The organism is Aeromicrobium sp. MLTX1, assembly GCF_046452335.1.
Lineage (GTDB): Bacteria > Actinomycetota > Actinomycetes > Propionibacteriales > Nocardioidaceae > Aeromicrobium.
In genome coordinates, this window is the sequence record NZ_JBKFDN010000003.1 from 55,616 (window position 1) to 110,932 (window position 55,317).

Annotated in this window: 53 protein-coding genes (2 of these 53 only partly in view); 15 read left to right on the forward strand and 38 right to left on the reverse strand. The window is 72.6% G+C overall.

Going from position 1 to position 55,317, the window contains the following annotated elements:
- Positions 1–1,317: the 3' portion of an ATP-dependent helicase HrpB gene (hrpB, locus tag ACK99Q_RS15700; RefSeq protein ID WP_410187060.1), read on the forward strand. The gene continues 1,203 nt to the left of window position 1, outside the view; only the last 1,317 of its 2,520 coding nucleotides appear in the window; the start codon falls outside the window, past its left edge; its stop codon occupies positions 1,315–1,317.
- Between the two features lie 25 nt (positions 1,318–1,342).
- On the opposite strand, the gene ACK99Q_RS15705 is transcribed toward hrpB, so the two are convergent.
- Positions 1,343–2,281, reverse strand: a complete 939-nt coding sequence (locus ACK99Q_RS15705) for a thermonuclease family protein (protein WP_410187061.1) — start codon at positions 2,279–2,281, stop codon at positions 1,343–1,345.
- 107 nt (positions 2,282–2,388) lie between these two features.
- On the opposite strand from ACK99Q_RS15705, the gene ACK99Q_RS15710 reads away from it, so the two are divergent.
- Positions 2,389–2,763 (forward strand): hypothetical protein, encoded by a 375-nt coding sequence (locus ACK99Q_RS15710; RefSeq protein ID WP_410187062.1) that lies wholly within the window; start codon positions 2,389–2,391, stop codon positions 2,761–2,763.
- 30 nt (positions 2,764–2,793) lie between these two features.
- Here the strand turns inward: ACK99Q_RS15710 and ACK99Q_RS15715 are convergent, their stop codons facing one another.
- Positions 2,794–3,174 (reverse strand): hypothetical protein, encoded by a 381-nt coding sequence (locus ACK99Q_RS15715; protein WP_410187063.1) that lies wholly within the window; start codon positions 3,172–3,174, stop codon positions 2,794–2,796.
- A gap of 11 nt (positions 3,175–3,185) precedes the next feature.
- Positions 3,186–3,368, reverse strand: a complete 183-nt coding sequence (locus tag ACK99Q_RS15720) for a hypothetical protein (protein WP_410187064.1) — start codon at positions 3,366–3,368, stop codon at positions 3,186–3,188.
- Between the two features lie 105 nt (positions 3,369–3,473).
- On the opposite strand from ACK99Q_RS15720, the gene ACK99Q_RS15725 reads away from it, so the two are divergent.
- Positions 3,474–3,869, forward strand: a complete 396-nt coding sequence (locus ACK99Q_RS15725; RefSeq protein WP_410187065.1) for a hypothetical protein — start codon at positions 3,474–3,476, stop codon at positions 3,867–3,869.
- The gene (locus ACK99Q_RS15730) at positions 3,866–4,114 is read left to right on the forward strand and encodes a hypothetical protein (protein ID WP_410187066.1); all 249 of its coding nucleotides are present in this window, start codon (positions 3,866–3,868) and stop codon (positions 4,112–4,114) included. Before ACK99Q_RS15725 ends, ACK99Q_RS15730 begins: the two co-directional genes overlap by 4 nt.
- Positions 4,115–4,123: 9 nt before the next feature.
- Here the strand turns inward: ACK99Q_RS15730 and ACK99Q_RS15735 are convergent, their stop codons facing one another.
- From ACK99Q_RS15735 to ACK99Q_RS15760, 6 genes are all read right to left on the reverse strand, one after another.
- Complete coding sequence (locus tag ACK99Q_RS15735; RefSeq protein WP_410187067.1) at positions 4,124–4,603, reverse strand: pyridoxamine 5'-phosphate oxidase family protein; 480 nt, start codon at positions 4,601–4,603, stop codon at positions 4,124–4,126.
- Between the two features lie 47 nt (positions 4,604–4,650).
- Positions 4,651–4,941, reverse strand: coding sequence for a DUF1540 domain-containing protein (locus ACK99Q_RS15740; RefSeq protein WP_410187068.1), 291 nt, complete (start codon positions 4,939–4,941; stop codon positions 4,651–4,653).
- 92 nt (positions 4,942–5,033) lie between these two features.
- The gene (gene gatB, locus ACK99Q_RS15745; RefSeq protein WP_410187069.1) at positions 5,034–6,536 is read right to left on the reverse strand and encodes an Asp-tRNA(Asn)/Glu-tRNA(Gln) amidotransferase subunit GatB; all 1,503 of its coding nucleotides are present in this window, start codon (positions 6,534–6,536) and stop codon (positions 5,034–5,036) included.
- Positions 6,533–8,035 carry an Asp-tRNA(Asn)/Glu-tRNA(Gln) amidotransferase subunit GatA gene (gatA, locus tag ACK99Q_RS15750; protein ID WP_410187070.1) on the reverse strand — a complete coding sequence of 501 codons (1,503 nt, stop codon included), beginning with the start codon at positions 8,033–8,035 and terminating at the stop codon, positions 6,533–6,535. Before gatA ends, gatB begins: the two co-directional genes overlap by 4 nt.
- Positions 8,032–8,334 (reverse strand): Asp-tRNA(Asn)/Glu-tRNA(Gln) amidotransferase subunit GatC, encoded by a 303-nt coding sequence (gene gatC, locus ACK99Q_RS15755; RefSeq protein ID WP_179425378.1) that lies wholly within the window; start codon positions 8,332–8,334, stop codon positions 8,032–8,034. The genes gatA and gatC overlap by 4 nt, the downstream gene beginning before the upstream one ends.
- A 38-nt stretch (positions 8,335–8,372) precedes the next feature.
- Positions 8,373–8,933, reverse strand: a complete 561-nt coding sequence (locus tag ACK99Q_RS15760; RefSeq protein WP_269306267.1) for a hypothetical protein — start codon at positions 8,931–8,933, stop codon at positions 8,373–8,375.
- Between the two features lie 82 nt (positions 8,934–9,015).
- Here ACK99Q_RS15760 and ACK99Q_RS15765 point away from each other — a divergent pair, with 82 nt between their 5' ends.
- Positions 9,016–9,720, forward strand: a complete 705-nt coding sequence (locus ACK99Q_RS15765; RefSeq protein WP_410187071.1) for a cutinase family protein — start codon at positions 9,016–9,018, stop codon at positions 9,718–9,720.
- Position 9,721: 1 nt separating this feature from the next.
- On the opposite strand, the gene ligA is transcribed toward ACK99Q_RS15765, so the two are convergent.
- Positions 9,722–12,001, reverse strand: a complete 2,280-nt coding sequence (ligA, locus tag ACK99Q_RS15770; protein WP_410187072.1) for an NAD-dependent DNA ligase LigA — start codon at positions 11,999–12,001, stop codon at positions 9,722–9,724.
- Positions 12,002–12,110: 109 nt separating this feature from the next.
- Between ligA and ACK99Q_RS15775 the strand changes: the two genes are divergently transcribed.
- Positions 12,111–13,097: a DNA topoisomerase IB gene (locus ACK99Q_RS15775; protein ID WP_410187073.1), complete on the forward strand. Its 987-nt coding sequence runs from the start codon at positions 12,111–12,113 to the stop codon at positions 13,095–13,097.
- 89 nt (positions 13,098–13,186) lie between these two features.
- Here the strand turns inward: ACK99Q_RS15775 and ACK99Q_RS15780 are convergent, their stop codons facing one another.
- Entirely contained in the window at positions 13,187–14,119 is a 933-nt protein-coding gene (locus tag ACK99Q_RS15780) for a methionine synthase (protein ID WP_410187074.1), read from the reverse strand.
- A 41-nt stretch (positions 14,120–14,160) separates the two neighbouring features.
- On the opposite strand from ACK99Q_RS15780, the gene ACK99Q_RS15785 reads away from it, so the two are divergent.
- Positions 14,161–14,688, forward strand: a complete 528-nt coding sequence (locus ACK99Q_RS15785; protein WP_410187075.1) for an N-acetyltransferase family protein — start codon at positions 14,161–14,163, stop codon at positions 14,686–14,688.
- Here the strand turns inward: ACK99Q_RS15785 and ACK99Q_RS15790 are convergent.
- The 3 genes from ACK99Q_RS15790 to ACK99Q_RS15800 form a co-directional block, all read right to left on the reverse strand.
- The gene (locus ACK99Q_RS15790; RefSeq protein WP_410187076.1) at positions 14,676–15,740 is read right to left on the reverse strand and encodes an NAD(P)-binding domain-containing protein; all 1,065 of its coding nucleotides are present in this window, start codon (positions 15,738–15,740) and stop codon (positions 14,676–14,678) included. The two genes, ACK99Q_RS15785 and ACK99Q_RS15790, sit on opposite strands and share 13 nt — an antisense overlap.
- A 194-nt stretch (positions 15,741–15,934) precedes the next feature.
- Positions 15,935–17,032 carry a tRNA 2-thiouridine(34) synthase MnmA gene (gene mnmA, locus ACK99Q_RS15795; protein ID WP_410187077.1) on the reverse strand — a complete coding sequence of 366 codons (1,098 nt, stop codon included), beginning with the start codon at positions 17,030–17,032 and terminating at the stop codon, positions 15,935–15,937.
- Entirely contained in the window at positions 17,029–18,237 is a 1,209-nt protein-coding gene (locus tag ACK99Q_RS15800) for a cysteine desulfurase family protein (RefSeq protein ID WP_410187078.1), read from the reverse strand. The genes mnmA and ACK99Q_RS15800 overlap by 4 nt, the downstream gene beginning before the upstream one ends.
- 110 nt (positions 18,238–18,347) lie before the next feature.
- On the opposite strand from ACK99Q_RS15800, the gene ACK99Q_RS15805 reads away from it, so the two are divergent.
- Together ACK99Q_RS15805 and ACK99Q_RS15810 are read left to right on the forward strand one after the other, a co-directional pair.
- Positions 18,348–20,054: an alpha/beta hydrolase gene (locus ACK99Q_RS15805; protein WP_410187079.1), complete on the forward strand. Its 1,707-nt coding sequence runs from the start codon at positions 18,348–18,350 to the stop codon at positions 20,052–20,054.
- Positions 20,051–20,497: a hypothetical protein gene (locus tag ACK99Q_RS15810; RefSeq protein ID WP_410187080.1), complete on the forward strand. Its 447-nt coding sequence runs from the start codon at positions 20,051–20,053 to the stop codon at positions 20,495–20,497. Before ACK99Q_RS15805 ends, ACK99Q_RS15810 begins: the two co-directional genes overlap by 4 nt.
- A gap of 1 nt (position 20,498) precedes the next feature.
- On the opposite strand, the gene ACK99Q_RS15815 is transcribed toward ACK99Q_RS15810, so the two are convergent.
- From ACK99Q_RS15815 to ACK99Q_RS15860, 10 genes are read right to left on the reverse strand one after another with little or no spacing between them, the layout of a single operon-like run.
- Positions 20,499–23,144 (reverse strand): BTAD domain-containing putative transcriptional regulator, encoded by a 2,646-nt coding sequence (locus ACK99Q_RS15815; protein ID WP_410187081.1) that lies wholly within the window; start codon positions 23,142–23,144, stop codon positions 20,499–20,501.
- 13 nt (positions 23,145–23,157) lie between these two features.
- On the reverse strand, positions 23,158–23,562 hold the full coding sequence (locus ACK99Q_RS15820) for a TadE/TadG family type IV pilus assembly protein (protein ID WP_179425404.1): 405 nt from the start codon (positions 23,560–23,562) through the stop codon (positions 23,158–23,160).
- Complete coding sequence (locus ACK99Q_RS15825; protein ID WP_410187082.1) at positions 23,559–23,975, reverse strand: TadE/TadG family type IV pilus assembly protein; 417 nt, start codon at positions 23,973–23,975, stop codon at positions 23,559–23,561. The genes ACK99Q_RS15820 and ACK99Q_RS15825 overlap by 4 nt, the downstream gene beginning before the upstream one ends.
- On the reverse strand, positions 23,972–24,361 hold the full coding sequence (locus tag ACK99Q_RS15830) for a TadE/TadG family type IV pilus assembly protein (protein WP_410187083.1): 390 nt from the start codon (positions 24,359–24,361) through the stop codon (positions 23,972–23,974). The genes ACK99Q_RS15825 and ACK99Q_RS15830 overlap by 4 nt, the downstream gene beginning before the upstream one ends.
- Positions 24,362–24,365: 4 nt before the next feature.
- Positions 24,366–24,569: a Flp family type IVb pilin gene (locus ACK99Q_RS15835; RefSeq protein WP_179425408.1), complete on the reverse strand. Its 204-nt coding sequence runs from the start codon at positions 24,567–24,569 to the stop codon at positions 24,366–24,368.
- Between the two features lie 26 nt (positions 24,570–24,595).
- The gene (locus ACK99Q_RS15840; protein ID WP_410187084.1) at positions 24,596–25,501 is read right to left on the reverse strand and encodes a type II secretion system F family protein; all 906 of its coding nucleotides are present in this window, start codon (positions 25,499–25,501) and stop codon (positions 24,596–24,598) included.
- On the reverse strand, positions 25,498–26,352 hold the full coding sequence (locus ACK99Q_RS15845; protein WP_410187085.1) for a type II secretion system F family protein: 855 nt from the start codon (positions 26,350–26,352) through the stop codon (positions 25,498–25,500). The genes ACK99Q_RS15840 and ACK99Q_RS15845 overlap by 4 nt, the downstream gene beginning before the upstream one ends.
- Positions 26,352–27,659 carry a CpaF family protein gene (locus ACK99Q_RS15850; RefSeq protein ID WP_410187086.1) on the reverse strand — a complete coding sequence of 436 codons (1,308 nt, stop codon included), beginning with the start codon at positions 27,657–27,659 and terminating at the stop codon, positions 26,352–26,354. The genes ACK99Q_RS15845 and ACK99Q_RS15850 overlap by 1 nt, the downstream gene beginning before the upstream one ends.
- Positions 27,659–28,435: a hypothetical protein gene (locus tag ACK99Q_RS15855; protein WP_410187087.1), complete on the reverse strand. Its 777-nt coding sequence runs from the start codon at positions 28,433–28,435 to the stop codon at positions 27,659–27,661. The genes ACK99Q_RS15850 and ACK99Q_RS15855 overlap by 1 nt, the downstream gene beginning before the upstream one ends.
- On the reverse strand, positions 28,432–29,202 hold the full coding sequence (locus ACK99Q_RS15860) for an SAF domain-containing protein (protein ID WP_410187088.1): 771 nt from the start codon (positions 29,200–29,202) through the stop codon (positions 28,432–28,434). Before ACK99Q_RS15860 ends, ACK99Q_RS15855 begins: the two co-directional genes overlap by 4 nt.
- A 201-nt stretch (positions 29,203–29,403) precedes the next feature.
- On the opposite strand from ACK99Q_RS15860, the gene ACK99Q_RS15865 reads away from it, so the two are divergent.
- Together ACK99Q_RS15865 and ACK99Q_RS15870 are read left to right on the forward strand one after the other, a co-directional pair.
- Complete coding sequence (locus ACK99Q_RS15865; protein ID WP_410187089.1) at positions 29,404–33,960, forward strand: FtsK/SpoIIIE domain-containing protein; 4,557 nt, start codon at positions 29,404–29,406, stop codon at positions 33,958–33,960.
- Between the two features lie 179 nt (positions 33,961–34,139).
- Positions 34,140–35,069, forward strand: a complete 930-nt coding sequence (locus ACK99Q_RS15870; protein ID WP_410187090.1) for a hypothetical protein — start codon at positions 34,140–34,142, stop codon at positions 35,067–35,069.
- 104 nt (positions 35,070–35,173) lie between these two features.
- On the opposite strand, the gene ACK99Q_RS15875 is transcribed toward ACK99Q_RS15870, so the two are convergent.
- From ACK99Q_RS15875 to ACK99Q_RS15885, 3 genes are all read right to left on the reverse strand, one after another.
- Positions 35,174–36,136, reverse strand: a complete 963-nt coding sequence (locus ACK99Q_RS15875) for a hypothetical protein (protein WP_410187091.1) — start codon at positions 36,134–36,136, stop codon at positions 35,174–35,176.
- Positions 36,106–36,678 carry a DUF6318 family protein gene (locus ACK99Q_RS15880; protein WP_410187092.1) on the reverse strand — a complete coding sequence of 191 codons (573 nt, stop codon included), beginning with the start codon at positions 36,676–36,678 and terminating at the stop codon, positions 36,106–36,108. The genes ACK99Q_RS15875 and ACK99Q_RS15880 overlap by 31 nt, the downstream gene beginning before the upstream one ends.
- 64 nt (positions 36,679–36,742) lie before the next feature.
- Positions 36,743–37,048 carry a WXG100 family type VII secretion target gene (locus ACK99Q_RS15885; protein ID WP_410187093.1) on the reverse strand — a complete coding sequence of 102 codons (306 nt, stop codon included), beginning with the start codon at positions 37,046–37,048 and terminating at the stop codon, positions 36,743–36,745.
- Between the two features lie 203 nt (positions 37,049–37,251).
- Between ACK99Q_RS15885 and ACK99Q_RS15890 the strand changes: the two genes are divergently transcribed.
- From ACK99Q_RS15890 to ACK99Q_RS15900, 3 genes are read left to right on the forward strand one after another with little or no spacing between them, the layout of a single operon-like run.
- Positions 37,252–37,596 carry a hypothetical protein gene (locus tag ACK99Q_RS15890; protein WP_410187094.1) on the forward strand — a complete coding sequence of 115 codons (345 nt, stop codon included), beginning with the start codon at positions 37,252–37,254 and terminating at the stop codon, positions 37,594–37,596.
- A 9-nt stretch (positions 37,597–37,605) separates the two neighbouring features.
- Positions 37,606–39,591, forward strand: a complete 1,986-nt coding sequence (locus ACK99Q_RS15895; RefSeq protein ID WP_410187095.1) for a DUF6571 family protein — start codon at positions 37,606–37,608, stop codon at positions 39,589–39,591.
- Between the two features lie 2 nt (positions 39,592–39,593).
- The gene (locus tag ACK99Q_RS15900) at positions 39,594–40,190 is read left to right on the forward strand and encodes a hypothetical protein (RefSeq protein ID WP_410187096.1); all 597 of its coding nucleotides are present in this window, start codon (positions 39,594–39,596) and stop codon (positions 40,188–40,190) included.
- 1 nt (position 40,191) lies between these two features.
- On the opposite strand, the gene ACK99Q_RS15905 is transcribed toward ACK99Q_RS15900, so the two are convergent.
- The 10 genes from ACK99Q_RS15905 to ACK99Q_RS15950 form a co-directional block, all read right to left on the reverse strand.
- The gene (locus ACK99Q_RS15905; RefSeq protein ID WP_410187097.1) at positions 40,192–41,307 is read right to left on the reverse strand and encodes a cysteine desulfurase family protein; all 1,116 of its coding nucleotides are present in this window, start codon (positions 41,305–41,307) and stop codon (positions 40,192–40,194) included.
- Positions 41,304–42,140: a carboxylating nicotinate-nucleotide diphosphorylase gene (gene nadC, locus ACK99Q_RS15910; protein ID WP_410187098.1), complete on the reverse strand. Its 837-nt coding sequence runs from the start codon at positions 42,138–42,140 to the stop codon at positions 41,304–41,306. The genes ACK99Q_RS15905 and nadC overlap by 4 nt, the downstream gene beginning before the upstream one ends.
- Positions 42,133–43,650 (reverse strand): L-aspartate oxidase, encoded by a 1,518-nt coding sequence (nadB, locus tag ACK99Q_RS15915; RefSeq protein ID WP_410187099.1) that lies wholly within the window; start codon positions 43,648–43,650, stop codon positions 42,133–42,135. The genes nadC and nadB overlap by 8 nt, the downstream gene beginning before the upstream one ends.
- Positions 43,650–44,894, reverse strand: coding sequence for a quinolinate synthase NadA (gene nadA / locus ACK99Q_RS15920; RefSeq protein ID WP_410187100.1), 1,245 nt, complete (start codon positions 44,892–44,894; stop codon positions 43,650–43,652). Before nadA ends, nadB begins: the two co-directional genes overlap by 1 nt.
- Entirely contained in the window at positions 44,891–45,532 is a 642-nt protein-coding gene (locus tag ACK99Q_RS15925; RefSeq protein ID WP_410187101.1) for an NUDIX hydrolase, read from the reverse strand. The genes nadA and ACK99Q_RS15925 overlap by 4 nt, the downstream gene beginning before the upstream one ends.
- Positions 45,533–45,604: 72 nt before the next feature.
- The gene (locus ACK99Q_RS15930) at positions 45,605–46,489 is read right to left on the reverse strand and encodes an enhanced intracellular survival protein Eis (protein ID WP_410187102.1); all 885 of its coding nucleotides are present in this window, start codon (positions 46,487–46,489) and stop codon (positions 45,605–45,607) included.
- Between the two features lie 59 nt (positions 46,490–46,548).
- Positions 46,549–49,914 carry an error-prone DNA polymerase gene (locus ACK99Q_RS15935; protein ID WP_410187103.1) on the reverse strand — a complete coding sequence of 1,122 codons (3,366 nt, stop codon included), beginning with the start codon at positions 49,912–49,914 and terminating at the stop codon, positions 46,549–46,551.
- Positions 49,915–50,088: 174 nt separating this feature from the next.
- Positions 50,089–51,663 carry a DNA polymerase Y family protein gene (locus ACK99Q_RS15940; protein WP_410187104.1) on the reverse strand — a complete coding sequence of 525 codons (1,575 nt, stop codon included), beginning with the start codon at positions 51,661–51,663 and terminating at the stop codon, positions 50,089–50,091.
- Complete coding sequence (locus ACK99Q_RS15945; RefSeq protein WP_410187105.1) at positions 51,663–52,331, reverse strand: hypothetical protein; 669 nt, start codon at positions 52,329–52,331, stop codon at positions 51,663–51,665. Before ACK99Q_RS15945 ends, ACK99Q_RS15940 begins: the two co-directional genes overlap by 1 nt.
- Before the next feature lie 31 nt (positions 52,332–52,362).
- Positions 52,363–52,965 carry a TetR/AcrR family transcriptional regulator gene (locus ACK99Q_RS15950; RefSeq protein ID WP_410187106.1) on the reverse strand — a complete coding sequence of 201 codons (603 nt, stop codon included), beginning with the start codon at positions 52,963–52,965 and terminating at the stop codon, positions 52,363–52,365.
- 62 nt (positions 52,966–53,027) lie between these two features.
- Here ACK99Q_RS15950 and ACK99Q_RS15955 point away from each other — a divergent pair, with 62 nt between their 5' ends.
- Positions 53,028–53,702, forward strand: a complete 675-nt coding sequence (locus tag ACK99Q_RS15955) for a CPBP family intramembrane glutamic endopeptidase (RefSeq protein WP_410187107.1) — start codon at positions 53,028–53,030, stop codon at positions 53,700–53,702.
- 62 nt (positions 53,703–53,764) lie between these two features.
- Here ACK99Q_RS15955 and ACK99Q_RS15960 read toward each other — a convergent pair whose 3' ends face one another.
- Positions 53,765–55,317 carry the 3' portion of a dipeptide ABC transporter ATP-binding protein gene (locus ACK99Q_RS15960; protein WP_410187108.1) on the reverse strand. The gene runs 151 nt beyond the window's last position, so 1,553 of the gene's 1,704 nt are visible here — the last part of the coding sequence; the start codon falls outside the window, past its right edge; the stop codon is at positions 53,765–53,767.

Sequence of the window (55,317 nt, forward strand, 5' to 3'; positions counted from 1 at the left end):
GCGCTCGAGGCGGCGCAACGGGTGCTCGTGGAGCTCGGTGCCATCACGGAGGAAGGCCGGGCGACCTCGCGAGGCCGGGCCATGGCCGACGTTCCCACCGACCCCAGACTGGCGCGAGCCCTCATCGACGGCGCTCCGCTGGTGGGTGCGAGGCGCGCGGCCGAGGTGGTCGCGATGCTCAGCGAGGACGTCCGTGCTCCCGGTGGCGACCTCGTCGCGGCACTGCGGTCCCTGCGCTCCGGGCATCGGTCCGGTTCGTGGCGCAGCCAGGTCACCCGGCTCGAGGCCGTCGCGAGGGAGCAGGGTGGCCAGAGTGCTGCCCCGACGCTGACCGACGACGTCGCGGTCGGGCTCGTCGTCGCCCTCGCGCACCCGGACCGCATCGCGCGGAAGCGGTCCGGCGGCTCGAGCTACCTGATGACGTCCGGGACCGGCGCGGCCCTCGATCCGCGCGACCCCGGGCCGCTCGCCGGCCTCGAGTGGCTCGCCGTCGGCGACGCGGAGCGACGGTCCGGGCAGCGTGAGGCGCGCATCCGGTCGGCGGCTCCGCTCACCGAGGATCTGGCGCTGGAGGCGGCGGGCTCCCTGTGGACCGAGGTCGACGAGGTCGGCTGGACTGACGGCCGGGTCCTGGCTCGCCGCCGGACGCTGCTCGGCGCGATCGAGCTCAGCTCTGTCCCGATCAGTGATCCCCCGGTGGATGCCGTCGCCGAGGCGATCCGTGAGGCCGTGGAGAGCGAGGGCATCGGCCTCCTCACGTGGTCAGAGGCGGCCACCGCGCTGCGGGCCCGCCTCGACTTCCTGCACCGCGCGATGGGCGACCCGTGGCCCGACGTGAGCGACGCGGCCCTGACGGAGAACCTCCAGTCGTGGCTGGGCCCGCAGCTGGCACGAGTTCGCTCGGCCCAGGACCTTTGCCGCATCGACGTCGTCTCCGCGTTGCGCGCACTCCTGCCGTGGCCCGAGGCGGCGCGGCTCGACGAGCTGGCGCCGGAGCGCGTGGAGGTCCCGAGCGGCTCGACCGTGCGCATCGATTACTCCCAGGAGCAACCGGTGCTCGCCGTCCGACTCCAGGAGGTCTTCGGCTGGAACGCAGCCCCGGCGCTCGCGGACGGCCGCGTGCCGCTCCTGCTGCACCTGCTCTCCCCCGCGCGACGCCCGGCCGCCGTCACGGCCGACCTCGACTCGTTCTGGGACAACGGCTACCCGGGCGTCCGCGCCGACCTCCGCGGCCGCTACCCCAAGCATTCCTGGCCCGACGACCCCCGCAGCGCCCCGGCGACCCGGCGCACGAACGCTCGCCGCAGTCGCGAGTGAGGGCCCTCCTTGACCCGTCACCCGCCTAGTCGCAGCCAGTCCCGTCACCATCCCTGTCGAGCCGGTACGGGTCGCTGCCCGTCACTCTCACGGGATGACCGATCTCGCCGCAGTCGAGGTCGGCGACGATCGGCAGGCAGGGCGAGTACCCGGCCATGCAGTCCTTGTCTGGCGCCTTCGTCTTGCGAGGCTGCGGTACCAGCGGCACGGGCTTCACAGCCTTCCGACACGCAGGCACCGAGGCGGAGGCGAAGGCACGGTCGAGTCGCCGGCCGAGCTCCGGGTTCTCGTGGCGGAACTCCTCGAGGTACCGGTCGTCGGCAAGCCCCCGCTTCGCGAGCATGACATTGAGCGACCTGCCCTTGGCGTCCCGGACCTCGGCGACCACACGGCCGTGGGTGTCATTCGCATACGCGTTCACCGAGAATCCGTTGGCGAGGAGCTTCCGCGTGAAGGCGGCGGCCTCGGGTCCGCACTGCTCGTTCCGCTCGGGCGCGTTGACGAGGCCCAGGCGGTACTCGTTGCCGTCGGATGCAACCCAGGAGTCGCCGTCCTTCTGGTCCGTGATCAACAGCATCACGACGGGCTCATCCGTGGGCTCCGGGGTCGGGGTCGGCTCTGTCGCCGGGGACGGCTCGCTGGAAGGGGTCTGGTCGACTGGTTGAGCCGGTTCCGTGGCCACGGCCGGCTGACTCGTCGCGGTGTCGGTGGTGACCGTCGTGGCCGCGGCACCGACCGCCACGATCCCCAGGACCGCCACGCATCCGGCGACCAGCCAGACCTCCCACCGGCGAAGCCACGACTTGTTGACGCGGTGAGCATCGGCCGTGAACCCAGCGGACTGTTGGGCGTTCGTCGCGTACGGATAGTTTCGCGCGGTGTAGTCGGTCCACGCGGATCCGTCCCAGTAGCGCAGCTCGCCCTGAGCATCGGAATACCAGCCGGCGCGGGGTCCCTCTGTCATCGGACGAGCGTCCCACGATCGCTCAGGTGAATGTGGTGAAACGAGGTCATCACTCGAGGCATCGGGCGGTTCTACTGACGATGGCGTGGCGCCCGTACGCTTGCGGGATGTCCAGGAAGAGGAGCCGAGACCGCCAGCTGCCGTTCCTCGTCATGGCGCGGACCGAGCCCGGTCACTATCCGCACCCGATCGAGGTCGCCGTCCACCCCGCCGGGGCGAGCTCGCGCATGTCCTTCTCGATCGGGCCGCACGCCGCGAACGCGGGAGGACAAGTCGCGCTGGCCCGGGTCCTCGACGAGAACCAAGCCGGCCTGAACCCGATGTTCGCGACGGAGTTCGACGCGGCCGAGCTGCACTGGCTCGTGCCCTTCCTCGTGCGATTGCAGTCCGGTGAGGACGTGAAGGACGAATTGATCGCGGGCTACGCGGCCCGGCACGGCCGCTCCCCCGAGGTGCTGTGGCAAGAGCACTACGGCGAGTGAGCCCGCTGCACAGCGCGGACTGACCTGCGCTCAGAGACTCCCGATGACGCCGAGCACGGTGTGGTCGGTCGGGCAGGTCCAGACCGACTCGCCATCCATCGCGCACGGCTCCAAGGGGTGGTTGACCGGGTGACGCGGGCAGGGCGGCCAGTTCGTCGGCGCGGATCCCCACAGAATGGACTCGATCACCCACTCCTGGACCTGGTCGGCGGCCCATGCGACACGCTCCGGTTCGGGTGTGGACCTCAGGACCGAGATGCCGTGACCGGTGCCGTCGGGAGCGAACAGCATGGCGGACGGCTGGTCCGGATCGTCGCTCCAGTCGCTCTCCTCGATCCGCGGTGGAATGAGCTCGGCTCGCGTCAGATCGCGCAGAACCGGCGCCATCGCCTCACGCAGGATCTCGTCCATCGCCTGAGTCCTCAGCGATCGAGAGCCGACGTGAGCCGGGACCTGAGCCAAGTCGCACCGATCCACCGCACGAAGACGCCAGCTGCGCCCGCGACCATGAAGACCCTGGACGCCGCCTCGCCCGGAATGAGAATCGCCACGGCGAAGAGCGCGACGACCAGCACCAACGAGACGTCGAGCCAGCGGCGATCCATACGCGAACAGTACGGCTTGGCGCGGCGACGCGACCGTGAAGTCCTGCATCGACTCGGACGTCGAACCGCCGCGGCGAGGCACGAGCCGAAGGTACGATCACGCTCGTGCGCCGGGCCACGTATTCGACTGCCGAGCAGACAGCCCTGAGCTTCGTCCTCGTCTTCTTCGGCTCCTCGCTCGTCATGCCGCTGAGCGAGGACGGTGCCTCGTGGAGCTGGATCTCCGCGGCGCTGTCCGCGGTCAGCTCGGTCGTCGGCCTCGGGCTCGTCGCGTTGGGGATCTGGATGGGTGTCCGTCTGTGGCACGCTCCACGGGGGGCCTCGACCACCGGTGGCCTCGTCGCGATCGGCATGTTCGCGCTGTTGTGCATCCTGCTGCCCCTCGGCTCGATCTCCAGCGGGGTCTGGCTCTGGGACGCCGCTATGCTCGCGGCGCTGGGCCTCTACTTCGTTGCCATCCTGGTGCTGGAGATCTGGGCCGGGTCGAGGAGGCGACAGTGATCTCGGCGTTCGTGGAGCATCTCGTCGACCGAGTGCTCGAGAAGCTCACGCGACACCCCGACGCCAAGGCGGCCCGGGCGGCCTACCAGCGAGCCCTCCGTCAGCCGCCGGAGCTCCGAGAAGCAGCGTTCCGTCAGGCGCTCGCGGACGAAGGCGTCACCTTGGACCTCGACATCGAGGAGCACCTGCTCGGAGCGCTGAGCGACGGCGCCTCCGCGCGGCGCGCCTGCGCCGTGTTCGAGTAGGCGGCGACTTCAGAGCTGGATGGTGTCGTTCTCGCCGAGGTCGGGCTCGGAGTCGGTGACGAGGCCCTTCACGAACTGGACGGCGGCGGCGACCTTGCCGGGCGACTCCCAGTACTCGGCCGTGGTGGCGTCGATGCGCAGGGCGATGTTGTCGGGGTCCTCGGGGCCGCCGGACATGAAGGCGCCGGCGGACGCGTCCCAGAGGTCCTCGACCTTGCCGCGGTTCTGCTCGACGTGCGCGGTGCCGCTGAGCGAGACCCAGCCGGCGTCGCTGGCGTAGGCCACGTTCACGCGCGGGTCGGCCTCGAGCGCCTGCACCTTCTCGCTGCTGCGCTCGGTGAGGAACCACGTCGTGCCGGGGTGGTCGAAGTCCTGCACGCCCATCGGCGTGGACACGAGCAGGCCCTCCTGCGAGACGTACGTCAGGACCGCGATCCTGGTGTCGCGCATGATCGTGGTGACGGTCTCGAGCTGGTCGGATGAGGTCATGCCTCGACCCTCGCACCCCCGCCGGGAGACCGCCTCCCGAGGAGCGCTCAGGCCACCTGGTAGGTCAGGCAGTCGGCGACGTCAGCGCCCGGACCGACCCGGATCGAGTCCGCGTGGCACTCGAGGTGGTCGTTGTGGGTGCAGTCGGTGCGGTGACACGCGCCGACCATCGCCGTCGCGGTGGGCAGGCCACCGGAGACGCTGATGTCGATGAACGTGCCGCAGCCGGCCTCGGTCCCCGTGATGTTGATGGCTCCTGCGTGGCACTCGTGGTCCGCGTTGTACGAGCAGCCCTCGACCGCGCAGTCGTGGACGGGTGGCAGTTCCTTGACGGTCATGGTCGCCTCCGGCGGTGGTGGTCCTGCCTTCGACGGTACGACGACGCCCCCGCACTGAGGGAAGACTCAGAACGGGGGCGTTTCGCCAAGCGTCAGGAGAGCTTCTCGAGGATCAGCTCGCGGACGCGGCCGGCGTCGGCCTGGCCGCGCATCTCCTTCATGACGAAGCCGATCAGTGCGCCCGCGGCGGCCTGCTTGCCGTCGCGGATCTTCTGCGCGGCATCGGGGTCGTTCGCGATCGCGCGGTCGACGGCCTCGCCGAGCGCGCCGTCGTCGGAGACGACCTCGAGGCCCCGGGAGGCGACGACCGCCTCGGGCTCGCCCTCGCCGGCCAGCACCCCCTCGAAGACCTGGCGGGCCAGCTTGTCGTTGATCCGGCCGGCATCGATCAGGCCCTGGATCTGGGCGACCTGCGCGGGCGTGATCGCGAGCGCGGTGACGTCGGTGCCCTGCTCGTTGGCCGTGCGGGCCAGCTCGCCGAGCCACCACTTCTTGGCGGCCTGCGGCGAGGCGCCGGCGGCCACGGTCTGGACGACCAGGTCGAGCGCACCCGCGCCCACCGTGTCGCGCATGTCGAGGTCGCTGAAGCCCCACTCGGCCTGGAGCCGCTTGCGACGCTCGGCCGGAGGCTCGGGCAGCGTGCCGCGCAGCTCCTCCACCCACGCGCGGTCCGGCGCGACGGGCGCCAGGTCGGGCTCCGGGAAGTAGCGGTAGTCGTCGGCGTCGGACTTCTCGCGACCGGCCGAGGTGGAGCCGTCGGCCTCGTGGAAGTGGCGCGTCTCCTGCACGACCGAGCCGCCCGCGTCGAGGATGCCGGCGTGACGGCCGATCTCGTAGCGGACCGCGCGCTCGACCGACCGGAACGAGTTGACGTTCTTGGTCTCCGAGCGGGTGCCCAGGGCGTCGCTGCCGAGCGGCTTGAGCGACAGGTTCACGTCGGCGCGCAGCGAGCCCTGGTCCATCCGGGCGTCGGAGACGTCGAGCGCCACCATGAGGTCGCGCAGGTAGTTCACGTACGCACGCGCGACCGCCGGAGCCTTGTCACCGGGGACCTCGATCGTCTTGGTGACGACCTCGATCAGCGGGATGCCGGCTCGGTTGTAGTCGAGCAGCGAGTACTCGGCGCCGTGGATGCGACCCGTGCTGCCGCCCACGTGGAGCGACTTGCCGGTGTCCTCCTCCATGTGCGCGCGCTCGATCTCGATCCGGTACGTCTCGCCGTCCACGTCGAGGTCGACGTAGCCGTCGAACGCGATCGGCTCGTCGTACTGCGACGTCTGGAAGTTCTTCGGCATGTCCGGGTAGAAGTAGTTCTTCCGCGCGAACCGGCACCACTCGGCGATCTCGCAGTTCAGCGCGAGGCCGATGCGGATGGCCGACTCGACCGCCTTCGCATTGACCACCGGCAGGGCGCCCGGCAGGCCCAGGCACACGGGGCAGATCTGTGTGTTCGGCTCGGCGCCGAACGCGGTGGAGCAGCCGCAGAACATCTTCGACGCCGTGTTCAGCTCGACGTGGACCTCGAGGCCCATCACCGGCTGGTAGCGGCTGAGCGCCTCGTCGAACGGGACCAGCTTCGTGGCGGTGGTGCTCATCGGGCGACCTCCAGCTCGGGGGCGAGTGCGGCGAAGGCGCTGCCGTCGCGCTCGGCGACGAGGCGCTCCACGGCGGCACCGGCGTTGTACAGGCGGTCGTCGGCCATCGCGGGCGCCAGGAACTGCAGGCCCACGGGCAGGCCCTCGGACAGGCCGATCGGCAGCGAGATGCCGGGCACGCCCGCGAGGTTCGCCGGGATCGTGGCGATGTCCTGCGCGTACATGGCCAGCGGGTCGTCGAGCTTCTCCCCCAGGCGCCACGCGACCGCGGGTGACGTGGGTGAGGCGAGGACGTCGACCTGCTCGAACGCGGCCTCGAAGTCGCGCGCGATGAGCGTGCGGACCTTCTGGGCCGAGCCGTAGTAGGCGTCGTAGTAGCCGCTCGAGAGGGCGTAGGTGCCCAGGATGATGCGGCGCTTGACCTCGTCGCCGAAGCCGGCGTCGCGCGAGGCGGCCATGACGCGCTCGGCGCTCGGCACGTCGCCGTCGGGCGTCACGCGCAGGCCGTATCGCATCGCGTCGAACTTGGCGAGGTTGCTGCTGACCTCGCTCGGCATCACGAGGTAGTACGCGGCCAGGCCGTGCGCGAAGCTCGGGCAGGAGACCTCGACGATCTCGGCGCCGGCCTTCGCGAGGAGCTCGATCGACTCCTCGAAGCGCTGGCGCACGCCGGGCTGGAAGCCCTCGCCGCCGAGCTCGCGGATGACGCCGACCCGCAGGCCCGCGACGTCGGCGCGGCGGGCGGCCTCGACCACCGGCGGCACCGGCACGTCGAGGCTCGTGGAGTCGCGCGGGTCGTGGCCGGCGATCGCGTCGTGCAGGAGCGCCGCGTCGAGGACGGTGCGGGTGACCGGACCGGCCTGGTCGAGGCTGCTGGCCATGGCCACGAGGCCGTAGCGCGAGACGCCACCGTAGGTGGGCTTCACGCCGACGGTGCCCGTGACGGCGCCGGGCTGGCGGATCGAGCCGCCGGTGTCGGTGCCCACGGCCAGGGGCGCCTCGAACGCGGCCACCGCGGCCGCGGAGCCGCCGCCGGAGCCGCCGGGGATCCGGTCGGTGTCCCACGGGTTGCGGGTGGGGCCGTAGGCCGAGTGCTCGGTGGACGAGCCCATCGCGAACTCGTCCATGTTGGTCTTGCCCAGGATCGGCAGGCCCGCGGCCTTGAGGCGCGAGACGACGGTGGCGTCGTACGGCGGGATCCAGCCCTCGAGCATCTTCGAGCCGCACGTGGTGGGCAGGCCCGTGGTGGTCAGGACGTCCTTGACCGCGATCGGCACGCCGGCCAGGTGGTGCAGGGTCTCCCCCGCGTCGCGGCGCCGGTCGACGTCGGCGGCCGCGGCGAGCGCGCCCTCGGCGTCGACGTGCAGGTACGCGTGGATCTCGCCGTCGACCGCGGCGATCCGGTCGAGGTGCTGCTGCGTGACCTCGACGGACGTGACGGAGCCCTCGGCGAGCGCCACCGCGAGGTCAGCGGCGGTGGAACGGGTCAGGTCGCTCATTCTTCTCCCAGGATCTGCGGGACGAGGAAGCGCTGTTCCTCACTGGCGGGCGCACCGGCGAGCGCCTCGTCGGGCGTCAGGCTCGGCGTCACCTCGTCGGGACGGAAGACGTTCGTCACCGGCACGGGGTGACTCATGGCCGGGACGTCGTCGCCGGCGGCCTGCTGGACGACCTGGACGTAGTCGAGGATCGCGGGCAGCTCGGCCCCCAGGCGATCGAGCTCGGACTCGGACAGTTCGATCCGCGCGAGGCTCGCCAGATGGGCGACGTCGTCGCGGGAGATCTCGGGTGACGACATGCCTTCCATCCTAGTGAGCGACATCGGACCGCCAGCACTCAGGACGCCCGGTGGTAGGTCAGCTCCCAGCGGCCCTCGACCCACTCGACCTCGAACCGGACGCCGGACGTGTGCGCCGGCTCCTCACCCCTGAGCTCACCGCTCCGCGGGTCGAACCGTCGTGAGGGCGGGGAGTGGATCTCGGCCTCCACGACGAACCTGTTCTCGCTCGGATTCTCGAGCGACATGATCCGCACCGTGGGCCGCTCCTCGTAGAGGTGGATCTCTTGGGCGTAGAACGCACCGACGTCGCCCGCCAGGACGCACAGGTGGCACGACTCCGCGTCGCCGAGGTCCGCGAGTGAGGAGGGATCCTGCGCGGCGAAGGCGTACGTCGGCACCGCCACGAGATAGTCGACGTAGGCGCGCAGGCCCTCCTCGGACTTCACATCTCGAGGACGCTCGGGCCTGAGTAGCTGGTTCCACCCCTCACTCTCCGCCGGCGTCTTCGTCGGGGCGGTGAGCTCGGGAGTCGGCGTGGGGTCATCGTCACCTCCCCAGCACCCTGCCAGCGGCAGCACGAGGACCAACGAGGCGGCCAAGGCGCGCAGACGATGCATCAGCACCCCTCCCCGAGATGCGGTCACGACTGGCTTCACCGTACGCGCCCGTCAGCGGCGGCGATGGGCGAGGATGACGTTCATGCTCCCTCGGACCGCGGCGCTCGCCATGGGATGCGCGCTGCTCACGGGATGCCAGAGCAGTCCGACCGATGAGCGCGAGCAGGCGTCGAGCTGTCCCGCCATCGAGATCGTCGGCATCCGCGGGCAGGGTCAGTCGCTCGACGCGCATCGCGGCCTCGGTGCCGAGGTGGACGGGATCGCGAAGGCCCTGGCCGACGATCTCGCATCGGCCGGCACCGTGCGGACGACGGCGATCCGGCACGAGAGCGGCATCGGGAGCTGGGACGAGTACGTGGAGGACGTCGCCGGGGGGCGCGAGCTGCTGGGCGAGCGGCTGCGGTCGATCGCCTCCGAGTGCCCGGACACGCGAGTCGCCGTGATCGGCTTCAGCCAGGGCTCGCAGATCGCTCGCGAGGAGCTGGCGTCGCAGCCCGAGCTGGCCCGCGGCGTGGAAGCGCTGGTGCTGGTGGGCAGCCCGTTGAGGGACCCCTCGTCGCCCTTCCGCCACGTGGAGCTACCGGGCGGCGTGCCGACGGCCGGTGGCCGGCTCGGCCCCGGCCCTGACCTCGGTGACCTGAGCGCGCGCACCGTGGAGGCCTGCGTCACCGGGGACAGCGTGTGCGCGAACGACGGCTCGTCCGACCTCGCCGTCCACCGCAAGGCCTACGAGAAGAAGGCCGTGGCGCGGGCGATCGCGGACGCCGCCGCCGACCTGATGGGCTGACTCACGCCAGCGCGTCGGGCCCACCCTCGAGCAGCTTGACGAACCCCGCCTCGTCGAGGATCGGGACGCCGAGTTCCTCGGCCTTGTCGGCCTTCGACCCCGCGTTCTCGCCGACCACGACGTAGTCGGTTTTCTTGCTCACCGATCCCGCGGCCTTGCCGCCCGCGGCGATGATCGCCTCCTTGACCGAGTCGCGCGTGAAGCCCTCGAGCCCGCCCGTGACGACGACCGTGAGCCCGTCCAGCACTCCCCCGGCCGTGGACGCCGCGCCGGGCCCCGGGTGGTCGGGGATCGCGAAGCGCACGCCCGCGGCCTGCCACTCATCGACGATGTCGCGGTGCCAGTCGACCTCGAACCAGTCGGTGACCGAGTCGGCGATGATCCCGCCCACGCCCTCGACTGCGGCGAGCTCCTCGCGGGTGGCCGCGCGGACCGCCTCGATCGAGCCGAACCACTGCGCCAGCGCCCGCGCCGCAACGGGGCCCACGTGGCGGATGTTGAGGGAGACGAGCTGGCGCCAGAAGTCCTTGGTCTTGGCCTTCTCGAGCTCGTCGAGGAGCACCTGGGCCTGCTTGGACGGATCGCCCGTCTTGACCCGGAACGGCGTGCGCACCACGGGCTCGCCGGTCTTCTCGTCGAGCTTCGGCTCGCCGGTCTCGGCGTCGCGGACCTCGACCTCGATCGGGACGAGCTGCTCGATCGTGAGGGAGAACAGTCCGGCCTCGGAGTCGAGCGGCGAGCCCTTGCCCTGGGTGAGCGCGGCGGCCGTGACCTCGCCGAGCGCCTCGATGTCGAGGGCTCCGCGCGAGCCGACGTGCTCGACGCGTCCGCGCACCTGCGCCGGGCAGGTGCGGGCGTTGGGGCAGCGGAGGTCCTTGTCGCCCTCCTTCATCGCCCGCAGCGGCGTGCCGCACTCGGGGCAGCCCTCGGGCATGACGAACGCGCGCTCGCTGCCGTCGCGACGCTCGACGACGGGGCCGAGCACCTCGGGGATCACGTCGCCGGCCTTGCGCAGGACGACGGTGTCGCCGATCAGCACGCCCTTGGCCTTCACAACGTCCTGGTTGTGCAGGGTGGCCTGGCGGACGACGCTGCCGGCCACGCGGACGGGCTCCATCTGCGCGTAGGGCGTGGCCCGACCCGTGCGGCCGACCGACACGACGATGTCGAGCAGCCGGGTCTGGACCTCCTCGGGCGGGTACTTGTAGGCGATCGCCCAGCGCGGCGCACGGCTCGTCTCGCCGAGCTCGGGGTGCAGGGCGAGCTCGTCGACCTTGACGACGAGGCCGTCGATCTCGTGCTGGAGCGAGTGCCGCTGGCCGCCCAGCTCCTCCATGCGCGCGACCACGGCGTCGACGTCGTCGAGGACGCGCGTGTTCGGGCTGGTGGGCAGGCCCCAGCCCTGGAGCAGGTCGTAGACCTCGCTCTGGGCGGCGACGGGCGGGCGCTCCCACGCTCCGATGCCGTGGACGTAGAGGTTGAGCACGGCGATGCGCTCGACGCCGGCCTCGAGCTCGAGGCCCGACTTCTTGTCGAGCTGCTGGCGCAGGCCACCGCTGGCGGCGTTGCGTGGGTTGGCGAAGGCCGGGAAGCGGCGGGCCGCGCTCCCGGTGGCGCGCTCCTCGGTGACGCCGCGCTTCGTGGACTCGGCGACGGCGCGGTCGCGGAGCTCGGCCTGGAACGCGTTGAGCCGCTCGAACTCGGCGATGCCGATGAACACCTCGCCGCGGACCTCGACGAGCGGCGGATGGCCCTCGCCGTCGAGCCGCTCGGGGATGCCACGGACCTTCAGCGCGTTGACCGTGACGTCCTCGCCGACGCGCCCGTCACCGCGGGTGGCGGCCGAGACCAGCACGCCGTCCTCGTAGCGCAGGTTGATCGCGAGGCCGTCGATCTTGGCCTCGGTGAGCCAGCGGACCTGGCGGCCCGCCGCGCGCTCGGTCTTGGCACACCACTCGCGCAGGTCCTCGGGCGAGAAGACGTTGTCGAGGCTGAGCATCCGCTCGGCGTGCTGGATCGGCGGCAGCGCCGAAGCGCCCGTGGCAGCGCCGACGTTGAGCGTGGGCGAGTCCTGGCCCTGCAGCTCGGGGTGGAGCCGCTCGAGCTCCTCGAGGCGGTGCATCCAGCCGTCGTACGTGGCGTCGTCGACGAGCGACGTGTCCTGACCGTAGTAGGCGTCGCGCGCGCGCTCGATCTGCTCGGTGAGCTCGGCCGCCTCGGCGCGCGCGCCCGCCGCGCCGGGATCGTCGTCGGGGACCGCCGTCGCACGTGTTTCCGCCATGTCGCCGAGCCTAGTGCGAGCGTCGGACACTGCCACGGCAGTGCGCGCGTGCGGCCGAGTTGCCGCGCGCGGCGAGCGACCTAAGGTGCGGAACATGAGACTTCGCCGCGTGACGACGCGCACCCAGGGGTGGACGCGTCGGCGCGCCGGTCGCGGGTGGACCTACCTCGACGAGCTCGGCGGCACGATCACCGGCGAGGAGCGCGAGCGCATCGAGGCCCTCGTGATCCCACCCGCGTGGACCGACGTCTGGATCAGCCCGTGGGAGAACGGCCACCTCCAGGCCACCGGCGTGGACGAGGCCGGGCGGACGCAGTACCTCTACCACCCCGAGTGGGTGCGCCAGCGGAACCTCGAGAAGTTCGACCGGGTCAGCCAGATCGCCCAGGAGCTGCCGAAGCTGCGCGCGCTCGTGACCGACCACATCGTCGCGGCGGACAGCTCGCGCGAGCACGCCGCCGCCGTCGCGGTGCGCATGCTCGACTCGGGCTCGTTCCGCGTGGGCAACGACGTCTACGCCCGCCAGGGCAGCTTCGGGCTCACCACGCTCGAGCGCCGCCATGTGCGGGCGAAGGGCGAGACGCTCGTCTTCAGGTTCGTCGGCAAGTCCGGCGTGGAGCACCAGGTGGTGCTCGAGGACGCGCCCGTGGTGGATGCCGTGAACCGGATGCGCCGCCGGCGCGGGGGCGGCCCGCGGCTGCTGGAGTACCGGGCCAACCGGGGGCGCTACGCGCTGGACTCCTCCGACGTCAACGAGTACCTGCGCGAGCAGACCGGCCTCGACATCAGCGCGAAGGACCTGCGCACGTGGGCCGCGACGGTGCTCGCGGCCGAGGTGCTGGCGCTGTCCGACGAGCCCGGGGACACGAAGGCCTCGCGGGCTCGCGCGGTGCGCTCGGCGATGACCGAGGTCGCGCTGGCGCTCGGCAACACGCCCTCGGTGGTGCGCAGCTCGTACGTCGACCCGCGCCTGGTGAGCCTCTACGAGTCCGGCACCGTCATCCCGCGACAGTCCTTCGAGGAGGAGCTCGACGAGCTCGAGCGTCGTAACGCGATCGAGCGGGAGACCCTCCGGCTGCTCCGCAAGGCCGACTGAGGCTCGCGCCCCCGAGATTTGCTCCACTTTCGACCTTTCAGAGCGGTTGAAAGGTGGGAAGTGGAGCAAATCTCGGGGGGGGGGGGCAGTCAGGTCAGGGAGCGGGCGGCGGTGGCGGCGAGCTCGAGGGCGCGGCGGGCGTCGGCGGGCGCGCGGCCGGCGAGGCCGCAGGCGGGGGTCACCGCGCCGCGGGACGCGAACGACTCCACCGCGAACCCGAGCCGCCCCATGAAGTCCTCGACCCGGGCCGCGTCGGCGCCGCCGAACCACAGGTCGGTGCCGGACTCGAAGGCCTGCGCCCACTCGTCGGACGGCCGGGCCAGGGACACGTCGAACGCGATCGCCTCGAAGCCCGCGCCGGCCAGCAGCGCGACCGGCACGTCGGGCGCGCACGAGTGGACGACGGGCCGCGCGCCCCCGTCCACGATGGCCTGCACCACGGGCCGCAGCAGCGCATCCGCGAGCGGAGCGTCGACCGACCGGTGCCGCCCGAAGCCGCTCGCGGTCGGGACCTTGCCGCCCAGCACGGCCGTGATCGCGGGCTCGTCGACCTGCACGGTCAGCTCGCCGGTGAAGCGCCGACGCAGCTCGCGCACGTGCTCACGGACGCCCTCGCCCAGCGCCTCGGCCAGCTCGCGCCGGGCGCCGTGATCGGAGAGCACCTTGTCGCCGCGCGGCCGCTCGACCGTGGCGGCGAGGGTCAGCGGGCCAGTGACCTGCTGCTTGACCGCGACCTCGAGTCCGGCGAGCAGCTCTTCGAGGAGGTCGAGGTCGGCCCGCAGCGCCGAGCGGGCGCGTCGCTGGTCCATCCCCTGCCCCGGCGCGAGTCGCCAGCCGGCCGGCTGCAGGTCGATCGGCAGCGGCACCAGGCCGAGCGTGCGCCCGAGCATCGCGGACGGCGCGCCGCGGTCGGGCAGCTCGGGTACGAACACGATCCCGTCGTCGCCGAACGTGTCGATCACGTGCCGCGCGACGGGAGCGAGCTCCTCGCCGGGCATGGATCCGATCCCCGTGGCGCGCATGCCGACGATTCTCCCGCACGGGCGCCTGTGAGAATCATCCGGTGACCGTTCGACCCGCCACGGAAGCCGACCTGCCCGCCCTGGCCGACCTGGCCGCGCGCACGTTCCCGCTCGCCTGCCCGCCGGACATGCCCGAGGCGAGCATGACCGCGTTCGTCGCCGAGCACCTGTCGCTCGAGCGGTTCGCGCAGTACCTCGCGGACGACGTCGCTGAGGTCCTGGTGGCCGAGGACGACGGCGTCCTGACCGGCTACACCCTGACGTTCGCGCGCGAGCCCTACGACGAGCACCTCGCCTCGCTCGTGCGGCTGCGGCCCACCGTGGAGCTCAGCAAGTGCTACGCCGACCCGGCCGCGCACGGCACCGGGGTCGCCGCGCGGCTGATGGAGGCCGTCGTCGAGTCGGCGCGCGCCGCGGGGGCGGCCAGCGTGTGGCTGGGCGTGAACGGCCGCAACGCCCGGGCCCAGCGCTTCTACGCCAAGCAGGGCTTCGAGCTCGTCGGCGAGCGTCGCTTCGTCGTCGGCGCGCACACCGAGGACGATCTCGTCCTCGAGCGTCAGCTGGCCTGAGCGGAGGCCTGCTCCAGCGCGCGCTCCACCGCGCGGGCGGCCACGCGGCCCGCCCGGTTGGCGCCGATCGTGGAGGCCGAGGGGCCGTAGCCGACGAGCTGCACGCGCGGGTCGACGACAGCCGTCGTCGAGGTCGCCGTGGTGTCGCCCAGCTGGATGCCACCGAGTGGCGAGCGCAGCTTGAGCGGCCGCAGGTGCTCGACGTCGGGTCGGAAGCCGGTGGCCCAGAGGATGACGTCGACGGGCTCGAACGTGCCGTCGGCCCAGCGCACGCCGTCGGGCTCGATCCGCTCGAACATCGGGAGGCGCTCGTAGGCGCCGAGGCGCGCGGCCTCCTGCTCCTGGGGCCGCAGCATGAGTCCGGTGACGCTCACGACGCTGCGCGGCGGCAGCCCGCGACGCACGCGCTCCTCCACCATCGCGACGGCCTCGCGACCCGCCTGCTGGTCGAACTCGTCGGTGCGCCAGACCGGCTCGCGCCGCGTGACCCACAGGGTGTCGGTGAGAGGGCGCAGCAGGCCGAGGAACTGCACGGCCGAGGCGCCTCCGCCGACCACCAGCACACGCTTTCCGCGGAAGTCCTCGGGGTCGCCGAATCCGGCCGTGTGCAGCTGCCGGCCCCGGAACGACTCCTGTCCCGGGTAGTGCGGCACGAACGGGCGACGCCACGTGCCGGTGGCGTTCACGAGGGTGCGGGTGTGCCACGTGCGGCCGTCCTCGGCCTCCACGCGGAGCACGCCGTCCTCGTCGTGCACGGACCTCACGACCACAGGGCGCACGACGGGCAGGTCTTGGTGGGTCTCGTAGTCGCTGAAGTAGCCGGGCACGAAGTCGTTGGCGCGCTCGGGACCCGTGGCCGGCGGCACGGGGTCGTCCGGCAGGTCGGCTACGCCGTGGACGTCGGCCATCGTCAGGGCGTTCCACCGGTGCTGCCACGCCCCGCCCGCGCGTGGATTCGCGTCGAGGACGAGGTGGCGCACGCCGAGTCGGCTCAGGTGGAACGAGGTCGACAGGCCGGCCTGCCCGGCTCCGATGACGATGCTGTCCCACACGCCAGGGTCAACGACTCCGGGGCCTTCGCGATTCCCGCGGCAACCCGGGGTGGGCGGTGAGCTGTCAACCGAACCCCGGCAGGCCGGTGAGCCCTCAACCGCATCCGACCCCCGAAGGGTTCACCACTCACCGCCCCACCAAGGGAAGGGTTGACCACTCACCGCCCTCCCAGGGGGGCCGGGCCCCGGGGGGGTCAGGCGGCGACGGAGCGGGAGGTGCGCGAAATGGTGGCCGAGCCGACCACGCGGGTGCCGGCGTAGATCACGCAGGCCTGGCCCGGGGCGATGCCGGTGGCGGGGTCGCGGAGCTCGACCCGGACGACGTCGCCGTCCACCGTGACGGTGGCGCGGTGCTCGTCGCCGTGGGCGCGCAGCTGGACGGTGCAGTCGAGCGGCTCGGTGGGCGGCTCGTCGCACCACAGCGGCTTGATGCCCTCGATCGCGTCGATGGCCAGGTGCTCGCGCGGGCCCACCGTGACGGTGCCCGAGACCGGCTCGATGTCGAGCACGAAGCGCGGCTTGCCGTCGGACGCCGGGACGCCGAGCCGCAGCCCCTTGCGCTGGCCGATCGTGAACGCGTACGCGCCGTCGTGGGAGCCGACCTCGGCCCCGGACTCGTCGACGATCGGGCCGGGACGCGGACCGAGCTTGTCGGCCAGCCAGCCGGCGTTGTCGCCGTCGGCGATGAAGCAGATGTCGTGGCTGTCGGGCTTGTTCGCCACCTGGAGGCCGCGGCGGGCGGCCTCCTCACGCACGAGGGTCTTCGGGTCGTCGCCGAGCGGGAACACCGAGCGCTCCAGCTGGTCCTGCGTGAGGACGCCGAGGACGTAGGACTGGTCCTTGCCGTGGTCGACGGCGCGGTGCAGCTCGACGACCTCGCCGCCGGGTCGCTCGGAGGTCGCCAATCGCGCGTAGTGCCCGGTGACGACGCCGTCGAAGCCGAGCGCGACCGCCCGCTCGAGCACCGCCGCGAACTTGATCTTCTCGTTGCAGCGCAGGCACGGGTTGGGCGTGCGGCCCGCCGTGTACTCGGCGATGAAGTCGTCGACGACCTCGTCGGCGAACTCGTCGCTCATGTCCCAGACGAAGAACGGGATGCCGATGACGTCGGCGGCGCGCCGGGCGTCGCCCGCGTCCTCGATGGAACAGCAGCCGCGCGCGCCCGAGCGGTAGGACCGCGGGTTGCGGCTCAGCGCGAGGTGCACGCCGGTGACGTCGTGGCCGGCGTCGACGGCACGCGCGGCGGCGACGGCGGAGTCGACCCCGCCGGACATCGCGGCGATGAGCCTCATCGGGTGCGGCTCCGGACCAGGCCGGCCGAGCGGGCGCGCTCGTGGACGGCGGGCAGCACCTCGAGCAGGCGGTCGACGTCGGCCTCGGTGGAGGTGTGGCCGAGGCTGAACCGCAGCGAACCGCGCGCGGCGGCGTCGTCGAAGCCCATCGCGAGGAGCACGTGGCTGGGCTGGGGCACGCCGGCCTGGCAGGCCGAGCCGGTGGAGACCTCCACGCCCTGGGCGTCGAGCAGCATGAGGAGGGCGTCGCCCTCGCAGCCGGGGAACGTCACGTGGGCGATGTTCGGCAGGCGGTGCGTGGGACCCGGCTCGGGATCGCCGTTCACCACCGCCTCGGGCACGACGCGCGCGATGCCCTCGACGAGGCGCGTGCGCAGCGCCTCGATGCGAGCCGCGTTCTCGGCCTGGCGCTGCACCGTGAGCTCGAGGGCCGTGGCGAAGCCGGCGATCAACGCGACGCCGACCGTGCCGGAGCGCAGGTCGCGCTCCTGCCCGCCGCCGTGCAGCAGTGGCGTGGCCTCGATCTCGCGGCGGATCACCAGCGCGCCCACGCCGACGGGGCCGCCGAGCTTGTGGGCGGTGACGGTCATCGCGTCGAGGCCCGTGCCCGCGAAGTCCAGCGGCAGGTAGCCCGCGGCCTGGACCGCGTCGGAGTGCACGGGGATCCCGTGCGCGCGGGCGATCTCGACGACCTCGGTGACGGGCTGGATCGTGCCCATCTCGTTGTTGGCCCACATCGTGGTGATCGCTGTGACGTCCTCGGGACGGGCCTCGATCGCCTCGCGTAGCGCATCGAGGCGCACCCGACCCTGCCGGTCGACCGGCGTGACGTCGATGCGGGCGCCCTCGTGCGCGGCGAGCCACGTGACGGGGTCGAGCAGCGCGTGGTGCTCGATCGAGCTGAAGACGATGCGGTCGCGCTGCGGGTCGGCCGACCGGCGCGACCAGTAGAGCCCCTTGATCGCGAGGTTGTTGGCCTCGGTGCCGCCGGAGCAGAACACGACCTCGCTGGGACGGGCGCCCAGGCGCTCGGCGATCGACTCGCGCGACTCCTCCACGACACGGCGGGCGCGGCGGCCGGCCTCGTGCAGGCTCGAGGGGTTCCCCGTACGGCGCAGCTCGTCGTGCATCACCTCGACGGCTTCGGGCCACATCGTGGTGGTGGCCGCGTGGTCGAGGTAGACGCGATCGGGGGTCGTGCTCATCGTCTCCAGCGTAATGGGGGCGCACGAGGGCCGCCCGGGCCGTCCAGCCGCGGTTGCCGAGCCCGTGCGGCGCTCATAGATTGACCGGACACGGACCATCGGGGGGACGCGTGCGGGTCGAACTGGATCACGCCCTGCTGCTGGCCGCGCGCGGGGAGATGCGGCGGCTGGCCCAGTCCGTCGACTCCGAGTCCGCTCTCGCCGCGGCGACGTCGCCCGTGACGCTCCCGAGTCTGACGCCGCTGCGCGAGAAGGCCACGTGGCTGCACGAGCAGCTGCCGATGGTGGGCGACCTCGCCGCGATCGCCCTGCTGCTCGACGAGGACGGCGACGGCACGACCGTCGTCACCGTGCCCGAGGGCGGCTGGGATCCCGCGACGTTGGTCGGGCAGGCGGGCGACCAGCGGTTCGGTCCCGGGTTCGTCGAAGCGACGGGACTGGAGGGAGAGGAGCTGTCGGCGCTGCTCCTGACACTCGGATCGGTGGGCCGCGACCTGCCCCCGGGATCGGTCATGACGCCCGCCGAGCTGCGCCGGTTCGTCGTCGACCATCCCCGCGTGGCCACGGCGCTGCAGTCGACCCAGCCGCATGGCACGGGGCCGGCGGGCACCCTGCGCTCCCTCGTCGGGCCGTTCATGACCGCCACGGGCGGCGCCGCCGAGGTCTGGGAGCAGCGCCGTTCGGACGCGCGCGACCTGTTCGCGAGCCTCTCCCCCGACGACGCCGCGATCCTCGCCATGACCTACCCCTCGCTCGTGGGCAGCCTCTCCGGTGTCCCCTTCGCGAACCGCGCCCACGCGAACGCCGTGAACGTCGTCGCGGCGCTCGCGGACGAGCGCCGCGAGCTGGCCGACCTGCGCGAGCAGCACGCCCGGAACCAGGACGACTGGGACTTCCTCGGCCTCAACAACGACGACCTCGAAGGGCTGATCCGTACCCTCGAAGACCGCATCAGCCTGTACGAGTCGATCCTCGAGGACGACCGCACGATCGTGTTATTCGACCCGGCCGGAGACGGCGCGATCGCCGAGCTGCACGGCACGATCGACGGCCACACCCGCAACGTCGGGGTGCTGGTGCCGGGCACCGGCAGCGACCTGTCGAACTACGAGGGCGGCGTGGCCCGCCGGTCGCGCGGCTTCGTCGCCAACAACGCCGCGGGCGAGCTGGCGATGGTGTCGTGGATGGGCGGCGACCTGCCCGACGACATCGTCGCCGACGCGCCCTTCGCCAGCTACAGCCTCGACCTCGGTCCCCGGCTGGCCGAGTTCTCACGCGACCTCGACCAGGAGATCGGCAGCGTCACCGACTCCCGGCCGAGCGTCACCGTCGCGGGGCACTCCTACGGTGGCGCCGTGGTGGGCCGGTCCGAGCTCAGCGGGCTGGTCGCCGACCGCGTGCTGCACATCGAGTCCGCCGGGATGGGGCACGACGTCCGGGACTCCGACGACCTCCCCGCCTCGCAGTCGTCCGTGGACCGCTACTCGATGACCGCCCCGGGCGACGTGATCGAGCTGACCCAGGGCGTCCAGATCGGCGACGTCGGGCACGGCGCCGACCCCGACCTGTTCGACGGCACCACGCGGCTGCACACCGGCGACCGCGTCGACGGCTCGCTGAACACCGGCCCGGACTCGCACTCGGGCGTGTTCGAGGAGCAGAGCGACGCGTGGAGGAACATGTACGAGGTGTTCACCGGTGGCGTCGTGCAGACGTATCACTCGCCCGAGTACCAGGTCCCTCGGTCGCCCTACGGCCCCGCGATCCCCGTGCAGGTGGGCTGGCAGGACGACGGCGAGAGGATCGACATCGGATGAGGCGCACGGTGGCGGCGCTCATGCTCTGCGGGATCGTCCTGGCAGGGTGCGGCAAGGAGGACGACATGGACCTGCAGGAACGGGCCGAGGCCCGCGCGGCCGAGGCGCGCACGCACGTCGACGACCTGGCCGCCCGCGTGGGCACCGACCCCGAGGTCGTGCAGGACGAGCTCGGCGACTGCGTGCCGGGCCAGGAGGACAGCGGGATCGACCTGTCCTACGCCGTGCACGTCGCGGTGGACGACACCGCCGCCGAGCGGCTGCGCGGCGAGATCGCCGACCACTTCGCCGCCGAGGGCTGGGAGGTCAAGCCCGACCCCGTCGACCCCGCGCGCGACGAGGTCAGCGTCCGATTCGCGAAGGGCCCCTTCACGATGGGCGCCAACATCAGCACGACAGCCGGCCGGGCCGCGGTGAGCGGCTCCGGCGGCTGCGTGCGCTGACTCAGGAGATCTGCGAGCCGCGGTGCGGCAGCAGCTCGTCCACGAGCGTGGCGGTGGTGTGGTCCATCGGCTCGCCCGCGAGCGCGGTCTCGAGCTGGTCGACCGCCACGGCGACCGCGGACGCGCCGCCGGTCTCGTGACGGGCGCGCAGGATGATCCGCCACGCCTCCTCGTGCGTCGGGTAGATCCGCAGGATCGCGCCGGCCGCCGCCGCGGAGCCGGCCGGGTCGCGGCCGTCCTGGAGCAGGGTGGCCAGACGCAGGGCGGCGTCGATGACGAGCTCGCCGATCGTGCGCGGCAGGTCGAGCGTGGCCGCCCAGGCGTAGCGACCGCGCGGAGCGCCCTCGAACGCCGGGCCGCGCACGAGCTTGAGCGCGCGACGCAGCAGGTCGATCTCGTCGCGCGGGAACTCGGCCCGGCGGCTGGCGATCACGAGGTGGCGGAACGCGTCCCAGTCGCACACGACGTCGGGGCCCAGCGACAGGCGCCCGTCGAGGCTCTCGCGCAGGCGGTGGTGGCCTTCGCGGTCGGAGCCGAGCCACACGCGGGCGCGCTCGATGTTGGCGTCGCGCACCTCGGGGGTGACGCCGAGCGGCCACACGGCGCCGGCGAGCACGGTCGGGTGCACGCCCTCGGGGTGCAGGGCCAGGAACGTGATGATCTCGGTGAGGACCGTGGCGCGACGCTCGGTCTGCTCCCCCGGGCCGTCGACGACGACCGAGCCGAGGATGCCGACGCGGCTGGTCGCGGTGAGCCAGGCGGCGTCGTCGGCGTCGCGACGCGGCAGCGCGATGGCCACCCGGTCGCCGTCGCCGGGACGCGTGGTCAGGCCGGCCGAGGCGAACAGCGAGGCGACTGCCTCGGCGTGATGGGCGCCGATGCGGTTGGCGGTGACGGCCAGGCCGAGCTGGGGCACGTGCAGCGTGCCGTGCTCGTCGACGTGGAGGCGCCAGCGCGCGGCGTCGTGGTCGCCGACCGCGATGGCGGCCGTGCCCGGGTGGGCCGCGGCCACGCCGGCGAGCCGCTCGAGCGCGAAGCCCGGCGACTGGCTGCCCACGGCCAGGATCGCGACCTCGTCCTCGCGGCGGCGGCCGGTGAGGACGTCGTCGGCGCGCGAGGCCTCGAGCTCGGAGGCCGCGGACTCGAGGTCGTTGACGATCGTGACGCGCTCGGCGACCGACGCCACCGCGGACGGCAGGCCCGTGGCCAGGACGCGGACCGACCGCGACCAAGGGCTGACGGCGGTCTGCAGGACGAGCGAGGTGATGACCTCGGCGCTGACGTGCAGGTCGCCACCGACGGTGATGAGACCACCGGACGACGCGAGGTCGACGAGGACGTCGCGGCCCTCGGTGTCGACGCCGAGGCTGACCAGCGACGGGTACGCCGGCTCGGCGTCCTCGGGCGCCTCGAGCGTGGAGAGGTCGGACGTCAGGCGCCAGACGGCGCCGTCCTCGACGGCCTCCCAGCCCTCGACCGCCTCCGGGACGGCAGGCGCGAGGTGCAGGGCCACGTCGTCGTGACCGACGACGGCCGCGTAGGCCGCCGGGACGTCGACGCCCGCGCGCTCGCAGGCGTCGGTGAGGTGACGCAGCACGGTGTCGAGCGCGGCGGCGCGCTCGGGATCGGCGGCCAGGCGCAGATCGGCCTCGGTCTCGCGGGCCCTCTCGTCGGGCTCGCCGCCGGGACGACGGCGACGCGCCACCGCCAGCGCGGCGAGCAGGCCGCTGGCCAGCAGGCCGGCGCCCATCCACCACGCGGTGGACTCGGGGGCCTGGGCCGTGGAGTCGGCCTCGACGCCGCCCGCGTCGGACGTGCCGCCACCGCCGCCGCCCTGCGAGCCGGCGGGCGGGGTGACCGGCGCCTGCTCGACCGGCACGCGGTCGACGCCGCTGGCGTCGCCGGGCATGACGAGCTGCCAGCCGGGCTGGATCAGCCGGGCGAGCTCGAGCTTGCGACCGTCGAGCTGGACCTTGTCCTTGTTGAGCTCGTAGATCTCCTTGTAGCGGAAGCCGTCGCCCAGGTGGCGCTCGGCGATGTCCCACAGGTTGTCGTGGTAGCCGTCCTTCGGCGCCTTCACGGTGTAGACGAGCTCGCCCTCGAGGCGGTTCTCCACCTTGTCCGTGGCCGCGGGCTTCTCCTCGGGCGCCGGGGTCACGGCGTCGACGACGGCCGCCGCGACGGCACCGGTCTGCGGGGCGATGTCGGACTCCGACGGGCCGGCGGCGTTCGCGGCGGGACCGGCGACCAAACCGGTCACGAGCAGACCTCCGATGAGGGCACGCGCGAGGTGCTGCAGCGGGCCGGCGAACGGCACGGTGCGCGCGAGGCCGCCGCGACGCGTGGCGACGATCTCGAGCACGACGCAGACCACGAACACGAGCCACAGCAGCCAGACGATGCCGACGAGCACCGACACCAGGTCCTCGGGACCGAGCTGGCGCGCGAGGTCGCGCAGGGCCGGCAGCTCGGTGGGGATCGGCGGGGCGCCGCCGAGCAGCAGCAGCGCGACGGGAAGGCCGACGAGCAGCGCGACGAGCGCGAGTGCGGACCCGATCCGCGAGGCGACCGACGAGGACTCCTCCACCGGGGCAGGTGCGAGCGACTCGAAGCGGCTGGCGTCCGGGGTCAGGGTGGGATCAGTCATGGTGCTCCTCAGGTCAGGAGGTGGCGGCGGTCGCGGTGGCTCGGGCGGTGACCGGGTACTGGTTGATGCCGATGAGCTTGAGCATCGTGGTCTCGCTGGTGTCGCGGACCTCGATCGCGACGGTGTTGGCGTTCACCGTGATCGAGAACTGCGAGGCGGGGTAGCCCCGCGCGCTGAGGAAGTCCTGCGCGTAGAGCCGGGCCAGTCCGGGGTCGACCGCGAGCGCGCCACCGCTGCGCAGCTGGTCGACGTTGACGGCGTTGGCACCGGCTCGGGCGGCCTGCTCGGCGTCGTCGGCGACGCGCATCCGGGCGTTGATGCCCATGCCGCCGTCGATCACGAGGCCGGCGCACAGCATGAGCACGAGCGACATGCCGAGCACGAAGATCGTCGCGCCTCCGCGTTCACGCCTGCTCATCCGAACCTCCGGTACTGGTCGATGGGGGCACTGCTGCTGGCCTCGAAGTCGCGGCTGCCGGTGAGGCCGACGAAGCCCAGGCCGTCGTTGGAGACGCGGCAGCGGATCGTCACCTCGACCACGCCGCCCGCGGCGAACGTGCCGCCGATGTTGGCCACGTCGCACGAGGAGAAGCGGTCGTCGACGTCGCTGGCGTTCGCGGCCTCGTACGCGGCCGAGTACGCGGCGGACTGGCTCCGCTCGAAGGAGGCCGCGCGGGCGGCGTCGCGGGCGGCGGACTCGATGTCGGCCCGGACCGTGACGTAGCGGCCGCCGGCCAGCACGAGCATGAGGAACATGACGAGGATCGGCACCATCAGCACGACCTCGACCGACATCGAGCCGCGCTCGGACCTGCGCATCCGGCGGATCACGGCGTGTCCTCCTGGAACTCCTCGATGCGGCCCTGGGCCACTTCCTCCACGCGCGGCGAGCCGATGAACGGCAGCAGCTGGTTGGCGCGTCCGGAGACGGTGGCCCGCATGCTGTCGCCCACCTGCACGACGGTGACCTGCGGTCCGCGCAGGACACCCCGGCCGAGCTGGTTGGCCGAGGAGATCCCCTTCGTGCGGCCCTGGTCGGCGTCGCCGGTGACGCGGGCGACGCGCGAGGCCTCGCGGGCCGCCGCGCTGGCGGACTGCTTGGCCAGGTAGGTCAGCGCGAACTGGATCGTGATGATCATGGCGATCATGAGCAGGGGCGTGTAGAGGACCAGCTCGATCGCGCTGGCCCCCCGCTCGTCCCGTGCCCGAGATCGCATCGGATCAGGGGTTCTGGATGTTGTTGCCGATTTCGTTGGCCTCGCCCTGGAGGGCGTTCGTCAGGATCACGCCGATGATGCCGCAGACGGTGACGAGGACGGCCGCGATGACGACCCACTCCACTGCGGAGGCACCCTCCTCGCGGCGCGCCTTGTCGAGGCGGGCGCCGAGCATCGTGACGAGGTAGCCGAGTGCGGGGTTCAACATGTGCTTCTCCTTCGGGTGCGGTGGTCTCAGAGACCGGCGATGCCGGACAGCGCCGGGTAGATCAGGAAGACGAGGAAGCCGGCGGCGAGCAGCAGCTGTGCCACCAGCATGGACTGGGACCGCTCCTGGGCGCGGCCTTCGGAGTCGGCCAGCTCGCGCTGGCGCATCGACGCCGCTCGGGCGGTGAGCGAGTCGCGGACCTTGGCGCCGTCCTCGGCCACGAGGGCCAGCGCCGCGGCGAGGTCGCGCAGCTCCTCGACCTTCATGTCGTCGCCGAGGCGACCGAGCGCGGCCCACGGGGTGATGCCCTGCAGCCGGGCGTTCTCGATGGTCTCGCGCAGGCGGACCATCCCCCAGCCCTGGCTGACGCCGGCGGCGGCCGAGAGGGCCTCGGGCACGCCGCGGCCGCCGGCGAGGTTCATCGACACGAGGTCGAGGAAGGCGCTGACGACGTGGCGGAAGTCGCGGCGACGGTCGGTGGCCTCGGAGTGCAGCTGCAGCTGGCCGAGCACCGCGCCGCCGAGGGCGCCGAGGATCGCCAGCCACAGCGGCAGTACCGGGCTGATCCAGCCCGCCACCATGAACGGCGACAGCATGAGGGCCGGCGCGAACGCGCCGACGATGGCGGCCACGAGCGTGTTGCCCAGGTGGCTCTCGACCGAGCGGTCGACGACGGAGAGGTCGGAGCGGATGCTCGCGGGCAGCTCGATGCCGCGGTCGTTGAGCAGCCCGGCCACGCGGGCGCCGAACTTCTCGCTGCGCGACTCCTCGGCCTCGAGCGAGGCGCGGCTGGGACGCACGCCGCCGCGGCGGCGCTGGACGTCGAGGCGGGCCAGCTCGGAGGCGGCCGTGGCGTGGAACGCGGGCGAGCGGCTGAACAGCAGCCACAGGCCGGCGCCGGCGATCGCGCCGCAGATGAGGATGAGGGTCATCGCGCCTCCTGCTTCGTCAGCAGGAACCGCTCGGGCGTCTCGAACTCGGACAGGCGGCGCATCCAGATGAAGCCACCGGCGAACAGGCCGATGACGACGAGCAGGACGATCTGGCCGATCGGCGTGGCGTACGGCGCCACGTAGTCGCGGTTGAAGATCGACAGGATCAGCACGAACGCGATCGTGATCGCCATGACGATCTGGACGCTGCGACGCGTGCTGGAGCGACTGGCGGCGATGCGGCGGCGCATGTCGAGGTCGGCGCGCGCCGACTTGGCCAGCGACGTGAGCACCTCGCGCAGGCCGGGGCCGCGCAGCCGCGCGTTGAGGATGAGGGTGGCGACGATGAGGTCGGCGCTGGGGTCGTCGATGTCGTCGGCGAAGCCCTGGAGCGCGGTGGGCAGCGACGTGCGGACCCGCAGTCGGTCGGTGAGCCGGATCAGCGCGGGCTTGATGGCCGGCGATGCGGCGTAGGCGGTGGCCGGGATGGCCTGCTCGAGGCCGACGGCACCGGCGATCGTGTCGCGCAGGGACTCGGTCCAGGCCGCGAGGCCCTCGAGCCGCGCCATCGCGCGCTTCTCGCTGGCCAGGCCGCCGAAGAGCATGGGCGCGAACCACACGAGCGCGCCCACCGCGATGGCCAGCACCGGCCAGCTGGTGAGCAGCAGCACGAGGAGTCCGGCGCCGGCGCCGAGCAGGGCGCGGCGCGCGCTGCCCTGCAGTCGGTCGCGCAGCGAGGGACCCGGACGCTTCGGGGTGTCGTCGTGGTCGGACATGCCCACCACGACGAGCAGGATCCCGGCGCCGACCACGGCGCCGAGGAGCGTCACCATCAAGGCCAGGGACAGCATCAGTACGCCTGGCCCTCGTAGGCGGTGGGCCGGTAGCCGTGCATCTGGAGGTCCTCGATGCAGCTGACCGCGGCGGCCGCGTGGGCCATGCCGTCGGGACCCTCGGCGAAGACCTCGCTCGACAGCACGCGACCGTCGACGCCGTTGACCTCGCGGACCGAGGTGATGACGCGGCGCAGGCCGCCACCGGTCTGGAACTCGTTGCGGCGCTCCACGAAGATCACGAAGTCGATCGCGCCGGCGATGAGCATCATCGTGGCGTCGGCCGGCAGTCGCTCCGCGGACTGGATCGCGTAGGTGCAGATGCGGTTGAAGACCTCGAGCGAGGAGTTCGCGTGGATCGTCGACAGCGAGCCGTCGTTGCCCTGGCTCATCGCGTTGAGCATCGTGACGATCTCGTCGCCGAGCACCTCGCCGACGATGACGCGGCTGGGGTTCATGCGCAGCGAGCGGCGCACGAGCTCGGACATGTGGATCGCGCCCTGGCCCTCGGAGTTGGGCAGCCGCTCCTCGAACGCGACGACGTTCGGGTGCAGGTCGGGGAACTCCCCCAGGCCCAGCTCGAGCGCGCGCTCGACGGTGATGAGGCGCTCCGCCGGCTTGATCTCGTTGGCCAGCGCACGCAGCAGCGTGGTCTTGCCGGCGTTCGTGGCGCCCGCGATCATGATGTTCTTGCGCGCCGCGATCGCCGCGGACAGGAACGACGCCAGCTCGGGCGTCATCGTGCCGCTCTCGATCAGCATGTCGAGCGACACCCGCGCCAGGCGCGAGCGGCGGATCGACAGCGACGGCCGGGGCGTGACGCCCATGACCGCCGAGAGGCGGCTGCCGTCGGGCAGGCGCAGGTCGAGCTGCGGGTTGGCCGTGTCGAACGGGCGGCTGGTGAGGCCGGAGTAGGCGCCGAGCACCTGCACCAGCTCGACGAGCTCGTCGTCGCTGTCGGCCACGGGCGGCATCCGCCGCTCCTCGCCGTTGGCGTAGCCCACGAACACGTTGTCGCAGCCGTTGATGTCGATGTTCTCGACGTCGGGGTCGTCCAGCAGCGGCTGGAGCCGGCCGACGCCGTACAGCGCGGCGTGGATGCCGTCGGCGAGCTCGGCCTCCTCGCTGCCCGAGAGCGGGGCGCGACCGGCCGCGATCTCCTGGCGCGCGTAGGACTCCAGGACGCGCGCGATGATGGCGCGCGCGAACTGACGCTCGTCCTCGGTGGACATCGAGGGCAGGCCGGCGGCCGCGTCCTCGCGACGCTGGCGAGCCAACGTGTCGGCGACTTCCTCGCGCAGGGTGCGCAGCAGTTGCTGGTCCATCAGATCTCCTGCGCGACGGTGGACGGAGCGGCCAGGGCGCGGACCCGGGGCACGAGGTCGACGAGCGACCGCGAGAACAAGGACCGCTGCACGGCGCGCGAGGACGAGGCGGCGCCGCGGGCGGCGGCCTTGGGGTCCCAGGCGATCGTGCCGAGCATCGTGACGTCGAGCTCGGACGCGGCGAGGAGCCGGCCGATGTCGTCGACGGCGCGCTGGTCGCGGGGGTCACCGACCACGGCGACGCCGACGCGCGTGGCGCCGGGGCGGCCCAGCGACCACGGCTCCTTCACGGTGGAGAGCCGGTCGCGCAGGTGCGCCACCGCGGCGATCTCGGAGCGGACGAGGAAGACGACGGCGTCGGAGCCCTCGACCACCGGACCGGCGGGTGAGCCGGCGATGAACCGGCCGGCGTCGGCCAGGACGTCGCCCGGGTGGGCGCGCAGCGTGCGCTGCAGGTGCGGCCAGGCCGGGCCGAGGCTCTGCGCCTGGCGCGGCCCCGAGGCGCCCACGAGGACGTCGATGCCGTGGCTGGTCTCCTGCAGGTGGTCGGCCAGGTCGACCTCGTCGCCGGAGCGGACCGCCGCACCGAGGGAGACCAGGCCGCGCTGCTCGTCGAGCGCGTTGTCGTCGGCGTCGCGCTCACGCGTGGCGACGTCGCCCCCGATGGGGTCGAGGTCGGCCACGACGACCGGCTCGGGCCAGCGCGCGGCCAGGCCCATCACGGCCGTGCTCACGCCCGGCGAGCCCTTCGCGGAGACGAAGCTGATCACGTTCATCGGCTGCTCGCCAGGCTGCGGAGCCGGTCGGAGTCGGTCACCGCCACCCCGCGGTCGACGAGCGACATGCCGATGCGGTTGTTGCCCGCCGCGTCGACGATCGCGTCGGCGACCTCGAGCGGGACGAGCAGCGTGGCCGCCGAGCCCTTCGCGTCGCTGCCGCCGCCGAGCACGCCGCCACCACCGGACTGGACCGGCGGGCGGATGACGAGCGCGAGCGCGAGCGGCTGGCTGGGCGTCTCGCCCTCGCCGATGCGCACGACGCGGACGAGGTCACCGGAGTCGAGGTCGTCGGGGACGCGGCCCTCGACGAGCGGCACGCCGACCTCGGCGCGCTGGCCACCGCTGAGCGGGTTGGTGCGCACGAGCATCGTCGTGTCGAGCAGCTGGCCCTCCACGAGCGGGACGCGCGAGTACGTGCCGAGCACGCTCGACAGCGCGCCCGACGGGACGATGAGGTCCGACTCGGTGGCCACGTTGGTCTCGCCGAGCATGTCGCGCGTGATCTCGGTGCCGGCGGGTACGTCGGTGTTGACGACCAGAACCGGGTCGCGCGAGTCCATGCGCAGGGCGAGCAGTCCGGCGAGCGCGGCACCGCCGACGATCAGCAGGACGCCGAGCAGCGCCACGGCCGGACGGCGGCGACGCGGAGGCGTGGGACGCGGGGCCGACGGTGCGGCTCGTCCCCCGACCCCCCGGGCGGTCCGTGCGCGCTGGCGGTCCTGGACCGCGTCGCCGACCGAATCGGTGCTGGTGCGCATCGACATGAAGTGGCTCCCCCTTGCAGACGTTGAGGTGCCCCACGAATGGACTGAAGACACGCTCCCTCAGCGCAGCCCCCCGCAGGAACCACCACAGTCTAGCCCGATGCAGCCATCTCGTCCTGTCGGGTGGGCGACGTCACGAAGGCGCCCCCGGTGCCTGCGCTCGGGCCGAAACGCGGCGTCCCACCCTCTACGCTGAGGTCCATGCGATTGCTCGTCACCGCGGAGGCGGCATCGTCGGGGGAGATCCGAGATGCCATCGTCGCCTATTCCGCCACGAGCACGGTCGGGGATCTCGAGTCCGTGCTGCAGCAGCTCTTCGGGATGCGCAGCCCCCACGCCGACGTCGCCGACGTCATCGACCTCGACGCCCGCCGCGGTGGAGTCGACCGCACGGGCCCGGGCGTCTTCCTCGGCTCGCGCCGCCTCGACCCCGCCGACACCCTCGCGTCGGCCGGCATCCGCCACGGCGTGGTCGTGGGCCTCGGCGGCCCCAGCCGCCACCGCGAGCGCGAGCCGCAGGGCCTCGTCGAGGTCCGCGTCAGCTCGGGCCGCGGCGCCGGCCGCGTGCACCGACTCGGCATCGGCACCTGGACCATCGGGTCGGCGAGCCACTGCGCGATCCGCGTCGACGGCGCCCCCGACGTGGCCGCCCGCCTCGAGGTCGACGCGCAGGGCCGGGTCGTCGTCACGGCCGACGAGTCCGCGCGTGACCTCACCCTCCCGATCCCCGAGCGCCGCGAGCCGCCCACCGAGCCGATCGTCCTGCAGGCCAGCGTCGCCACGCGCCAGCAGCGCCGCTTCCGCCGCCGCAAGCCCGGCCTGAGCGCCTTGCAGCAGGGCCGCCAGATCGATCCCTCCGCTCCCCTGCCGCTCGTGCGGCTCGACCGTGAGCCGGTCACCGCGTCCGTGACGTGGGAGCCGGGCGCCGTCCTCGGCGTCGCCGACGTGCTGTTCGAGCTGGGCGCGGTGAGCGCGCCCGACGCCTCGCTGTCACCGTCGGCCAACGGACCCGAGCTGGACTACAACCGTCCGCCGCGACTGCACCCGCCGGCGCGCACCCGCGAGTTCTCGTTGCCCACCGAGCCGAAGAAGCCCGACAAGTCGCCCATCCCGCTGGTGATGATGCTGTCGCCGATGGTCATGAGCGGCTTCATGTACTGGCGCACCGGCTCGATCTTCTCGCTGATGTTCATGATCCTGATGCCGATCATGATGCTGCTGAACGCCACGGGCACGCGGCGCCAGCAGAAGGTCCGCTACCAGGAGCAGCTCGCCGAGTTCCACCGTCGCCGCGCCGACGTGGAGAAGGCCGCCGTCACGTCACTGGCCGACGAGCGGGGCCAGCGCCGCTCCATCTACCCCGACCCGGCCTCGGTGCTCCTGTTCGCCACGGGCCCGCGGGCGCGCCTGTGGGAGCGCCGGCGCTGGGATCCCGACTTCCTCGAGCTGCGCCTGGGCACGAGCGACCTGCCGTCCGACGTCATCGTCAAGGACTCCACCCGCGAGCAGCACGAGGGCCCGCTGCGCTGGACCGCGCCCGACGTGCCCGTCATCGTGCCGCTGGCGCCCACCGCGGTGCTCGGCGTGTGCGGCCCGTCCGACCAGTGCCTGTCCACCACCTCGTGGCTCGTCGCCCAGGTCGCCGCGCTGCACTCCCCCACCGACGCCTCCGTCTGGGTGTTCACCGACCGCGACAACGCCCCGGCGTGGGAGTGGACGAAGTGGCTGCCGCACGCGCGCACCAGCGAGGACCACCCGCGCGCCGCCCGGCTCGCACTGGACGAGGACGACCGCGCCTCGATGATCTCCGAGCTCACGCACCTGGTCGACCGGCGCAAGGAGCTCGACACCGACGAGCGCGAGGCACTGCCCTCGGTCGTCGTCGTCCTCGACGGCGCCCGCGAGCTGCGCATGGCGCCCGGCATGACCTCGCTGCTCAAGATGGGCGCGTTCGTGCACGTCTACTTCATCTGCCTCGACCGCACGCGCCGCGAGCTGCCCGAGGAGTGCCGCGCCATCGTCGAGCTGCACGGCGACCTGCTCGACCTCGAGACCACCGCCGAGCGCCACATCGACGCCGTGCGTCGCGACGAGGTCGACGGCGTGTGGCTCGAGCGGCTCGGTCGCGCGGTCGCGCCGATCCGCGACGTCAGCACCGAGGACCTGAGCTCGAGCCTGCCGGCCGCCAGTCGCCTGCTCGACGTGCTGAGCCTCGACTCCCCCACCGGCCAGGACCTCGTCCGCCGCTGGGCCGGCGGCGGCCGCACCACCAAGGCCGTCATCGGCGAGGGCCTCGACGGACCGTTCCGCATCGACGTGCGCGCCGACGGACCGCACGGCCTCATCGCCGGCACCACCGGCTCGGGCAAGTCCGAGCTCCTCCAGACGATCATCGCGTCGCTGGCGGTGGGCAACCGGCCGGACGAGTTCAACTTCGTCCTCATCGACTACAAGGGCGGCGCGGCCTTCATGGACTGCCAGCACCTGCCCCACACGGTCGGCATGGTGACCGACCTCGACGGCCACCTCACGACGCGGGCGCTCGAGTCCCTCGGCGCCGAGCTGCGGCGACGCGAGCACCAGCTCGCCGACGCCGCGGCCAAGGACATCGAGGACTACCTCGCCGCCCGCCAGCCGGGCGACGAGCCGATGCCACGACTGCTCATCATCATCGACGAGTTCGCCGCCCTCGTGGCCGAGCTGCCCGACTTCGTCACCGGCCTGGTCGACGTGGCCCGACGGGGTCGCTCGCTCGGCGTGCACCTGATCCTGGCCACGCAGCGCCCCGCGGGCGTCGTCAACGCCGAGATCAAGTCGAACACCAACCTGCGCATCGCCCTGCGCGTCACGGACGCCAACGACTCCGACGACGTCATCGAGTCCAAGGTGGCCGCCGAGATCCCGAAGTCGTTCCCCGGCCGGGCGTACGCGCGCCTGGGCCACTCGTCCCTGACGCCGTTCCAGAGCTCGCGCGTCGGTGGCCGTCCCGCCGGCTCCGAGCGCGCCGAGCTGCGCACCCGCGGCTTCGGCGTCGACGAGCTGGTGGCGCCGCCGGCCGCCGCGAAGTCCGACGAGGACGACGTCTCGATCCCCACCGACCTGGCCACCCTGGTCGGCGCGGTGCGCGAGGCCAACGAGCTCATCGGCCTCGAGCCCATGCGCAAGCCGTGGCTGCCGCCGCTGCCCGAGACCCTCGTCCTCGACGACCTCGAGGCGCCCACCGCGCCCGACATCGGCGCCGAGCCCGTCATCGCGCCGATCGTCTTCGGCCGCGGCGACCTGCCCCACCTGCAGCAGCAGGAGGTCGCCTCGTGGGACCTGCAGAACGCGGGCCACCTGGTGATCGCCGGCCAGTCCCGGTCGGGCCGGTCGTGGTCGCTGCGGGCGATCGCGGCGGCGATCGCCCGCCAGACCGCACCCACCGACGTGCACGTCTTCGGCATCGACGCCGGCAACAACGCGCTGTTGCCGCTCGTGTCGCTGCCGCACGTGGGCGCCGTCGTCACCCGCACCCAGATCGACCGGATCTTCCGCCTGTTCGACCACCTCGGCCGCGAGCTCACGCGACGCCAGCAGCTGCTGGCCGAGCAGGGCTTCGCCGACATCGGCGAGCAGCGCGCAGCGGTCGCCGGCCCCGACCGGCTGCCGTACCTCGTGGTCCTGCTCGACCGGCTCGAGGGCTTCACCAGCGCGTTCGAGTCCGTGGACGGCGGCGTCCTGCTGGAGCGCCTCGTCGGACTGCTGCAGGAGGGTGTGGGCGCCGGCATCCGCATCGTCATCGGCGCCGACCGCTCGGGCGTCCTGGGGCGCTACGCGCTGCTGGTCGACGACCGGATCGTCCTGTCGATGAGCGACCCGTCCGACTACTCCGTCGTGGGCCTGCCCACGAAGCAGGTGCCCGCGCACATCCCGTCGGGTCGCGGCTTCCGCGCCGGCGAGCGGCCTCAGGAGGTCCAGTTCGCGATGCTCGACGCCTCGGGCGAGGGCACCGCGCAGGTCCGCGCGATCCACGAGCTCGGGCGCGCCGTCTCCGAGCGCTACGGCGACATCCCGCGCGAGCTGCGACCGCACCGCATCGACGAGCTGCCCGTGGCGATCAGCCTCGACGAGGCGCTCTCGCTCGAGCCGTCCGAGGCCGCGCTGAGCCCCAGCTTCATCCCGGTCGGCGTCGGCGGCGACACCCTCGCGTTCGAGGGCTTCGACCCGCTGTCCACCGGCCCGGGCTTCCTCGTGGCGGGTCCCCCGCGGTCGGGGCGCAGCTCGGCTCTCGTCGTGCCGATCGGCCAGCACCTCGCGCACCGGCGCGACGTCCTGGTCATCGCGCCGCGCCGCTCCCCGCTGCGCGACCTCGACGACCGGCGCCTCCAGCAGTTCACCGGCGCCGAGCCGATCGAGGAGATCCGCGAGGCCATCGGGCGGCTGCGCACCCAGCACCTGATCGTCGTGGACGACTTCGAGGTCCTGGGCGCGGACTCGCCCATCGGCCAGCTGCTCGGCGAGACCTACGGCGCGATGCGCGACACCCCGAACGCGATGATCATCGCGGGCGGCATCGACGAGCTCGGCTCGGTCTACCGCGGCCTCCCGTCCGACCTCAAGCGCGGCCGCACGGGCCTCATCCTGTCGCCGCGCGCCTCGAACGACGGCGACGTCCTCAACGCCCGCCTCCCCCGCTCGGTCGGCGCCGCGGTCCCGCCCGGCCGCGGCCTCCTCATCAACCCCACCGGCTACCGCTGGGTCCAGGTCCCCAAGGCCTGACCGCGGTCTCTCGCCTCCGGCGAGCGAGATGTGTAGCGGTATCCACCCTTTTTCCGTCGGATCGGCCGAGAAGCGGTGGATGCCGCTACACATCTGGCGCTGGGGACAGCGGGTCTCCCCGTCCACAGGGTTCCTGGCGGCTGTTCCCTCCGTCCTCCCCCGCCCGTCAGCCTCGGGGGATGCGCGAGATCCCCGAGTCCTTGACCGGCCGGCCGTTCACCGTCGCCGAGGCTCGGGCGGTCGGTATGAGTGCCCGGATGCTCGACGGCGGTCGCTTCCGGCGGCTGTTCCGCGGCGTCCACGTCCTCGCCTCCGAGGAGCCGACACCGCGGACGTGGCTGAGGGCCGCGGTCCTGGCCGGCCCTTCCGACGCGGTGGTCAGCCACCGCACCGCGCAGGAGCTCTATGGACCCGAGCTGAGCGGAGCCGACGACCGCATCCACGTGTCGACCCGACGCAACGCCGTCAGCCGGAACGAGCGGATCAGGGTGCACCGACGTCTGCACCCGATCGCGTCACACGAGGTCGACGGCCTCCTGGTCACGACGCCTGCGCGCACCTTCGTCGACTGCGCGCTGTCGCTGACGTTCCTGCAACTGGTGGTCTTCGGCGACTGGCTGATCCACCGCGGTCTCGTGGAGTTCGACGAGCTGCTGCACTACTGCCGCGGTCGGCACCTCGACGGCGTGGTCAACGCCCGGCGCGCGATGCAGTACCTGGTGGCCGACGCGCGCTCACCCATGGAGACGCTCGTGCGGCTCATGATCGTGCTCGCGGGACTGCCACACCCGGCGTGCAACGTGACGCTCCTCGACGACGCCGGGCACCTGGTCGCCACGCCCGACCTCCAGTGGGCGCGCTTCAAGGTGGTGGTCGAGTACGACGGCGTCTGGCACGAGCGGTCGCCCGACGACCGGCGCTGGCAGCGCGACCGGCGCGAGGCGCTGGAGCGGCGCGGCTGGACCGTGATCGTCGTCCACGACACCGATCTCGCGAAGCCGGTCGCGATCGTCACGCGAGTTCACCACGCCCTGGTGCGCGGCGGCTACCGCGGACCTCGCCCTGTGTTCAGCCCGAGGTGGCACCGCGTGGTCCGTGAGCGGGTCTGACGCAAGAAATGTGTAGCGGTGTCCACCGGAATCCGGCCGGATGGCTCGAAAAACGGTGGACACCGCTACACATCTCGCCCGCCGGAGGCGGGAACGGCGGAGGGTCAGTCGACCTCGGTGACGACGGACTGGATCTCGCCGACCTCGAGGGTCTGCGGGGCCGAGGTCCGGTCGATCGGGGCCGGCAGGTCGATCGGACCCGCGGGCGTCGTGATGCGCACGGTGTACGCCACCGAGACGGACACGTCGAACGCACCCGAACGGGCGTAGGCGTGCTCGACCGCGTCGGCCTGGCCGACCGCGGCACCCTCGACACCCACGCCGCTGCCCGAGCGACCGTCACCGAAGGACCACGTCGCCGAGCCGGGCGTGAACTCCACGGGGATCTGGAAGCCGAGGATGTCGACCGTGACAGTGGTGGCCTCCGCCTCCGCGGCGAAGTTCGTCGGGATGTTGACGTACGAGCGGTCGGCCGGCTCGATCACGAAGGTCGGCGTCGGCGCGAGCGCGAGCGCCCGCTCGATGATGTCCTCGGTGGTGATCGTCGGCGGCTCGGACTCGTTCGGCTCGTCCTGTCCGCGGCACGTGATGCCGGCGCTGCTGAAGTTCTCCTCCGTGGCGCGGTTGTCCGCCCCCATGGCGCGCTCGAACACGCGGTAGCTGTACTCGCCATCCACCGGGCAGACCGCGTCGAAGGCGGTGCACAGGACGTCGTTGATCGTCTCGTAGTCCCTCACGCCGGGACCCGTGGCACGGACGGAGTTGTCGGCGCAGTTGGGCACGTAGACCCGCTGCGTCCACGGCACCGGCACGCTGATGGCGCCTCCGCCTCCACCACCACCGCCGCCGGGGTTGCCCTGCTCGCCGCCCTCGGAGCCGCAGACGTCGACGCCGCCGGAGCCGGCCTCGCCGCCCCATCCGCCGGGGCAGTCGTCGGCCGCGGCGGGAGCGGCCGTGGACAGCTGAAGGGCCGCCACGAGGCCTGCGAGCAGGACCGTGGCGGACAGGAGCGCGCCGACGCGGCGCGCGAACGAGGTCAGCCCAACTGGTAGCGCAGCAGCACCCATTGGTCGTCCTTCCACTGAAGATCGGCCGTGAAGGGCAGTGCCTCGGCCGCGTCGATGTTCGTCGTCTTCTTCTTGCCGTCGGTGGTGACCACGGACTCGCCCGCGGGCACGTCCATCGTGAGCTTCACCTGGTAGAACACATCGTCGTTGACGGTGGGCTTCTCGGCCAACTCGTAGGTGACCGGACCCGACAGGATCGACTGCTTGTTGATCTTGCCGTCGTCGTAGTTGTTCGACCACTCGCGGCAGGTCTCGCACGAGCCGAGGTCGGCGATCGAGGTCAGGGCGGGCACGTCGGAGGTGGCCATCATGTAGAAGACCGTGTTCGCGGCGAACTCGGCGAACTGCTGGGCGCCTTCGACGCCCTGCTGATCGGCGGGCCGCTGCGGACGCGCCTCGGCGGTCCACGTCTCGGCGGTGGGCGTCGTCGTGGTGGCGGACGCGCTAGGCCGCGGGCCCGCGGTGTCGTCGTCACCGCCGCCGCACGCGGCGGTCAGTCCGAGCATCAGCGCCACTGCAGCGGCGGCGATGGTCCTGCGCATGGGTGCTCCCTTCGGCACAGCCGAGACGCCCGGCCCCCACGGGAGGCCGGGCGTCACAGGCAGGTCAGCGAGGCGACTGCAGGGGCGACAGCACGGGGTGCTGGTCGGCCTCCTTGGCGCCCTCGGCGAACTTGTTGTGCTGGAAGGCGACGTCGGTGCCGGCGTTGGCGAACGCCTGGCACAGCTGCGTGAGCGCCTGCTTGAACTGGACCCAGGCCTCGTTGAACTCCTTGGCGCCGGTCGACTGCCACTCCTCGTTGGCCTGGTTCAGGGAGCCGTCCACGTTGTTGACCATCGTGTCGGTTTCCTGCATCGACTTGTTCAGCGTGTTGTACAGCGCGTAGAGATCTTCGATCCGAGCTTGCACCATGGGTTTGTCTCCTTCGTGAGTTCGTCCCCCGATTTATTCGAACGCAGGGACCAGGATGCTGGGCACGAGCGTAACGGACGAATCGCACGGCGGCAGCCCTACCCGACCATCGGACATGGCCCGTTGTGACCATGCCGGGCTGACGATGTCGGCGATCGACGGTACGCTGGGCCTGCCGAAGCACACCATCGCCGGGGGAAACGATGACACCTGAAGACACCGAGGACACGACCGAGCCCAACCTGTTCCGGGGGACGCTGCAGTCCGCCAGGACCACGGTCACCAACTGCGGGAACAACGTGTACGCGGGCTACGGATCGCCGCTCGAGGCGATCGCCAACCCACTCGCCAACGGCGGCTGGGTCTGCACCGAGGCCGACTCGTGGATCGCCGAGCTCAAGGAGCAGTGCACCGGCATCCCCGAGGCCTTCGACGACGCCGTCGCCACGATCCAGGCGCGCATCGGCTCCGAGCCCGACCGGGTGCCCGAGAACGACTGGCGCGGGAACAACTGGCCGCGCCAGTGGCGCATGCAGAGCATGTACTGAGGGCGGCCCATGACCACCGTCACCATCAAGATCGACGAGATCAGCGCTGCCATCACCGCGATGGAGGACCTCTCCTCCGAGGTCACCTCCCAGGCGGCGGTCGCGCGCTCCGCGTCCCCGATCAGCCTGCCGAGCCTGTCCGAGAGCACCTTGGGCAAGAAGACCCGCTGGCTCGACGACCACCTCGAGGACCTCACCACGCGCCGCGACCTGGCGATCCTGCTCGACACCGAGGGCACCGGAACCGCGTCGTACACCGTCACCAGCGACACGCTGTCCAACGTCAAGGAGATGCTCGGCCAGGAGCTCGCCTCCGCCGCGAGCAACATCGACGCCACCTCCGACCAGGACCAGCTCGACCACCTCGCGGGCCTGCTCGAGACGTGGAACGAGGACCCCGACGTCATGGCGGCGATGTTCACCGAGCTCGGACCGGACGGCACCGTCGGCTTCCTGGCGAACATCTCCTCGGCGATGGGTTACGGCGGCGTTGGTGACCCCGACGTCTACACGGCGCTCGCCGAGGACTTCCGCACCGGCCTGGCCACCGCCTCGAACGCTCCCGGCTTCCCCGCCGAGTCGTTCGGTGAGGAGATCGTCCGCTTCAGCGTCGCTCCCCTGCTCACCGACGAGGAGCAGCGCGCCTTCGCCGAGGAGTTCGGCATGGGCATGAACGGCGCGAACATCCTGACGTTCCTCATGGGCGAGACGAACTACTCCGACGACTTCCTGCTCGGCGCCGCGCGCACGCTCGACGACTTCGAGCGGATGACCGAGGACGGCGTGCTCAGCGCGCAGGACTGGTACGGCCACAACGGCCACGGGCCGTTGCCCACCGGCAACGAGACCGGCTGGTACGACGACCCGATGGCGATGATCATGCACAACTTCGGGGAGAACCCCGAGGCCGGGCTGACCTTCTTCACCGAGTCCACCGAGGACGGCTGGGACCGCCAGACCTACTACTTCAACGACCGTGAGTGGAAGGCCGACGGCTACGGCGGCATCTCGCACGCCGTCGAGGGCATCGGCACGTCGGTGGAGAACCTCACGAACGACCCCGAGGCCACCACGGGCCTGGTGTCGCGGTTCCTCGACCAGGTGGCCAACAGCCCCGGCTTCAACGCCAACGACGCGCAGCCGGCCTCGCCGTACATCGCCGACCTGCTGAAGTTCTACATGCCGGCCGTCGACACCGCGCTGCGCTTCCCGAACGAGGACGGCGCCGGCGGCTCGACCTCGCTGACGATCGACAACTTCGGGTCGTTCGACCACTACCCGATCCTGTTCACCGACGACCTCGACTCGCTCATGCAGGTCTCGATGAGCACGCCCGAGGGCATGCAGCGCATCGCGGAGGGCGTCGGCGTCTACCAGCAGACCCAGATCAACAACATCGCCGCGGCCCTCGAGGCCAACCCCGACGACCCCGACCTGCGCATGCAGCTGCGCGACGTGCTGCAGCGCTCGGCGGCCCTTCAGGGCTTCGGCGAGTACTCGGTCGGCCAGGTCGAGATCGACGGCGCCGAGGATCGCGACGCCCAGCGCCAGGCGTTCATCGACCTGGTCAGCGACGCCACCAGCCTCGTGCCCCTGCCCGGCGCCGACGTGGTCGGCGAGTTCGGCAGCGACCTCATCGACTTCGGCTTCAGCCAGGCGGTCGACCTGGGCACCGACGCGGCCGGCAACGCCTTCACGTCCGAGGGCGCCGCCGCCACGGACAACGCCAACGACCGGGCTGCGGCCGGCACCAACCGGGTGAAGATCACCGCGTACCTCGCGCTGGTCGAGTCGGGCGTCATCCCGCGCGACGAGGTGCCCGACTCGTTCTTCCAGAACGGTCGCCTCATCAGCGCGGCCGACATCCCGCCGGACCAGATGTCCTCGTACGCCCAGACCGCGATGTCGGGCGTCAGCTCGTACGCCTCCAACAACGACCTCGAGGGGCCGTACCGGGACGAGTTCCTCGAGTACTACGGACCGGCGGGAGAGTGACGGTGCGACGTCTGGTGATCGGGGCCGTCGCGTGTGCCGCCCTCCTGGCGGGCTGCGCCGACGACGAGAACGGCGGCGAGGGCGGCACGGACGGCGACGCCGTGCCCAGCACGCTGCTGCAGCGTGACGACCTCCCCGACGTCGAGAAGGTCACCACCGACGACCGCTCGATCCTCACCAAGACGAACTGCGCCGACATGGACGGCGAGTACAACCTCACGATCACCGACAGCGACGACGTCAGCGCGCTCTACGTCCTCGCCGACGGCGACCAGGTGAGGTCCTCGCTGCAGGGACCCGCCCAGAACCAGACCACGGTCGACCACACGCTCGAGCAGGTCGACACCGCGGTCACCGCGTGCTCGGCTCCCGGCGCCGCCACCGGCACCTTCACCCGCATCGAGGGCCTGCCCGACGGCGCGGTCGGCTTCCGCACCGTCACCGAGACGTCCGAGGGCCCGCAGACCACCGAGCGCGCGTACGCCGCCGCCGACGACGTCACCGCCGTCGTGGTCACCGTCGACCACGTCGGCGAGGGCGAGCCCGCCGTCACCGCGGCCGAGCTGCTGCCGAAGGCGCTCGAGCGCGCGCAGGGCTGACTCAGCCCTTCGTCACCTGCGCGAGCTCGCGCGCGACCTGCTCCAGGGTCGCGTCGTCCACCGTGTCGTCGAACGTGAACCGCACGGCGGTCTGCGCCGTCTCGCGGCCGTACCCCATCGCGGTGAGCACGTGGCTGGGCTCGTCGCTGCCGGCGGCACAGGCTGACCCGCTCGACGACACGATGCCGCGGGCGTCGAGGTCGACGAGGATCGACTCGCCGCTGCGCGGTGTGCGGGTCAGCACGAACGAGGCGTGCCCGGGAAGACGCTGCGTGCGGGACCCCGTGAGCTCGGCGCCGGGCACGAGCTCCTCGACCAGCGCGACGAACCGGTCGCGTCGGTCGGCGACGACGACCGGATCGCCGTGACCCAGCTCGAGTGCCGTGGCCAGGCCGACGGCTCCGGCGACGTCCTCGGTGCCCGAGCGACGGCCGTCCTGCTGCCCGCCGCCGTGCACGAGCGGCTCCCACGGCTGCCGGCGATGGACCCACAGCACTCCGACGCCCTTGGGAGTCCCGAGCTTGTGGCCGCTCAGGCTCAACGCAGTGACGCCCGACCTGCTCACGTCGAGGTCGAGCCAGCCCGCCGCCTGCACCGCGTCGGTGTGGAAGGGCACGCCGCGCTCGGCCGCGACGGCCGCGAGCGCGGCGATCGGCTGGATCGTGCCGACCTCGTTGTTCGCGTGCTGGATGCTCACGAGCGTGGTGTCGTCGCGCAGCGCGTCGGCGAGGGCCTGCGTCGCGACCGTGCCGTCGCGGTCCACGGGCAGCACCGTGACGTCGAAGCCGAAGCGTCCGAGCCACTCGGCCGACTCGATCACCGCCGGGTGCTCGACCGCGCTCACGATCACGTGGCGTCCGCGCGGCTCCGCGAGCGCGATCCCCTTGATCGCCGTGTTGTCCGACTCGGTGCCGCCGCTGCAGAACGTGACCTCGCCAGCGCGGGCTCCCAGGAGGGCGGCGACGCGGCGCCGGGCCTCGTCGAGCGCCTGCCGCGCGATCGCTCCCGGCTCGTGGTGACTGGCGGGGTTGCCGAAGTCGCGCGTGAGGTACGGCCACATCGCCTCGAGCACCTCGCGCCGGACGGGCGAGGTGGCGGCGTGGTCGAGGTAGATCACGAGAGCCGCACGTCCAGGCCGAGGTCGAGGTTGCGGACCGAGTGGGTCAGCGCGCCCACGCTGACGACGTCGACGCCCGTGGCGGCGATCGCCCCGATGGTCGTGAGGTCCACTCCCCCGGACGCCTCGACGAGCGCGCGCCCGGCGACCAGCTCGACGCCCGCGCGCAGGTCGTCGAGGCCGAAGTTGTCGAGCATGATCGTGTCGACACCCCCGGCCAGCACCGGCTCGACCTGGTCGAGCCGGTCGACCTCCACCTCGAGGTGAGTGGTGTGCGGCAGCTGCTCGCGCGCCGACCGGATGGCAGCCGTGATGTCGTCGACGAGCGCGAGGTGGTTGTCCTTGGCCATCACGGCGTCCGACAGGCTGAACCGGTGGTTGTGCCCGCCGCCGCAGCGCACGGCGTGGCGCTCGAGCGCGCGCAGCCCCGGCGTCGTCTTGCGGGTGTCGGCGACGCGCACGGTCGGGCCGGCCGCCTCCACGTAGGCCGCCGTCAGCGTGGCGATGCCGCACATCCGCTGGACGAGGTTGAGGGCGATGCGCTCGCCGCGCAGCACGGCGCGGGCGTTGCCGCGGATCGTGGCCAGCTTCTCGCCGGCGGCGAACCGGTGGCCGTCGGCGACCAGGACCTCGACCTCGACGGCGGGGTCGAGGGCGGTGAACGCGACCTCGACGACCTCGGCGCCGGAGAACACGCCGGGCTCTCGCGCGACCAGGTCGGCGGTGGCGACGGCCTCGCGTGGCACGAAGACCTCGGACGTGAGGTCGCCGTGGGGCGCGTCCTCGTCGAGGGCCATCTCGACCACCCTGACGATCTGACGACGCTCAAGCATGGCGCACCGCCGTCAGCGTGGAGTGCCGCACCGGGTCCGGTCCGGCCTCGGGGAAGTCGCGGCGGAAGTGCCCGCCCCGCGACTCCTCGCGGGCGAGCGCGCTGGCCACCACGGCACGCGCGACCCACCACAGGTTGGCGTCCTCGGCGGACTTCGCGTCGATCGGCGCGGGCGGCGCCCAGCCGGCCAGCACGGTCGCCGCCTCCTCGAGGCCGGCCCGGTCGCGCGCCAGGCCCGCGGCGTCCCACATCAGCTGCTGGAGGTCGGAGCGTCCGAACGCCTCGTTCCCCGCGCACGCGTCGAGCTCGATCGGCGCGGCCCACGTGGCGTCGAGGTCGGCCTGCGTGCCGGACGGGCGACTGAGGATCGCCTCGGCCACCCGGGTGCCGTAGACGGCGCCCTCGAGCAGCGAGTTCGACGCGAGCCGGTTGGCACCGTGCAGGCCGGTGCAGGCGACCTCGCCGACGGCGTAGAGGCCGGGCACGCTGGTGCGGCCCGAGAGGTCGGTGCGGACGCCGCCCATTGCGTAGTGCGCGGCGGGCGTGACGGCGATGGGGTCGCGGGACCAGTCGAGTCCCTGACCGCGGACGACGGCGTCGATCGTCGGGAAGCGCTCGGCGAGGAAGCGCGCTCCCAGGGCCGTGGCGTCGAGCCGCACGGGTGCGCCGCCCTGGGCGCGCATCCGCTCGGCGATGCCGCGCGCCACGACGTCGCGCGGCGCGAGCTCGGCGTCGGGGTGCAGGTCGGTCATGAACCGGTGGCCGTTCTCGTCGACGAGGACGGCGCCCTCGCCGCGCACCGCCTCGGACACCAGGTGGTTGCCCGGCGTGGCCAGCGACGTGGGGTGGAACTGGACGAACTCGAGGTCGGCGACCACGGCGCCGGCGCGCAGCGCGATGGCCACGCCGTCGGCGGTGGCGACCGCCGGGTTCGTGGTGCACGGGAAGAGCTGGCCCGCGCCGCCGGTGGCGAGCACGACGGCGTCGGCCGCGAGCTCCTCGCCGTCGAGCAGGCGCACGCCGCGGGCACGACCGGCCCGGACGACGACGTCGACGAGCGTGGTGTTCTCGCGGACCGTGATCGCGCTGGTGGCCAGGCTCGTGAGGAGCGCCGTGGCGATCGCCGCGCCCGTGGCGTCGCCGCCTGAGTGCAGGATCCGCTGGTGCGAGTGCGCCGCCTCGAGGCCGAGCGCGATGCGCCCGCCCACGCGGTCGAACGGCACGCCGCGCCGGATCAGCGTGGCGACCGCTGACGGGCCGTGGGCGCACAGCACCTCGACCGCGTCCTCGGCGCACAGGCCCGCCCCCGCCGCGAGAGTGTCGGCGACGTGCGAGGCGACGGAGTCGTCGGGCGAGGTCACCACGGCGATGCCGCCCTGGGCGACCGCGGTGTTGGACTGGTCGAGCCGGGCCTTCGCGACGAGCGTGACCTCGACGCCGGGACGGGAGACGAGGTCGAGGGCCGTGGTGAGTCCCGCGACGCCGCTGCCCACCACGACGACGTGCACCATCAGTCGGCCTTCGGCAGGGCCGCGAGCATCCGCTCGAGGGCGACCTTGGCGTGGACGGCGACGTGGTCGTCCACGACGATCTCGTTGCGGACCTCGCCGTCGACGAGGCCGTCGAGGACCCACGCGAGGTAGCCGGGGTGGATCCGGTACATCGTCGAGCACGGGCACACGACCGGGTCGAGGCAGAAGATCGTCCTGTCGGGGTTCTCGGCGGCGAGCCGATTGACCAGGTTGATCTCGGTGCCGATCGCGATGACCGCACCGGGCGGCGCGGCCGCCACGAACTTCTTGATCGCGTCGGTGGAGCCCGCCGCGTCGGCCGCGTCGACCACGGCCATGGGGCTCTCGGGGTGCACGATGACGCGGACGTCCGGGTACTGGGCGCGAGCCTGCTCGATCTGGGCCACGGTGAACCGCTTGTGCACCGAGCAGAAGCCCGGCCACAGCAGCACGCGGGCGTCGCGCAGCACGTCGGCCTCGACGCCGAGGTCGGGGCGGCGGGGGTTGATCATCGGCATCTGCTCCAGCGGCACGCCCATGGCCTTGCCGGTGTTGCGCCCCAGGTGCTGGTCGGGGAAGAACAGCACCCGGCGGCCCTGCTCGAACGCCCATTCCAGCACGGTGGAGGCGTTCGAGGACGTGCAGACGATGCCGCCGTTGCGGCCGCAGAACGCCTTGAGCGCGGCTGAGGAGTTCATGTACGTGACCGGCACGGTGTCGTCGTCGCCGTAGAACTCCGTCAGCGCCTCCCAGGCGGCCTCGACCGAGTCCTCGTCGGCCATGTCGGCCATCGAGCAGCCCGCGGCGAGGTTGGGCAGGATGACCCGCTGCTCGGGACGCGCCAGGATGTCGGCGGTCTCGGCCATGAAGTGCACGCCGCAGAAGACGATGGCCTCGGCGTCGGGTCGGGTCAGCGCGGCATTGGCCAGCTGGAACGAGTCGCCCACGAAGTCGGCGTACTGGACGACCTCGTCACGCTGGTAGAAGTGCCCGAGGATCACGAGGCGGTCGCCGAGCGTGGCCTTGGCGGCGCGGATCCGCGCGTGCAGCTCGGCCTCGTCCATCCGCTGGTACGCCGCGGGCAGCTGACCGGGACGCGTGACCGGAGCCGGGATGACGTCGGTCTCGGAGGCTCCCGGGCCGTAGCCGGGCATCCGGTCGAACTCCCACGGCTGCTTCGCCAGGTCGGCGTCGCAGCTGCTGCCCGGCGCCGACACGATGAGGTCGTTGATCGAGAGGGTCATGCTGTCTCCAGTCGGTAGAGGGCCGGGGGTCGGTGGCTGGTGCCGGTGACGTGACGGCCCGTGGCGACGATGCGCGGGTGCGCGAGGGTCTGGCGTCGGAAGTTGGCGGGGTCGAGGCGTACCTGGCGGACGGCCTCGTGCACCTCGCGCAGCTGGGCGATCGTGAACTCCTCGCCCGTGAACGCGTGCGCGATGTCGGAGTAGGTGATCTTGGCGCGCAGCCGGCTGAGGGCGTACCCGACGATGAGGTTGTGGTCGAAGGCCAGCCGTGGCACCTCGTCGGCGACGAACCACTCGACGTTCGCACCGTCGATCGCGCGGGCGTCCTCGTCGGGGCGCACGAGCGCCCAGTAGACGATCGAGACGACGCGGTCGGGCGAGCGGTCGATGCCGCCGAAGCTGTAGAGCTGCTCGAGGTGGGCCGGCTCGAGTCCGGTGGTGCGCATCAGGGTGCCGCGCGCGGAGGTGTCGAGGTCCTGCGCGGGCTCGAGCGGACCTCCGGGCAGCGCCCACTGCCCCAGGAACGGCTCGCGGATGCGGCGGACCAGCGGCAGCCAGAGGGTGTCGCAGCCGGTGGTGGGGTGCGGGCGCAGCGCGAAGATCACGGTCGACACGGCCAGCTCGATCCGCTGCTCCATCACGCACCTCCTTAGGGTCACCGCGACACTAAGGGGTGGTTAAGGTCATGTCAACACTAAGTGCGACCCGTCTTAGAAGTAGTCGCGGATGATCACGGCGCTCGGCGGCTCGAAGGACTCGGGCTGGAGCACCGCGAGGTCGTAGGGGCGGTGCTCCAGGACGCGGTGCTCGGTGAGCACGTCGGTCAGCTCGGTGCCGGACGTGTCGAAGCGGACGGCCGGCACCACCGAGGAGAACGTGCCGAGCATCCAGAAGAGTGAGTCGCGCGCGGCGTCGTCGGCCCAGACCATGTCCTCGACCTCGACGTGCGCACCCTCGCCCTCCCCCGGCGACCGGTTCCACGCGGCGTAGGCGACCGCCGTGCCGTCCTCGTCGAGGGCGAGCGTCACGCCGGTGGCGTCGTGCAGCCAGGCGTCGTCGTCGAACTCCGCGGACTCGCGTGTGAGCGGGCCGTCCTGCTGCCGCGCCCACTCGGCGTACAGGCGCTTGAGCGTGGGCAGGTCGTCGGCCGTCGCACGCCGCAGCTCGCGCGTGCGCTCGAAGCGGTGGAGCGATGTCGCCGGGACCTCGATCGTGTCCATCGCGCCAACGGTGCGGTAGCCGAGGCTCCGGTAAATGCCGGGCGAGCTGGCGAACAGCGTGCCGATGACGTCGCCCTGCGAGCGCGCCGACTCGTGCAGGCGCTCGATCAGCGGGCGGAGCAGGCCGCGGCCGCGGAACTCGGGCGCGATCGCGACGCCGCCGATGCCGCACGTGGGCACCTCGCGACCGCCGAACCACGAGGCGTAGGGCTTGCGCGAGGCCGTGGCCGCGAGCTGTCCGTCGACGAACAGGCCCCAGCGCTCGTACGCCGGGTGCTCGACGCGGTCGTTCGGCAGCCGGCCCGACCCGAACGCCGGCAGCCTCACGGCGATGAGCGCGTCGCGGTCGGCCTCGGTCAGTCTGCGGATCTCCATGGACCGACCGTAGGCGATCCCCCGGACCCTCCGGTGTCGCGCGATGGACCGGTTCCCCGTCAGCGGTAGTCGCGCGAGCGGTGACCGCGCGGGACCGCGGGGTCGATGAGGCGCTCGAGGGTCTCGGCGACGAGGTTGACCGCGCCCTGCTGGTGCTCGAGCCGGCCCCGGATCACCACGGCGGCACTGGAGCGCGCCACCGTGCGGTGCCGCTGCCAGACGGCGTCGAACACGACCACGTTGAGCATCCCGGTCTCGTCCTCGAGGTTGAGGAAGGTGACGCCTCCGGCGGTGTACGGCCGCTGGCGATGGGTGATGAGGCCCGCCACCCGCACCCGCCGGTCGGGCTCGTGGTGGAGCAGTCCCCCGACGGCGAGGATCCCCTGCTCCTCCAGCATCGGACGCAGGTGCTCGAACGGGTGCTCGCTCGGCGAGATCTTCGTGGACTCGAGGTCGGCCAGGGTCAGCTCGACGTCGCTCATCCCCGGCAGCATCGGCGGCGGTGCGACGATCGCCGTGCCGGGCAGCCGGTCCTGGCCGTCGGTGTAGCCCGCGTTCCAGATCGCCTGGCGGCGGGTCAGGCCGAAGTCGTCGAAGGCGCCCGCGGTGGCCAGCTGCTCCTGCTGCGCGCGAGTGAGGCCGCAGCGGCGCACGACGTCGGCCATGTCGGTGAACGGCCGCTCCGCCCGCGCCGCCACGATCCGCTCGGCGTCGGCCGTGCCGATCCCCTGCACCGAGGTCAGCCCCAGCCGCACGGCGTGGTGGCCGTCGCGGCGATGGTCGGCGTGGTCGGGAGGCGCCGCGGCGTCGAACTCCCCCACCGGCGGCTGCTGGGCCTGCGCGCAGGACGCGCGACCCGAGGGGCCCGTGCGGTCGCCGATCGGCTCGAGGTCGGCGTGGACGCCCGACCGCACGATGTCGGGCCGGCGGACCTCCACACCATGGCGCCGCGCGTCGGCCACGAGCGACTGCGGCGAGTAGAAGCCCATCGGCTGCGCCCGCAGCAGCCCGGCCAGGAACGCCGCCGGGTGGTGCAGCTTGAGCCAGCTGCTGGCGTAGACCAGCAGCGCGAAGCTGATCGCGTGGCTCTCGGCGAACCCGAAGTTCGCGAACGCCTGGATCCGGCCGTAGATGTCGTCGGCGAGGTCGCCCGTGATGCCCTTGTCGGCCATCCCCCGGTAGAGCTGGTCGCGCAGCCTGTCGATCTTCTCGACGCCGCGCTTGGAGCCCATCGCCCGGCGCAGCAGGTCGGCCTCGTCGCCCGTGCAGCCACCGAGGACCATCGCGATCTGCATGAGCTGCTCCTGGAACAGCGGGACCCCCAGCGTGCGCTCCAGCACCGGCTCGAGCACGGGGTGCGGGTAGGTGATCGGCTCCTCGTCGAGCTTGCGCCGGATGTAGGGATGCACGGCGCCGCCCTGGATGGGTCCGGGACGGATCAGCGCGATCTCGATGACGAGCTCGTAGAACCGGCGCGGCCGCAGCCGCGGCAGCGTGCCGACCTGGGCGCGGCTCTCGACCTGGAACACGCCGATCGAGTCGGCGCGGCACAGCATGTCGTAGACGCCCTGCTCCTCCTTGGGCATCGTGGCCAGGGTCCAGCGCTCACCGACGCGCTCCTCGACGATGTCGAAGGTGTGCTGGATCGCGCCGAGCATGCCCAGTCCGAGCAGGTCGAACTTGACCAGGCCCATGTAGGCGCAGTCGTCCTTGTCCCACTGCAGCACGGTGCGGTTCTCCATGCGGGCGCGCTCGATCGGCACGACCTCGCCGACGGGGCGCTCGGTGAGCACCATGCCGCCGGAGTGGATGCCCAGGTGCCGCGGCGACTTCATCGCCTGCTCGGCCAGTCGCACGACCGGCTCGGGGATCGCCTCGGCCTCGGGGACGTCGGTGCGGATCGAGGACCACGAGTCGATGCGCTTGCTCCACGCGTCCTGCTGGCCGACGGAGTAGCCGAGCGCCTTGGCCATGTCGCGCACCGCCGACTTCGGGCGGTAGCTGATGACGTTGCAGACCTGGGCGGCGTTGCGGCGGCCGTACTTCTCGTAGACCCACTGGATCACCTCCTCGCGCCGCTCGGAGTCGAAGTCCACGTCGATGTCGGGCTCCTCGTCGCGGGTGGCCGACAGGAAGCGCTCGAACGGCAGGCCGTAGGTGATCGAGTCGACCGCGGTGATCTCGAGGGCGTAGCAGACCGCCGAGTTCGCGGCCGAGCCGCGACCCTGGCACAGGATGCCGCGGCCTCGGGCGAACGCGACGATGTCGTGGACGATGAGGAAGTAGCCGGCGAAGTCCTTGTCCTCGATGACGGCGAGCTCGCGCTGGAGCCGCTGCTCGGCCTCGTCGCGCATGTCGGCGTAGAGCCGGTCGGCGCCCCGGCGCACGAGCTCGCGCAGCCAGCTCATCGGCGTGTGGCCCTCGGGGACCTCCTGCTTGGGCAGCCGCGGCGAGGCCTTGCGCAGGTCGAAGGCGCAGGCGTCGGCGATCTCGACCGAGCGGGCCACCGACCCCGGCCAGCGGGCGAACCGCTGGGCCATCTCGGCGCCCGAGCGCAGGAACGGCGGCGGCGCGAGCCAGCCGTCGAGCTCGGCGAGGCTGCGGCGCGCCCGCACGGCGGCGAACGCCTGGGCCAGGCGGGCGTCGGCGGGACGGGCCGCGTGGACGTTGCCGGTCGCGACGGTGGGCAGGCCGAGGTCGGCGGCCCAGCCGGCGAGCGCGTCGTTGGCGGGACCGTCGCCGGGACCCCCGTGGTCGGTCAGCTCGACCACGACGTGCTCGGCGCCGAAGAGGTCGACCAGGCGGCGCAGGCCCGCGATCCCCTCGCGGCGCGCCCAGCCCTTGCGGCAGCCGGTGAGCACGACCCACCGGTCGCGGCCGCGCTCGGCGAGCTCGCGCAGGTCGTAGACCGGCTGGCCCTTCTGGGTGCCGGCGAGGTTCGCCTCGGTGATCGCCGCGGCCAGCGCGTGGTAGCCCTCGACGCCGCGGGCCAGCACGAGCAGGTGGTCGCCCTCGGGGTCGGGGACGCCGTTCTGCGGGCCGGACAGGCCCAGCGACAGCTCGGCGCCGTAGACGGTGCGGAGCCCGTGCAGCTGGGCCGCTTCGGCGAACCGGGCGGCGCCGCTGAAGCCGTCGTGGTCGGTCAGGGCGAGCGCCGACAGGCCCAGCGCCTTCGCCTCGCGCACGAGCTCCTCGGGGTGGCTCGCGCCGTCGAGGAAGCTGTGGTTGCTGTGGCAGTGCAGCTCGGCGTAGGGCACGACCGCGCCGGGCGCCTCGGGCAGCTCGGCGGCCTCGTAGGCGCCGCGCTTGCGCGAGAACGCCGGCCCGTCGCCGCCGTCGGGCAGCGGCTGCGCGGGATCGCGCCACCGCCCCGAGAGCCGCGCCTCCAGCTCACGCCACGAGATGTCGGGGTTGTTCCAGCCCATCAGCGGTCCTCCGCCGAGCCGAGCCCGGTGGTTGAGTAGCAGGCGACGAAGGAGCCGCGTATCGAAACCACCCGGCCTTCCCGTGATCTCGATACTCCCCCGCAAGCGGGAGGTGCCCCCACGCCTCGCAAGCTCGGCGTCACTCGATCACCGATGGCACCGGCCGCCGCCGGCTCAGTCATAGCGGGCCTCGGTCCACCAGCGGCCGTTCTCGACGACCATGAGCCAGGCGCTGCCGTCGACGCCGACCACCTGGAAGCGGGCGACGCGACGGGCGGAGGCCTCGTCCCACCAGTGCTCGTCCACGGGCCACGGACCGGCCCACGCCGCGACGGGCTGCCAGGCCAGGTCGGCGCCGGCCCGGAAGCGGGCCGGCTGCCCCGAGAGTCCGCCCCGTCCGCTGACGCTGACCGGCATCCCCTCGGCCCCCACGACCTGGGCGGGCGCCGGCTCGGCGAACACCGTGGCGGGCGCGGGCGCCGGCACGCTGCCGGGCCAGGGCCGGTCGAGCGGGCGCTGCACGACGGGACGCTCGCCCCACGCGGCGGAGAGCCGACGGTCGGACGGGCCACGACCGCCCTGCACCCCCACCGAGCGGACCCCCTCGGGCCCGACGAGCGCCTGCACGCGCGCCACCGACCGCTCGACCTGGTCGTCGGGACCGCCGCCGAACAGGCTCTCGGCGTGCTCGCCGAGGGGCTCGACCTCGACCGGGACGCACCGCACCGCCGCCACGGGCCCACCGGGCGGGTCGGCGGACAGCTGCCAGCGCAGCCGGTCGAGCACGTCGCCCGAGCCGAACCAGCGCGGGTGGCGCCACAGCCGGCTCGAGACCCGCGGCTCCCCCGCGACCTCGGCGTCGACCTCGATCCGCAGCGTGGCGCACACCAGGCCCGCCCGGTCGAGCCGCCGGACGAAGTCCTCCACGGTCTGGCGGGCGCTGAACACCACCGCGTCGGCGCGCTCGAGCGGCGGCTCGAAGGCCACCGACGCCGTCAGCTCGGCCGGCGGGGTGCGCCGCGAGATCTGACGGACCTCCTCGCCGCGCGCCCACCGGTGCAGCAGCGCACCGTGGGCGCCGAACCGGGCGAGCACGTCGGACCCGGCCAGCGCCGCGAACTCCCCCACGCGACGGATCCCCAGCCGCCGCAGCACCGTGACGAGGTCGAGGCCGGGCGCGGACGTGCCGGCCGGGTCGGGCACGTCGAGCACCTCGACGGGCAGGTCGCGCAGGAAGTCGACGTTCCCGCCGGCCGCCACGATCACGCTGTCCTGGGCCGGGGCCTGGCGGGCGGCCAGCTCGGCGACGAAGACCCCGTCGGCGATGCCGAAGCGCACGTCCCACACGCCCAGGCCCACGAGCGCCTCGGCCATCACCGCGACGGCCTCGGGCTCGCCGCCGTAGTACCGGTCGGGGACGGTGAGCGCGCACAGTCCGGGGCGCAGCGGCGCCACTCCGGGGCTGAGCTCCTCGAGCGTGGTGACGACCTGCTCGAAGGCCTTCGCGTCGGCCTCGGGACGGTGGTCGCTCACCACGAGGTCGGGACAGCGCGACTGCGCGTCGCGGCGCCGCATCCCGCGCCGGACCCCCTGCGCCCGGGCGGCCGGGGTGCAGGCCAGCACGACGCCCTTCTCCAGGACGGCCAGCGCGTCGGACGGCTCGGCCGCGCCCCCACGGGCGGCCTCGACGTGGTCGGCCAGCTGGACCAGCGCGGGCCAGTCGGGCACCCACACCACCATCGTGCGCATCAGCCCGCCACCTGCTCCATCGCGCCACGACCGGCGGCGACGGACACGCCCACGGGAGCCACCCGCGCATCACGGCTGGGCAGCCACAGACGACGCGAGCCCGCGACGCGACCGCCGCGCTCGACCTCGACCGTGACCTGGCGTGCGACGAGGTGGCCGTGGCCGTCCTGCGGACCCGCCCAGACCGCGTCGCTCAGGCGCAGCCGGGCGTCGACCCGTGGCCAGTCCCCCACGGCCACCAGCACGCCCTGCCGCCGGTGCAGCCGGGCCCGCAGCCGCGCGACCTCGCGCTCGGGCAGGCTGACCCGGTCGACCATGACCACGCCCACCGCGTCGACCAGCGCGCCCAGCACCGAGGCCGGGTCGGCGCCCGCGTCGGGCACCCAGACCGTGCGGTCGAGGTCGACCCCCATCGCGGCGGCGGCCTCGAAGCCCACCCGGTCGCTGCCGACGATCGCCGACCAGGCGCCGTCGCGCGACGGGCCCGCCATGAGCAGCAGCGCCAGGCTGGTGGAGTCGACCGCGTAGCTGCCACCGGGCTGCAGCGCGAGCAGGCCGCTGAGCGCGGGATGCGTGGCCATCGAGAGCACCGACGGACGTCCCTGCATCCGGCCGATCTTGGCCCGCAGGTCATCGACCAGGGTGGCGGTGGGGACGGCGGAGCTCACCCTTCCATGATCGAACACCTGTTCGAATCAGTCAATCCGGTTCGACCACTCCCGGGCGTGTCGCGACGAGCGCCAGGATCGCCGCAGCCAGCGGCGACGCCGAACCCGTCGGCTGGAGGGCTCCCTGGGACGCCCCGCCCACGAGCCAGCCCACCCATGTCACCAGGTCCGCCAGCTCCACATCCTCGCGCACGTCACCGCCACGGCGGCCGCGCCCCAGGTGCTCGGCGAGGAACTGCTCGACCATCTCGCTCTCGGCGGCGAGCGCCGCGGCGACCTCGGGCTCCCCGACCACGCCCAGCAGGCCGTTCACGAACGTGACGTACGAGTCGTCGGCCATCTCCGCCTCGATCCTCGCGGCATGGGCCAAGACCGCCTCCAGCCCCGACGCCTCGCGGGTCACCTGCTCCAGCGACTCGCGCAGACTCTCGAGCTCGGTCGTCAGGACCGCCACCAGGACGTCGAGCTTGCTGGGGAAGTAATGGAAGAACGTGCCGGACGAGACGCCGGCGGCCCGGCAGATCCCGGCCGTCGTCGCACGGTCGTAGCCGAGCTCGGCGAACTGGGCCGCCGCGGCGGCGACGATGACGGCACGACGCGCGCCATGACGCTGGGGGTCCACGGATCGAGGCACGTCCGCACTCTAGGGCACGAATAGAGCAAACACTCTAGAGTGGCTGCTCTATGAATGATCAGATGCCCTCCTCGCCCACCCGGGCCCCGGGTCCACTGCCCTGGCTGGTCGTGGGAGTCGGGCTGGCGATCGCCTACGTCCCGATGTGGCTGCCCCCGCTGGGCCGCGCGGCCGGCCTCTCGCCAGGCCCCGACGGGCCCGCCTCGTCCATCGTCTGGAACGCGCTGGCCGTCACCGCCCTGCTCGCCCACGTCCTGGTCGTCGAGCGACGCCCACTGGCCTCCCTCGGCATCTCGCGCCCGCGGGCCAAGGACCTCGAGTGGGCGATGTACCTGTTCGGGATCGCCATGACGTGGCAGTGGGTCGTCCTCACCCTCTGGCCGCCACCCGCCGACGACGGCACGGCGACCCTCACGGCGCAGCCGGTCGCCGTCGTCCTGGCCCTCATCGTCTCGGCCGCGGTCTTCGAGGAGATCCTGTGCCGCGGCTATCCGATCGAGCGGCTCAGCGAGCTGACCGGAGGGCGCACGATCGCCTTCGCGCTCACGGTGCCGCTGTTCGTGGCGCCCCACGTGGCCTTCTTCGGCCTGCCGTGGCTCTGGACCGCCGGCGCCGGGACGGTCGCGATCTACGTCCTGTACGCCATCACGCGCAACCTGTCCGCCTGCATGCTTCTGCACCTGGGGGTCAACCTGCCGATCCTGATCCCCACGATCGGCCAGCGTCTCGCCGGCTGACCGGGAACGACGAAGGGCGGGACGTCCCGTGGGACGACCCGCCCTCAGCCGCGGTGCTCAGCTCAGCGCGAGAGCTCGATCGATCCGCCGGGGATCGCGTCGAGCAGTCGGCGCGTGTACGCCTGCTGGGGGTTGCTGTAGACCTCGTCGACCGAGGCGTGCTCGACGAGCTTGCCCTTCTCCATCACCAGCACGTCGTCGGCGATCTGGCGCACGACGGCGAGGTCGTGGGTGATGAACAGGTACGACAGGCCCAGCTCGGCCTGCAGGTCGGCCAGCAGCGACAGGATCTGCGCCTGGACCAGCACGTCGAGCGCGCTGACGGCCTCGTCGAGGATGACCACCTCGGGCTGCAGGGCCAGGGCTCGCGCGATGGCCACGCGCTGGCGCTGACCACCGGACAGCTCGTTGGGGAACCGGCGCGCGACCGTCCAGGGCAGCGAGACCTTCTGGAGCAGGTCGCGGACCCGCGCCTCGCGCTCGGCCTTCGTGCCGATGTCGTGCGTGAGCAGCGGCTCCTCGATCGCCCGGAAGATCGTGTACTGCGGATCCAGCGAGGCGTAGGGGTTCTGGAACACCGGCTGCATCTGCCGCCGCAGGGCCAGCTGCTGCTTCTTGGTGCGCAGGGTGGAGATGTCGACGCCGTCGAACTCCACCGAGCCGCTCGTGGGCTCGAGCAGGTCGAGCACCATCCGCGCGACGGTGGACTTGCCCGAGCCGGACTCGCCCACGATCGCCGTGGTGGTGCCGCGACGCAGCTGGAACGACACGTCGTCGACGGCGACGAAGTCGTTCTTGCGCCACGGGGCCGAGCCGGGGATGTTGAAGACCTTCGTGAGGCTCTTGGCCTCCAGCACGATGTCGGTGCCCGAGCCGAACTCGGGCTCGGCCTGGGCGACCTCCTCCGCGAGCTCCTCGGCGACCTCCTGCGCGTGCTCGCGGACCTCGGCGCGCTGCTGGGACAGCAGACGCTGCGAGGCCAGCGACGGGGCGCTGGAGATGAGGCGCTTGGAGTACGGGTGCTGCGGCTCCTGGAGGATCTCCAGGGCGGGACCCGACTCGACGACCTGGCCCTTGTACATGACGACCAGGTGGTCGGCGCGCTCGGCGGCCAGGCCGAGGTCGTGGGTGATCAGCAGCACGGCGGTGCCCAGATCGGCGGTCAGCTGGTCGAGATGGTCCAGGATCTGCTTCTGAACGGTCACGTCGAGCGCGCTGGTGGGCTCGTCCGCGATGAGCAGCTTCGGCCGCGCGGCCAGGCCCATCGCGATGAGCGCGCGCTGGCGCATGCCGCCGCTGAACTCGTGCGGGTACTGCTTGGCGCGCTGCTCGGCGTCGGGCAGGCCCGCCTCCTCGAGCAGTTCGATGACACGACGCTCGACGTCGGCGCCCTTGACCACGTCGTTGGCCACGAGGACCTCGGCGATCTGCTTGCCGACCTTGACGAGCGGGTTCAGGTTGCTCATCGGGTCCTGCGGCACCAGGCCGATGCGCGAGCCGCGCAGCGCCAGGATGTCCTTCTTGTTCGCCTTCGCGACGTCGTTGCCGTCGAACAGGATCGAGCCGCCGGTGACGTGGCCCGTGCCGGGCAGCAGGTCGATGATGGCGTGCGCCG

What these genes read in the sequence shown, in the direction of transcription:
- ACK99Q_RS15705 (WP_410187061.1), bottom strand. Translation starts at nt 2,281, where the DNA reads ATGACAGAGGGACCCCGCGCCGGCTGGTATTCCGATGCTCAGGGCGAG.
- ACK99Q_RS15710 (WP_410187062.1), top strand. Translation starts at nt 2,389, where the DNA reads ATGTCCAGGAAGAGGAGCCGAGACCGCCAGCTGCCGTTCCTCGTCATG.
- ACK99Q_RS15715 (WP_410187063.1), bottom strand. Translation starts at nt 3,174, where the DNA reads ATGGACGAGATCCTGCGTGAGGCGATGGCGCCGGTTCTGCGCGATCTG.
- ACK99Q_RS15720 (WP_410187064.1), bottom strand. Translation starts at nt 3,368, where the DNA reads ATGGATCGCCGCTGGCTCGACGTCTCGTTGGTGCTGGTCGTCGCGCTC.
- ACK99Q_RS15735 (WP_410187067.1), bottom strand. Translation starts at nt 4,603, where the DNA reads ATGACCTCATCCGACCAGCTCGAGACCGTCACCACGATCATGCGCGAC.
- ACK99Q_RS15740 (WP_410187068.1), bottom strand. Translation starts at nt 4,941, where the DNA reads ATGACCGTCAAGGAACTGCCACCCGTCCACGACTGCGCGGTCGAGGGC.
- gatB (WP_410187069.1), bottom strand. Translation starts at nt 6,536, where the DNA reads ATGAGCACCACCGCCACGAAGCTGGTCCCGTTCGACGAGGCGCTCAGC.
- gatA (WP_410187070.1), bottom strand. Translation starts at nt 8,035, where the DNA reads ATGAGCGACCTGACCCGTTCCACCGCCGCTGACCTCGCGGTGGCGCTC.
- gatC (WP_179425378.1), bottom strand. Translation starts at nt 8,334, where the DNA reads ATGTCGTCACCCGAGATCTCCCGCGACGACGTCGCCCATCTGGCGAGC.
- ACK99Q_RS15760 (WP_269306267.1), bottom strand. Translation starts at nt 8,933, where the DNA reads ATGCATCGTCTGCGCGCCTTGGCCGCCTCGTTGGTCCTCGTGCTGCCG.
- ACK99Q_RS15765 (WP_410187071.1), top strand. Translation starts at nt 9,016, where the DNA reads ATGCTCCCTCGGACCGCGGCGCTCGCCATGGGATGCGCGCTGCTCACG.
- ligA (WP_410187072.1), bottom strand. Translation starts at nt 12,001, where the DNA reads ATGGCGGAAACACGTGCGACGGCGGTCCCCGACGACGATCCCGGCGCG.
- ACK99Q_RS15780 (WP_410187074.1), bottom strand. Translation starts at nt 14,119, where the DNA reads ATGCGCGCCACGGGGATCGGATCCATGCCCGGCGAGGAGCTCGCTCCC.
- mnmA (WP_410187077.1), bottom strand. Translation starts at nt 17,032, where the DNA reads ATGAGGCTCATCGCCGCGATGTCCGGCGGGGTCGACTCCGCCGTCGCC.
- ACK99Q_RS15800 (WP_410187078.1), bottom strand. Translation starts at nt 18,237, where the DNA reads ATGAGCACGACCCCCGATCGCGTCTACCTCGACCACGCGGCCACCACC.
- ACK99Q_RS15810 (WP_410187080.1), top strand. Translation starts at nt 20,051, where the DNA reads ATGAGGCGCACGGTGGCGGCGCTCATGCTCTGCGGGATCGTCCTGGCA.
- ACK99Q_RS15815 (WP_410187081.1), bottom strand. Translation starts at nt 23,144, where the DNA reads ATGACTGATCCCACCCTGACCCCGGACGCCAGCCGCTTCGAGTCGCTC.
- ACK99Q_RS15820 (WP_179425404.1), bottom strand. Translation starts at nt 23,562, where the DNA reads ATGAGCAGGCGTGAACGCGGAGGCGCGACGATCTTCGTGCTCGGCATG.
- ACK99Q_RS15830 (WP_410187083.1), bottom strand. Translation starts at nt 24,361, where the DNA reads ATGCGATCTCGGGCACGGGACGAGCGGGGGGCCAGCGCGATCGAGCTG.
- ACK99Q_RS15835 (WP_179425408.1), bottom strand. Translation starts at nt 24,569, where the DNA reads ATGTTGAACCCCGCACTCGGCTACCTCGTCACGATGCTCGGCGCCCGC.
- ACK99Q_RS15840 (WP_410187084.1), bottom strand. Translation starts at nt 25,501, where the DNA reads ATGACCCTCATCCTCATCTGCGGCGCGATCGCCGGCGCCGGCCTGTGG.
- ACK99Q_RS15845 (WP_410187085.1), bottom strand. Translation starts at nt 26,352, where the DNA reads ATGCTGTCCCTGGCCTTGATGGTGACGCTCCTCGGCGCCGTGGTCGGC.
- ACK99Q_RS15850 (WP_410187086.1), bottom strand. Translation starts at nt 27,659, where the DNA reads ATGGACCAGCAACTGCTGCGCACCCTGCGCGAGGAAGTCGCCGACACG.
- ACK99Q_RS15855 (WP_410187087.1), bottom strand. Translation starts at nt 28,435, where the DNA reads ATGAACGTGATCAGCTTCGTCTCCGCGAAGGGCTCGCCGGGCGTGAGC.
- ACK99Q_RS15860 (WP_410187088.1), bottom strand. Translation starts at nt 29,202, where the DNA reads ATGTCGATGCGCACCAGCACCGATTCGGTCGGCGACGCGGTCCAGGAC.
- ACK99Q_RS15865 (WP_410187089.1), top strand. Translation starts at nt 29,404, where the DNA reads ATGCGATTGCTCGTCACCGCGGAGGCGGCATCGTCGGGGGAGATCCGA.
- ACK99Q_RS15870 (WP_410187090.1), top strand. Translation starts at nt 34,140, where the DNA reads ATGCGCGAGATCCCCGAGTCCTTGACCGGCCGGCCGTTCACCGTCGCC.
- ACK99Q_RS15875 (WP_410187091.1), bottom strand. Translation starts at nt 36,136, where the DNA reads ATGGGTGCTGCTGCGCTACCAGTTGGGCTGACCTCGTTCGCGCGCCGC.
- ACK99Q_RS15880 (WP_410187092.1), bottom strand. Translation starts at nt 36,678, where the DNA reads ATGCGCAGGACCATCGCCGCCGCTGCAGTGGCGCTGATGCTCGGACTG.
- ACK99Q_RS15885 (WP_410187093.1), bottom strand. Translation starts at nt 37,048, where the DNA reads ATGGTGCAAGCTCGGATCGAAGATCTCTACGCGCTGTACAACACGCTG.
- ACK99Q_RS15890 (WP_410187094.1), top strand. Translation starts at nt 37,252, where the DNA reads ATGACACCTGAAGACACCGAGGACACGACCGAGCCCAACCTGTTCCGG.
- ACK99Q_RS15895 (WP_410187095.1), top strand. Translation starts at nt 37,606, where the DNA reads ATGACCACCGTCACCATCAAGATCGACGAGATCAGCGCTGCCATCACC.
- nadC (WP_410187098.1), bottom strand. Translation starts at nt 42,140, where the DNA reads ATGCTTGAGCGTCGTCAGATCGTCAGGGTGGTCGAGATGGCCCTCGAC.
- nadB (WP_410187099.1), bottom strand. Translation starts at nt 43,650, where the DNA reads ATGGTGCACGTCGTCGTGGTGGGCAGCGGCGTCGCGGGACTCACCACG.
- nadA (WP_410187100.1), bottom strand. Translation starts at nt 44,894, where the DNA reads ATGACCCTCTCGATCAACGACCTCATCGTGTCGGCGCCGGGCAGCAGC.
- ACK99Q_RS15925 (WP_410187101.1), bottom strand. Translation starts at nt 45,532, where the DNA reads ATGGAGCAGCGGATCGAGCTGGCCGTGTCGACCGTGATCTTCGCGCTG.
- ACK99Q_RS15930 (WP_410187102.1), bottom strand. Translation starts at nt 46,489, where the DNA reads ATGGAGATCCGCAGACTGACCGAGGCCGACCGCGACGCGCTCATCGCC.
- ACK99Q_RS15935 (WP_410187103.1), bottom strand. Translation starts at nt 49,914, where the DNA reads ATGGGCTGGAACAACCCCGACATCTCGTGGCGTGAGCTGGAGGCGCGG.
- ACK99Q_RS15940 (WP_410187104.1), bottom strand. Translation starts at nt 51,663, where the DNA reads ATGCGCACGATGGTGGTGTGGGTGCCCGACTGGCCCGCGCTGGTCCAG.
- ACK99Q_RS15955 (WP_410187107.1), top strand. Translation starts at nt 53,028, where the DNA reads ATGCCCTCCTCGCCCACCCGGGCCCCGGGTCCACTGCCCTGGCTGGTC.